The sequence below is a fragment of the Pseudomonas lutea genome (genome assembly GCF_000759445.1).
GTDB lineage: Bacteria > Pseudomonadota > Gammaproteobacteria > Pseudomonadales > Pseudomonadaceae > Aquipseudomonas > Aquipseudomonas lutea.
The window spans coordinates 1,266,431-1,324,101 of the sequence record NZ_JRMB01000001.1 but is presented as its reverse complement, the minus strand read 5'-3'; the positions used below and the strand labels follow the sequence as shown (position 1 = coordinate 1,324,101).

Here is a 57,671-nt window from a genome sequence, read left to right as displayed (position 1 = left end):
GGATCGACTCGGCAATCGGAATCGACTTGGCATTGGCCAGCGAGCAGAAGTCGCCGCCGGGGCAGCAGATGATGTCCGTCAGCAACCCGATGTTTGGCGTTGCAAAGCCTTGCTCGCGCAACTCGCCCCACATCGTGAACAGTTGGCTCTGCTCTACGTCGGCGAGAATCACGTTTTGTTCATGGGAGGTGCGCAGCTGCCCGAAGCTATAGCGGTCGGCCAGGTCGGCGATGCCGTCCAGCTGCTTGTCGGTCAGGTCACCCGGCGCGACGCCGGTGGGTTTCAGCGAAAGGGTCACTGCCGCGTAGCCCGGCTTTTTGTGGGCCAGGACGTTACGCGAGCGCCAGCGGGCGAAGCCGGGGTGTTGCTGATCCAGCTGAGCGAGCTCGGCGCTGTAATCGGTCAGGGCCTTGTAGTCCGGGTCGACGAAGTGCTTGGCGACGCGATGCACTTCGGCTTCGGTCAACGTCGTCTGGCCGCCGCGCAGGTGGGCCATTTCGGCCTCGACCTTCTCGGCGAAGACTTCAGGCGTCAGCGCCTTGACCAGAATCTTGATGCGCGCCTTGTACTTGTTGTCACGACGGCCGTAGCGGTTGTAGACCCGCAGGATGGCGTCGAGGTAGCTCAACAGGTCCTGCCACGGCAGAAACTCATTGATGAACGCGCCGACCACCGGCGTACGCCCGAGACCACCACCGACCAGCACGCGGAAGCCCAGCTCGCCGGCGGCATTCTTCACCGGCTCCAGACCGATGTCATGGACCTCGATCGCGGCGCGGTCGGAGGTCGAGCCGTTGATCGCGATTTTGAATTTGCGCGGCAGGTAGGCGAATTCAGGGTGGAACGTCGTCCACTGGCGGACGATTTCACACCAGGGGCGCGGGTCTACCAGCTCATCGGCGGCCACGCCGGCGAACTGGTCCGTGGTGACGTTGCGCAGGCAGTTGCCGCTGGTCTGGATGGCGTGCATCTGCACGGTGGCCAGCTCGGCGAGAATGTCGGGAATGTCTTCAAGCGCCGGCCAGTTGAACTGCACGTTCTGGCGGGTGCTGATGTGTGCGTAGCCTTTGTCGTAGTCGCGGGCAATCCTGGCCAGCATGCGGGCCTGACGCGAGGTGAGCTGGCCGTAGGGCACAGCCACGCGCAACATCGGGGCGAAGCGTTGGATGTAGAGGCCGTTTTGCAGGCGAAGCGGGCGGAACTCTTCTTCGCTGAGCTCGCCGGCCAGATAGCGGCGGGTCTGGTCGCGGAACTGCTTGACGCGGTCCTCGACGATCCGCTGATCGTACTCGTCGTATACGTACATGGTGGTCCTGTTCTCAGGCGGTTCACTGCTGCTGGGCAAGCGCGAAAGGCGATGCGTTGTCGTCTGCTTTCAGGCTACCGAGCAAATCTGCGCGCACGGCCGCGCACCCCTTGCGGAGCCGGGGGAGGTTATCAGTTTGCGGATATGCGCAAAAGTGAAGTTTGGGTATATGCACAGAACCAAAAGCACTAAGCAGCACGTCGGCTGGCCATAACCTCACTTGTGATAAGGGCATGGCTGAACTTAACTCTGCACATGGCCAGCGACAGTCGCCACGGCCGCACACATTTTTTGCGATCTCCCACAAGACAGATAAAAGGCGATGCAATGCGAAATCACCCCAAAGTCACGAAGTCAGAAAGCCATGTCGATGCCTGGGCCATCATATTTATCGTTGTGCTGGTGGTCGGTGCCGCGGCGTTCTGGATGACTCACCAGTAGCCGCTTTTACAGGTTCACCGTAGCTGCGATAGCCGCCGCGCATTGCGCGTTGGCCCCGGGTGAGCGGTTGTTCGAGCATTGCGCGAAGTCTGCGATTTGACCGGTTTCCGGAGCATTTGTAGGAGCGCGCTTGCCCGCGAAAGGGCCGGTACACCCGACACGTTTTTATCGCCTGGACAATTTTTCGCGGGCAAGCGCGCTCCTACAGAGACCTCGATTCAACCGACGTTTTGCGGCACCCAACCGACGCCGCCGCAGCAACGGGAACCAGGCGACTCAGGCGAATGAGCGGCATGAGTTCCCCGCAGAACCAATCGCCAGCACGGTCGGCGCGGGGCTTGATGAATGAACCGGCTGTCCGAGCATCTGTAGGATCGCGCTTGCCCGCGAACTGGCCGGTACATCCGACCCGTTTTCATCGTCTGGACAATTTTTCGCGGGCAAGCGCGCTCCGACAATGACCTCGATTCAACCGACGTTTTGCGGCACCCAGCCGATGCCGTCGCAGCAACGCGAACCAGGCGACTCAGGCGAATGTGCGGCATGAGTACCCGCAGAACGAATCGCCAGCACGGTCGGCGCGGGGCTTGATGAATGAACCGGCTGTCCGAGCATTTGTAGGAGCGCGCTTGCCCGCGAACAGGCCGGTACATCCGACCCGTTTTCATCGCCTGGACAATTTTTCGCGGGCAAGCGCGCTCCTACAGGGACCTCGATTCAACAGACGATCTGCGATGTGTTTCCGACGCCGTGGCAGCGGCGCGAGACCGCCGAACGAGCTGGCGCGCACGAGCGTTGGACGATGCCGCTTAATGACCGGCTGCTGGAGCATTGTGCGATGCCGTCGAATGAACCGGCTGTCCGAGCATTTGTAGGAGCGCGCTTGCCCGCGAACAGGCCGGTACATCCGACACGTTTTTATAGCCTTGATAATTATTCGCGAGCAAGCGCGCTCCTACAGGATATACAGTGGCTGATTAATTTAAACGTGGCGCGATAAACAGAATGTTTATTGGGGGAAGGCGCGGGTTAACTATGTTTCTTTCGCACATTTATCCTCCGCTGCCACTGTTCCGTTTAAATAACCTCACTTTCAAAGTGCGATGCGTTTCTCATATCTCGTCAGAACATTCTGTGGGAAGCATCCCGATATTTGTAAGAAGTTTCTTGATATTCAAAGGAGGGTAGTATTTTTGTTTTTCAATGATTAGCCTTGGATCTCAACAACAGCGTCGTCGATGCCAATGCGCAACCGCTCTCGGCTTTGAACCCTATGTGTTCCACTCAAGCGCCAGAGTTGCGCTTTCAAGCCCTTGCCGTTGGAGCGAGCGTCACAGTACAGAGCGGCTCACAGAGACACTGACATTCGGTTAGCGATATCTAATGAGCAATCTCCGGTAATCACCTTTCATATCCAGCACCTATAACTCAGGCAATGGCCGGACCCTAAGACATAAGCAAAATACTCGACCCCGTCACAACTCACATCAAGGCCAAGTGCCCTTCGCATTTGACGCAGATTAATCCATGAAACCCGGTCGCGTTGCCCACGTGTGACTTGACCCTCCGAGCCTTTAACTGTTGGCGGTCTTCCTTATGCGCTCAATAAATCATGAACAATGCGGCACCGCGTCAATGAATATAGACCGTGTCTTCCTGGACACTTATCTGTTGGTCATTGATCTGCGTCGCGGTTTGGCAATGTCTGACAGCGTCACGCTGCACCGGACGTGTGTAACGCAGATCGAAGGGGCGCGCAGCACCTTGCAGGCAGCCGGCATGAGCGCGCGCAGCATCGACCTGATCAGCCACGCCCACTGTGCGCTGCTCGATGAAGTGGTGCTCGCCAATGCCCGTGACGCCATCCGGGCCGCGTGGATCACCGAGTCGTTGCAGGCGCGATTTTTCGGACATCACCGGGCGGGTGAAATGCTCCATGAAGAGATGCTTGAGGTCCTGCGCGAGCCTGCGCCGGACATCCATGTGCTGACCTTTTACGCCCGGGTCATGATGTTCGGGTTTCTGGGCCGCCACCGGGGGCTGGACGCCGAAGAGCGCGTGGCGTTGGTGAAGCAGCTGAATGCCCGGGTCGAACCTCTGGACACGGCCCCGCAGTCTCTGTTGATCGATTGCACGGAAGCGTCGGGCGAGCACCTGCAGTGGCTACGTTCTCCGGCGCTGCACCTGGTGGCGGTGGGTGTGGCGCTGGCCGTCTTGTGGTGGACACTTGACCAGTCGCTGGCCCGGTCTGTGGCCGAGCTTGCTCAGGGAGGCCTCTGATCATGGCGCAGCCCCTGCAGACGTTTTTCGACCACAGTCGCCACAAGCTGTACGTCGACGAGCTGGATGCCGACCTCGACGTGCTCACCTTCACGGGAGAAGAGCAGCTCAGCCAGCCGTTCCTGTACACCATCGAATTCACCTCGACGCAGCGGGATATCGGCGCTGCACAGACACTCGGCAAAGACGCGGGATTTACCCTGCACGTCGCAGCACATGTGCGCCCCGGCGCGGTGCGCGGTCTTCCGCTGGCACCGGTCGAGCCGCTACGCGTCGTCCGAGGAGTGGTCACCGGTTTCAAATGCCTGTCCGCTTCCAGGGACGAGGCCCGGTACGAAATCACCCTTGAGCCGCGCATGGCGCTGCTGTCCCGGGGGCATCAGTACCGGCTCTATCAACATTTGTCGGTGCCGGAGATCGTCGAGACCATCCTGCGCGGGCGTCACGGCATGGAGGGGCAGGATTTCCGGTTCAGCCTGGTCCGTGAATACCCCCGGCGAGAGCAGGTCATGCAGTTCGGCGAAAGCGATCTGGCGTTCATCTCCCGACTGCTGGCCGAGGTGGGCATCTGGTTCCGGTTTTCCCATGACCCGCGGCTCAATATCGATGTGATCGAATTCCACGATGACCAACGTCACTATCGATGGCCACAGATCCCGTTGCCGTGCCGCTCGCTGTCAGGTCTGAACAGCGATGACCGGGACGCCGTCTGGCATCTGCAGTCGCACCATTGCGTGGTGGAAAAGCACGTCCACTTCCGTGCCTACGACCCGCGCAACGCCAACGCCTGGCTCGACGGCGAAGTCAACCAGAGCCGCCGCGCCAGCACCACCTATGGCGAGGCCTATCACTTCGCCGAACCCTATACCCTGCTGGGCGATGCACTGAATCAGGACGAAGACCTCGAAAGCGAAAGCGGCTTTTTCTATGCCCGGTTGCGCCACGAGCGTTATTTAAATGCCCAGACGCGTCTGAGCGGCGTCGGCAGCAGCGCAATCCTGGCCCTGGCGCAGATCATCGATGTCACCGGCGACGCCCCCGGCGCATTCAAGCCCGGCGCGGTCATCACACGTCTGAGCCTGCGCGCCGCCCGCGACCGCAGTTTCGAGGTGGCATTCGAGGCCATGCCGTTCAGCGACACCGTGTGCTTCCGGCCCCCGGTGCCGCCCAAACCCAAGCTCGCCGGCACGGTAGCGGCGCGGGTCACCAGCCTGATTGCCAATGACCCGTACAGCCACATCGACAAGACCGGCCGCTACAAGGTCAACTTCCTGTTTGACCGTGACACTTGGGAGGCCGGGGACGAAAGCGCCTGGCTGCGGCTGGCGCGTTCCTACGCCGGTGACACCCATGGCCTGCACCTGCCGCTGATTGCCGGGACGGAAGTCGCCGTCGCCTTTGAACACGGCGACCCGGACCGGCCCTACATTGCCCATGCCCTGCACGACGACCAGCATCCAGACCCGGTGACGCTGGCCGACCGGGACTTTACCCGTAACGTGCTGCGCACGCCGTCCAACAACAAGCTGAGCATGGAAGACGAACGTGGCAAGGAGCACATCAAACTCAGCACCGACCATAGCGGCAAAAGCCAGCTGAACCTCGGGCATCTGGTGGATGCCAGCAAGGCCAGGCGCGGCGAAGGCTTTGAACTGCGTACCGACGGCCGAGGTGCGATTCGCGCTGGTAAAGGGCTGTTCATCAGCGCCGATCAACAGGCCGGGGCGCAAGGTCAGCAGTTGGAGATGGCCGCCGCGATTACCCATCTGCAGGATGCCGTGCAGCAATTGCAAACCCTGTCCACGGATGCCCAGGCGAGCAAGGCCGAGCCCGCCGACGTCGAGGCGCAAGTGGCACTGCTTGAGCAGAACCTCGAACAACTCAAATCGGCCGTAATGTTGCTCAGCGCCCCGCAAGGCATTGCGCTCACCAGCGGCAAGCACCTGCAGCTGGCCGCCCACGACAACGTGATGCTCAACGCTGGCGGCGACACCGACGTCAGCGTGGTCAAGCGCATGTTCATGGGCGTCGGGCGAGGCCTGAGCGTGTTCGTGCGTCAGCTCGGCATCAAGCTGATCGCCAACCAGGGCCCGGTGACCGTGCAGGCACAGAACGACACGCTGGAATTACTGGCGCGCCAGGGCCTGCGCATCACCAGCACCGAGGACGAAATCCACATCGTCGCCAAAAAGAAAATCGTGCTCAACGCCGCCGGCAGTTACCTGACGCTGGAGCAAGGCCTGATCGAATCGGGCACGGCGGGCGACCATCTGCTCAAGGCCGCGAATTTCAACTACATCAAGGGCGCCGCGACCATGGCCGCCGATCACCCTGACTACCCTCCACAACTGACCCGCCAACCTTTACGCCTCAAGTTGGCCGCAACGCCGAACCTTGCCAGCAGCTGGGCCCACATGCCTTACACGCTCTATGCCGATGGCGGAGTGATCAGCCAGGGCGTCATGGACAGCAGCGGGCACATCGACGTGGATCATCAGGTGACGACCCAGGAATACCGGCTGGAGATGGCCAACGGCGTCAGCTACCGGATTCCCGCCGTGACCGCCTACCGCAATCCCGAGCAGGGAAGGCTGGCCAATCAGGGCTTGCAACACCACCGTTCGGCACCCGACACACCGGTCAACCAGCCTGCATCACACAGCGACCATCGCGCGCTGTACGCGGCCGTGTTGAACAACACCCCCGACCAGCCAGAGGACGCCTCATGACACTGCCCGAAATCTTTGGACCTGTCTCGTTTCAAGAAACCGACACGGTCACCTTGTGCGCGCCCTGGTACGTGCAGGAGTCCGAGTACGGGCCAGCGCTGGCGACCTATAAACCGCTGGTCAACGGCAAAGAGACATTCAAGGCCGTGCACGAGGCTATCCAAAAAGCGACTCGCTCGGTGGACATCATCTGCTGGGGCTTTCAGCCGTCGATGTATTTCATTCGCACAGGCGGCAAACACCCCTGTATTGGCGAACTGCTCATGCAAAAGGCCCGAGAGGGCGTTGCGGTAAAAGTGTTGGGCTGGGAGGCGCCGTTCAACACGGCTGGCGGTGCGGGTGAAGCCAATCTGCCGGGCAAGGGGCTCATTTCCTACGACGACCGCGCCCTGCAGCATTCCACCGAGGCCCAGTACGCCTACGACCGTGAGTGGTTCGCCACCTGTTCGATTGCCACCCTGCAGGTGCCGCTGCGCATGAACCACAAGATACCGGCCTACGCCAGTCGCGGCTTCAGTCTGTTCGATCGGGCAGAAATCATTCACCAGGCCAAGTACCACGGCTCCGACCCCAACCTCAGCGTCACCACTCTTGGCGCCCTCGGGATCGCCGTCACCCACCATCAGAAAACCGTGCTGGTGGACTATGAAGCCCCCGAACAGGCGGTGGGTTTCGTCATGGGCCACAACACCCTCGACGAGTACTGGGACACCGACGCGCACTCATCGCGAAACCGCGACCCGGCCACCAAACCCGCGCCCAATGCCGGGCCTCGGGGAGACACACCGCGCCAGGACATCTCCAGCCAGGTCGCCGGGCCGATTCTGGAACACTTGCACCACAATTTTGCGACCGCCTGGTATGACGTGACAGGCGAAGACCTGATGACCCTGCGCAACGCCATGGCGCTGGGCAAACGTTTGAAATGCCCGCCTGACCAGCAGCGGCATTTTGCGCAAATCCTGCGAACTCAGGCCCAGGAAGGCCGCCGCGACATCGAGAAGCTCTACCTGCAAGCGGTGAACAACGCCACGGGCTTCATCTATATCGAGAACCAGTACTTTCGCTGGCCGCCGCTCGCCGAAATGATCAAAAAGGCCGCCATTGCCCAAGCCAAGGGCGGGCGCGACCCCGGTAAACATGGCTCTCTGCACCTGTTCGTGATCACCAATGTCACCGACGACGGCATCGGCAAAGGCACGGTCAACACCCAGCGCATGCTCGACAGCCTGGGGCGCGCGGACACGATGCCGAAAATCACGCGATTGCAGCGCATCGAGGCAGCTAAAGCAGAAGCCGCGGCGCAGGAGCCGGACCTCGGCGAGCTGATCGCCGATCAGGCGATGACCCTTACCACCGAGCTGCTGTCCCTCGGGGCGGCGCTGCTGACTGGCGGCGACAGCGCGATCAGCGAAAAGGCCCGGCAAGCGCGACGCGACGCCGCGCGCTCGGCGCAGTGGCGCATGGCTGCGCTGGAAGAGCAGATCAAGGCCATTCAGGAGGAGGTCATCAAGCCCGAAGAGATTCCCAATTTGAAGGTGCACGTCTGCTCGCTGGTGGCGCCAGACTCACCTCCTGGCAAGTGGATGCCGGTGTACATCCATTCCAAGCTGATGATCGTCGACGACGTCTTCACCACCCATGGCTCGGCCAACATCAACACCCGCAGCATGCAGGTGGATAGCGAACTGAACATCGCCCATGAGTGGGCGGATGAGACTCAGGCGTTGAGGAGGAGGTTGTGGGGGCTGCATACGGCGGGGAAGGGGATGCAGGATGATCCGAAGGCTGCGTTCAAGGCTTGGCAGAAAATCATCAATAAAAATAAGGACCGCCTCGCTGACGAGAACGGTAAGCGACCTTGCGCTCCCCTCGTCGAATTTCATTACGCCTCTTCTAATTTAGTGAACCTCGACTGATGCGCATTTTACTACTCATCGCCTGCCTGGCTCTTGTCGCCTGTGACAACGGCAGAGCGTTAACGCCCTCCCTCGACAAGGACTTCCCGATGAAATCCCTCGCTGCCATCAAGGACAACCTGGCGTTTACCTGCAAGCACGAAGTCATTCCTGCAGCTAATCCTGAAAGTGACGTGCTGTTTAAGTACGCCCGCTGGCTGCAGAAAAACAACCAGCTTAAGCAGGAAACGGAGGTGGACCGTGAGGTCACCCGGCTCTACCGCATTGCCGCAGAAAACGGCCATGTCAAAGCGAACATCAACCTGCAGAACGATAGCCTGCGTGGCAAGCTCAGACTGCAGGACCATGAGCACTTGCGCTTCAGTCAGGCACTGATTGATGCAGACGTGGCGACGGGTTACTACTTCGTGTCGCTATTCCTAAAAAACGGTATTGCCGACCTGAAACAAGACACGGAGATGTCGTTGCGTTATTTGCGCAAGGCTGCTGACGAGGGAAGTGCCCAAGCTCAATACGAGATCGGCGACGCTCTGGCGCCGAGTAGCAGGGCACCAGATGTAGCTCGGCAGATGCGTCGGTGTGCGGCCGAGCAAGGGCATGGTGATGCAGCGCTGGAGCTGGCAGTCAACCTCCAAGGTAGGCGCGAATACGGAGCGGCGTTGGCTGCGTTCCAGATGGGTATCGCCGCAGGGGACGAAACGTCCGCAGGATGGTTGGATGACAGTTTCCGAGGCCCAGAGCCGACAGACGAGTTGGATTACCTTGACTTGCCTAAGGACTTGGAGCGCGCCGAACGCTACAAGACCATCTGGCGAATCCTTGCGAGGTATTCCTACGCCCACCCCAAAGTCCCGGAAATCAACGACATCCTCCCATTGCCACCGGCCAAGCTGCCGCCTTGGGACGGCAAGCTTCAGTGGCTGGAAGCTCGCGAAGCCAACATCCCGCCCGAGAAGCCGTCGCTCGAGCTGATCCAGCGGCTCACCCATGACCTTAAGCTCGACCCTGACACCGGTAAGCCAATGCCGGGCGCCAAAGGTTTCAGCCAGGCGCACCTGTCAGCCGCTCCTTGCGTGGCCGGCTCTGAGTGCCCGGTCAGCGGTTACTGGCAGGTCGTCGAGTACATAACACTGCGCACGTCCGATGGCCACCCGGTCATTCGCCACTTCGAACAGGGCGAGACGTTTCCCGTCGTGCAAATGCAGTACGAAGAGGACCGCATCTGGCCGTTGCCCAGTGCCGTTCGAGTCGGCCCGGTGCGGGTTAGCTGGAGGCTGATATGAGGTCGCGGGCCTGGGTTTTGTATTGCCTCCTTTTGGCAGGATGTGGCGTGTCAGACAGCGAGCGTGGTCAGGGTGCATCCGTCGCGTCACTCGAAGAAATAGAAGTAAACCTGGCCTTCACTTGCAAACACGAAACGCTACCAGCGGCCAGCGCCGACAGCGACGTGCTGTTCAAGTACGCCCGCTGGCTGCAGAAGAACAACCAGCTGAAACAGGACCCAGCGACCGATGTTGAGGTGGGTCTTCTCTATCGCATCGCCGCCGAAAATGGCCATGTCAAAGCCATCATCAATCTGCAAAACGACAGCCTGCGTGGGAAATTCAGACTGCAGGGCCACGAGCACCTTCGCTTCAGTCAGACACTGATCGATGCAGACGTGGCGACGGGTTACTACTTCGTGTCGCTCTTCCTAAAAAACGGTATCGCCGATCTGAAACAAGACACGGAGATGTCATTGCGTTATCTGCGCAAGGCCGCTGATGAGGGAAGCGCGCAGGCTCAATACGAGATTGCAGATGTGCTAGCCCCAAGCGACATCGCTCCAGAGATTGCCGTGCAGATGTATCGCTGTGCCGCAGGCCAGGGCCACGGCGACGCTGCTGTTACATTAGGAGTTGACCGTAAATACTACAAAGAGTATCGAGAAGCGATGGAGGCGTTTCAACTTGGTATCGCTGCGGGAAACGAAAGCTCTTCCAGTTTTTTACGCAATGGTTTTCGAGGCCCAGAACCAACCAATGAACTTTATTACCTAGCGCTGAAGAAGGACCTTGAACGCGCTGAGCGCTACGACAAAATCTGGAGCATCCTCGCTGACTATTCCTACGCCCACCCCAAAATCCCTGAAATTAATGAAATCCTCCCACTGCCACCGGCCAAGCTGCCACCTTGGGACGGCAAGCTTCAGTGGCTGGAAGCGCGCGAAGCCAACATTCCACCCGAGAAGCCGTCGCCCGAGCTGATCCAGCGGCTCACTCATGACCTTAAGCTCGACCCTGACACCGGCAAGCCAATGCCGGGCGCCAAAGGTTTCAGCCAGGCGCACCTGTCAGCGGATCCTTGCGTCGCCCGTTCTGAGTGCCCGGCCAGCGGTTACTGGCAGGTCGTCGAGTATTCAACACTGCGCACGCCCAACGGCCAGCCGGTCATTCGGTATTTCGAGCAGGGCGAAACTTTTCCCGTCGTGGACATGCGTTACGAAGAGGAGCGCATCTGGCCTTTTCCCAGCGCTGTTCGTGTAGGCCCGGTCCGGGTTAGCTGGAGGTTGGTATGAAGTCGCGCGCCTGGATTTTGTCTTGCCTGCTGCTAACAGGATGCGGCGCGCCACACAGCGAGCCTAAGCGCGGTGCATCTGTCGCGTCACTGGAAGAAATAAAGGAAAACCTGGCTTTCACTTGCAGACACGAAACGCTACCCGCGGCCACCGCAGACAGTGACGTGCTGTTCAAGTATGCCCGCTGGCTGCAGAAGAACAACCAGCTGAAACAGGACCCGGCGACCGATGTTGAGGTGGGTCGGCTCTATCGCATCGCCGCCGAGAACGGCCATGTCAAAGCCATTATCAACCTGCAAAACGACAGCCTGCGTGGCAAGTACAGCATCCGAAGCCACGAACACCTGCGGTTCAGTCAGGCACTGGTTGATGCCGATGTCGCGACCGGTTACTACTTCGTGTCGATATTCCTGAAACACGGTATTGCCAATCTTAAGCAGGACGCCGAGATGTCGCGGCGCTACCTGCGCAAGGCGGCCGCTGAGGGAAGCGCACAGGCTCAATATGAAATCGGTGACGCGCTGGCGCCGAGCGATAGGTCGCCGGATGTCGCGCGCCAGATGCGCCGTTGCGCAGCCGCGCAAGGACAGGGAGCTGCTGCGCTCGACTTGGCTATCGATCTACAGACTGAAAAACAATATCGAGAAGCAGTGGATGCATTTCAACTCGGTGTCGCCGCAGGCGATGAGACTTCTGCAAGTTTTCTGCATAAGGGTTTCCGCGGGCCGGATCCGACCAACGAGTTGCATTATCTGGAGTTGGCGGAAGACTTGGAGCGCGCCGAGCGCTATGAGGCCATCTGGAGCATTCTCGCCGACTATTCCTACGCCCACCCCAAAGTCCCCGAAATAAACGACATCCTCCCTCTGCCACCGGCCAAGCTGCCGCCGTGGGACGGCAAGCTGCAATGGCTCGAAGCTCGCGAAGCCAACATCCCACCTGAAAAGCCGTCGGCCGAACTGATCCAGCGCCTGACCCACGACCTGAAACTCGATCCCGCCACGGGCAAGCCGCTGGCGCACGCTCCGTCGCTGACCCAATTACCCACCCCACAAGAGGATTTCACATGAAAGGCATCATCCGCATTGGCGACTCCACCACCGGCGGCGGCACAGTCAAATCCGGCTCCGACTCGATGATATTTGACGGCCTGGGCGCAGCCCGCGTTGGCGACATTGTCGTTTGCCCCCTGCCTGGCCACGGCGCGAACGCTATCGCCGAGGGCAATGCAGGGTTCGGCGATGACGGCGTGCCGGTCGCATTCCACGGTGACCCCTGCACGTGCGGTTGCACATTGATCACCTCGCTGCCGGAAGCGAGCGCGAGCTGAGGACGATGGGTGCTTTCTGAACAATCGAGACAAGGATATCTGCCATGAGCAAGGACAACAAAACACTGGCGTACTTCGACGCCGAGATGCGTTACCTGCATCGAGCTGCATCTGAATTCGCGACGCAGTTTCCCGACCGCGCTGCGGCACTCAACCTGGATAAGCCCGGCGCCATTGACCCGGCCGTTGAGGAGCTGTTCCAGCGCTTTGCGTTTTTGATGGCGCGAACGCGCGAAAAGCTCGACGACGACTTGCCGGAACTGACCGAGGGGTTGATGGGGATGGTGGAGCCGCAGTTTCTGCGCATGATCCCTTCGCTGTCGATCGTCGAGCTCACGCCCGAGATCGACGAGATGAAGACTTGCGAGACCCTGCCCAAAGGTTTCGAGGTGCGCTCGCAACCGGTCGGCTCGCAGCGCACACGCTGCCGCTACACCACCACTCAGGACATGACGCTGCGCGCGCTGGCACTCGATACCGTGCGGGTGGGGCAGCAGCCAAACGGCCAGTCGGTGATCCGTCTGCACTTCTCGCTGGGCAAGTTGATCAGTTGGGAGAATCTGGACCTGCGCAACCTCTCGCTGTACCTGAACGCCAGCCCGGCCCTTGCCGGCGCGCTGCACAGTGCGTTCGCGCTGGATGCCGAAGCGATCTATCTGCACAGCGGGGAGGCTGAGCGCCAGCTGCTCGACGTTCATTTTGCGGCGAAGGGCTTCGGTGACAACGATGTGCTTTGGCCCCAAACCGATAATGCGCTCGGCGGCTTCTCGTTGTTCATGGAGTATTTCAGCCTTCCCGAGAAGTTCATGAACCTCAGGCTCAAGGGCCTGGAGCATGCGCAATTTGACGTCAGTACAAGGGCGTTTGAGCTTGAAGTGGTCCTCAGGAGACCCTGGCCCCATGGATTTGCGCTCAGTGCCGAGCATATCCGTCTGCACACTGTGTCCGTCATCAACCTCTTCGCTCTGGAGGCGGAGCCGGTGACGCTCGACGCTTTGCAGAGCGACTATCCGGTACGTCCGCTGCACTTGGGGGACAGCCACGCGGAAATCTATTCGGTGGACAGCGTCATCGCCTCCAAGGGCTCGGCGCGGCACAAGTACGTGCCTTTCACCCACTTCCAGCACAAGGGCGGGATGATGCCTGGCCAGGCGCCGGAGCGGTACTTCCATACCCGGCTCAAGCGCGCGTCAAGCGGGTCGTCCGTCACGTGGCTGGTGCTGGGTGGCGATGGCTTCGACCTAGACCGCATCAGCCGCGATCAGCGGTTGTCTTTGCAGTTGACTGGCACTGACGGGCGGTTGCCGCGAATGGCACTGGCTGAAACGGTGCTGGACGAGGCCGCGCGCGTGGGCAAACGCACGCTGCGGGTACGAAATCTGTGCGTGCCGACAATGCCCTGCTATCCGCCCGACAGTGACCGCGCCCACTGGAATGTGCTCGGTCATTTGGGGTCGACCTTTTTGCCGATGCTCGAAAGCGCTGAGGTGTTACGTCATACGCTGGCGCTGTACGACTGGACCGGCAGTGAGGTCAACCGTCGCCGGGTGCAGGCGATCACCGAGGTCAGGCATTCTCTGCTTCAGCGCTTTGAAAAAGGGTTTCTGCTGCGGGGGGTGAGCATTCAGGTGACTCTGGAAGCGGAGACCTTTGCCGGGGAAGGCGAGATTTGCGTGTTCGGCGAGGTGCTTAACCGCTTCTTCGCACGGTACGCCGACATCCATCTGTTCAATCAATTGACGTTGATCCTGCAACCGCAGGACAGGCAGTTGCGATGGGCCGAGAATCACAGCGAACGAATCCCCGGCTGAAGCCGTTGCAGCAGCGCGGCGGCCAGTCGAATGAACCACCGGCACAAGACGCGCATGGCTGAATGGATGAACCGTCTGTCCGAGCATTTGTAGGAGCGCGCTTGCCCGCGAAGGGGCAGTACATCCGACGCGTTTTTATCGTCTGGACAATTTTTCGCGGGCAAGCGCGCTCCTACAGGGACCTCGTTTCAACCGACGGTTTGCGGCACCCAGCCGATGCCGTCGCAGCAAAGCGAATCAGGCGAATCAGGCGAATGAGCGCCATGGGTACCCGCAGAATGAATCGTCAGCACGCGCGGCGCGGGGCTTGATGAATGAACCGGCTGTTCGACCATTTGTAGGAGCGCGCTTGCCCGCGAAAGGGCAGTACATCCGACGCGTTTTTATCGTCTGGACAATTTTTCGCGGGCAAGCGCGCTCCTACAGGGACCTCGTTTCAACCGACGGTTTGCGGCACCCAGCCGATGCCGTCGCAGGATCGCGACTCAGGCGAATGAGCCGCATGAGTGCCCGCGAATGAATCGCCGGCACGGTCGGCGCGGGGCTTGATGAATGAACCGTCTGTCCGAGCATTTGTAGGAGCGCGCTTGCCCGCGAAGGGGCAGTACATCCGACGCGTTTTTATCGTCTGGACAATTTTTCGCGGGCAAGCGCGCTCCTACGATGATCTCGATTCAACAGACGGTTTGCGGCGCCCCAACTGACTTCTTCGCAGGAGCGCGAATCAGGCGAATGGGCGGCATGAGTAGCCGCAGAACCAATCGCCGGCAAGGGCGGCGCGGGGCTTGATGAATGAACCGTCTGTTCGACCATTTGTAGGAGCGCGCTTGCCCGCGAAGGGGCAGTACATCCGACGCGTTTTTATCGTCTGGGCAATTTTTCGCGGGCAAGCGCGCTCCTACAATGACCTCCATTCAACCGACGGATTGCGGCATCCAACCGACGCCGTCGCGGCAACGCGAATCAGGCGAATCAGGCGAATGAGCGCCATGGGTACCCGCAGAATGAATCGTCAGCACGCGCGGCGCGGGGCTTGATGAATGAACCGTCTGTTCGACCATTTGTAGGAGCGCGCTTGCCCGCGAAGGGGCAGTACATCCGACGCGTTTTTATCGTCTGGACAATTTTTCGCGGGCAAGCGCGCTCCTACAATGACCTCCATTCACCAACGTTTTGCGGCACCCAGCCGATGCCGTCGCAGCAACGCGAATCAGGCGAATCAGGCGAATGAGCGGCATGAGTGCCCGGGAATGAATCGCCGGCACGGTCGGCGCGGGGCTTGATGGATGAACCGGCTGTCCGAGCATTTGTAGGAGCGCGCTTGCCCGCGAACTGGCCGGTACATCCGACATATTTTTGTCGTCTGTATCGGTTATTCGCGGGCAAGCGCGCTCTTGTGGGTGTGTATTGGCTGAGTGTGTAAACCCAGCCAAACGACCAGGGTCCCGCCTTACTCGTCATACCCCAGATTTGGCGCCAGCCAGCGTTCGGTCACGCGCAGGTCTTGCTGTTTGCGCGCGGTGTAGCTTTCGACCTGGTCCTTGTCTACCTTGCCGACGGCGAAGTATTGCGCCTGCGGATGGGCGAAGTACCAGCCGCTGACCGCCGCGGCCGGGAACATTGCGTAATGCTCGGTAAGGAACACGCCACTGACGCCGGGCTTGCCTTCGCCCTGGGTCGGATCCAGCAGGTCGAACAGCACACCTTTTTCGGTGTGGTCCGGGCAGGCCGGATAGCCCGGGGCAGGGCGGATGCCGGTGTATTGCTCCTTGATCAGCTCGTCGTTGCCCAACTGCTCATCGTGGGCGTAGCCCCAGTACTCCTTGCGCACCTGCTGGTGCAGCCATTCGGCACAGGCTTCGGCCAGCCGGTCGGCGAGGGCCTTGACCATGATGGCGTTGTAATCGTCGCCCTTGTCCTGATACGCCTTCGAGACTTCCTCGGCGCCAATGCCTGCGGTGGTGATGAAGCCACCCACGTAATCGGTCACGCCGCTGCCCGAAGGCGCAACGAAGTCGGCCAGTGAGAAGTTCGGCTTGCCGTCGGTCTTGATGATCTGCTGACGCAGGTGATGCAGTTTGGCCAACGGCGCGCCGTTGTCGTCGAACAGCTGAATGTCGTCGTGATCGACCTGGTTGGCGGGCCAGAAGCCGAACACCGCGCGGCTGCGGATAAGCTTCTCGTCGATCAGCTTGTGCAGCATTTCTTGCGCGTCCTTGAACAGTGAAGTGGCGGCTTCGCCCACGACTTCATCGGTGAGGATGCGCGGGTATTTGCCGGCCAGGTCCCAGGAAATAAAGAACGGCGTCCAGTCGATGTAATCCACCAGCACGTTGAGGTCGATGTCTTCCAGCACTTTTACGCCAGTAAACGTCGGCTTTACCGGCGCGTAAGTGGTCCAGTCGAACTGCGGTTTTTTGGCGATGGCCGCGCCGTAGCTCAAGCGCTCGGTGCGGGCGCTGCGGGCCGAAGTGCGCTCGCGTACCTCGACGTATTCGGCGCGGGTCTTTTCGATGAAACCGGCTTTCAGTTCCTTAGACAGCAACTGCGTGGCCACCCCCACGGCGCGGGACGCATCGGTGACGTAGATCACCGCGTCATTGCTGTACTTGGGCTCGATCTTCACCGCGGTGTGGGCCTTGGACGTGGTGGCGCCACCGATCATCAACGGCAAGTGAAAATCCTGACGTTGCATCTCGCGGGCCACGTGAACCATTTCGTCCAGCGACGGCGTGATCAAGCCGGACAGCCCGATGATGTCGCACTTTTGCTCGCGGGCGACTTGCAGAATCTTCTCTGCCGGCACCATCACGCCCAAGTCAACGATGTCGTAGCCGTTGCAGCCCAGCACCACACCCACGATGTTCTTGCCGATGTCGTGGACGTCGCCCTTGACGGTCGCCATGAGTATCTTGCCCTTGGCTTCCGGCTTGTCGCCTTTTTCCGCTTCGATGAACGGAATCAAATGCGCCACGGCCTGTTTCATCACACGGGCCGATTTAACCACTTGCGGCAGGAACATCTTGCCCGAGCCGAACAGGTCGCCGACCACGTTCATCCCCGCCATCAGCGGGCCTTCAATGACTTCGATCGGGCGCTTGAACGATTGGCGCGACAGCTCGGTGTCTTCGACGATGTGGGTGGTGATGCCCTTGACCAGTGCGTGCTTGAGCCGCTCGTTGACTTCCCAGCCGCGCCATTCTTCGGTTTCCGCTTCCTTGACCGAGCCGTCGCCCTTGTACTTGTCGGCGATGGCCAGCAGCGCGTCGGTGCCGTCCGGGTTGCGGTTGAGCACCACGTCTTCCACCGCTTCGCGCAGTTCCGCCGGTATCTGGTCGTAGATCTCAAGCTGGCCCGCGTTGACGATGCCCATGGTCAAGCCGTTGCGGATCGCGTGCAGCAGGAACACCGAGTGAATCGCCTCACGCACCGGGTTGTTGCCGCGGAACGAGAACGACACGTTGGACACGCCGCCCGAGGTCAGCGCATACGGCAGCTCGTCGCGGATGTAGGCGCAAGCATTGATGAAGTCCACGGCGTAGTTGTTGTGCTCTTCGATGCCGGTGGCGATGGCGAAGATGTTCGGGTCGAAGATGATGTCTTCCGGCGGGAAGCCCACTTCGTTGACCAGGATGTCGTAGGAGCGCTTGCAGATTTCCTTCTTGCGCGCTTCGGTGTCGGCCTGGCCGGCTTCGTCGAACGCCATGACCACCACGGCTGCGCCATAGCGCTTGCACAGTCTGGCGTGGTGAATGAACTGCTCGACGCCTTCTTTCATGCTGATCGAGTTGACGATGCCCTTGCCCTGGATGCACTTGAGGCCGGCTTCGATGACTTCCCACTTCGAGGAGTCGATCATGATCGGCACGCGGGAGATGTCAGGTTCACCGGCGATCAGGTTGAGGAAGGTCACCATGGCCTTCTTCGAATCCAGCATGCCCTCGTCCATGTTGATGTCGATCACCTGCGCGCCGGCTTCGACCTGCTGCAGGGCGACTTCCAGGGCCTCGGTGTAATTGTCTTCACGGATCAGGCGGGCGAAGCGGGCGGAACCGGTAATGTTGGTGCGCTCGCCGACGTTGACGAACAGCGAGCTGCGATCAATGGTGAACGGCTCCAGGCCGGACAAACGGCAGGCCTTGGGAATGTCCGGGATCGGGCGCGGCGCATAGGGTGCAACGGCGTTGGCGATGGCCTTGATGTGCGCCGGCGTGGTGCCGCAGCAACCCCCCACGATGTTTAAAAAGCCGCTCTGAGCGAACTCTTCCACCACCTTCGCCATCTCGGCCGGGGCTTCGTCGTATTCACCGAACTCGTTTGGCAGGCCGGCGTTAGGGTGTGCGGAAACATGGGTTTCAGCTTTATTGGACAGCTCTTCCAGGTACGGGCGCAGTTCGCTGGCGCCCAGCGCGCAGTTGAGGCCCACGGAAATCGGCTTGGCGTGGCGCACCGAGTTCCAGAATGCTTCGGTGGTCTGGCCCGACAGGGTGCGGCCCGAAGCGTCGGTGATGGTGCCGGAAATCATGATTGGCAGCTCGAAGCCCAGCTCGTCGAAAACGCCCTGAACGGCAAAGATCGCCGCTTTCGCGTTGAGGGTGTCGAAAATGGTTTCGATGAGGATCATGTCCGCACCGCCTTCGATCAGGCCTTTGGTGGCCTCGGTGTAGTTCTCCACCAGTTCATCGAACGTGACGTTGCGGTAGCCAGGGTTGTTGACGTCCGGCGACAGCGAGCAGGTGCGGCTGGTCGGACCCAGCACGCCGGCGACAAAACGCGGCTTGTCGGGGGTTTCCAGGGTCTTGGCATCGGCCACCTGACGCGCCAGTCGCGCGCCTTCGACGTTCAGCTCGTACACCAGCGCTTCCATGCCGTAGTCGGCCTGGGACACTTGAGTGGCGTTGAAGGTGTTGGTTTCGAGGATGTCAGCGCCGGCGTCCAGGTATTCCTTCTCGATCGCGCCGATCACGTCCGGTCGGGTCAGGATCAGCAGGTCGTTGTTGCCTTTGACGTCGCTGGGCCAGTCGGCGAAGCGCTTGCCACGGTAGTCTTCTTCCTCCAGCCGATAGCTCTGGATCATCGTGCCCATGCCGCCGTCGAGAATCAGGATCCGCTGTTGAAGAGCCTGCTGAAGTGCTTGAAGACGCGCGTTGCGATCTGACATGGACGTTACCCGGATGAAGAAGTACGAAAATAAGTGGCGCTGAAAAGTGCGAAATAATAGCAAACCTGTACGGATTTAAATCACTTCGGGTTTTACATGAATTTTGCTCATGTTGCCGGTCGACTCCCAGCCGGCAACTGCCAACTGCCAACTGCCAACTGCCAACAGCCAACTGCCAAGTGCCGTTTGCCGATCAACGCACTAGCCGCCGTCCCACGTCCCGTAGGAGCCGGCTTGCTGGCGAACCCCTCGTTCCAGCCACCCTTCACGCAACCTGCCCGGCCTTTTTCGCCAGCAAGCCGGCTCCTACGGATTCGGGAGAAACCAGCGTGCCCCACACCACCGCGGAGGCTGACCGAAACGCTAAAACCCTTATAAAACATGGCGCGCAGCCATTATGCAGCCTGTCAGTGCTGCCGAACCTTTTTGCAACTTTCGAAGTCGGACGTGATGAGTCGCTCTTCGAGCCAGCCCTGCTTGAGTGCCTGGCCGAAGGTCAATCCAGACGAAGCAAGAGGTTGCAGATGTTGATTTCGGTTCAAGCCCTGCGGGCACTCGCCGCATGGGCCGTTGTGTGTCACCACTTCATGCAGATTTTTTTCGACTTCCATCCGAGTGGGCCTGTCGGCCGCTTTTTCACTGAGAAAGGCGCCGTGGGCGTCGACATCTTTTTCGTCATCAGCGGTCTGGTCATCTACCTGTCAACGGTCGACCGGGACATTCCGGCCGGTCGATTCATGCTCAACCGCGTCATCCGCATCGTTCCGGCCTATTGGCTTTACACGCTGGTGATGGGCCTGCTGGTTGTGGTGGCCCAACCATTGCTGCCGCACCAGGTGGTCGACTGGCAAAGCTTCATCCTGTCGCTGCTGTTTATCCCGTCAGAAAACCCGGGCGGTTACGGCCTCTATCCCACTCTCAATGTCGGGTGGACTCTTAACTATGAAATGCTCTTCTACGTGCTGTTCTCGCTGGTCTTCCTGTTTCAGCAACGACTGCGACCACTGATTCTTGGCGCGGCGCTGTTCGCCATCACCGATGTGTTGGGCCGCTCAGGACTGGTCAGTCGGTTCTACGCCAATGACATCGTGTATGAGTTCCTGCTCGGCATCTTCGTGGGCATCGTGTACCGCCGCGGATGGATCGGCGAGCGGCTGTGGCTGCCATTGCTGGCGATCGGCGCTGCGTTGTTCGCCATTGATAACCTGCAACCGGCGCCGCGCATCATTAACTGGGGGCTGCCGAGCGCGGTAATCGTTGTGGCATGTATTTCTCTCGAACCCTATCTGCGCAACTACCGCCTGCTCAAAGTCATGGGCGATTGTTCCTACTCGGTGTACCTGCTCCACGTGCTGGTGCTGTATGCCGGCTGGCTGGCCAGCGAACGCTATGGTCTTAACCCGTATGGAGTTTTCGCGGTCTGTGTGCCGGTCATCGCGCTGGGTGCATGGCTGAGCTACGAATGGATCGAGAAGGGCTTGTATCGACGCATGAAGGGCTGGCTCGACGAGAGAAGGGCGAACCGGGACGCAGCGTTGTCCTGATCGATGCGGCAGGTGTCAGGGCCTTTACCCGACTAAAACACTAGGGCTTTGTCAGGCGCTGTTGATTGGCGTAAACTGCGTCCCACGTCTGCGAGGAATTTTCATGACCGCTATTACGATTACTGATGCCGCCCACGATTACCTGGCCGATCTGCTTGAAAAGCAGAACACCCCGGGCATCGGCATCCGCGTGTTTATTACCCAGCCTGGCACCCAATACGCTGAAACCTGCATTGCCTATTGCAAGCCGGGTGAAGAAAAACCTGAAGACACGGCCATCGGCCTGAAGAGCTTTACCGCGTGGATCGACGCGTTCAGTGAAGCGTTTCTGGACGACGCGGTTGTCGACTACGCCACTGATCGCATGGGCGGCCAGCTGACCATCAAGGCGCCAAACGCCAAAGTCCCGATGGTCAATGCCGACAGCCCGATCAACGAGCGCATCAATTATTACCTGCAAACCGAGATCAATCCGGGTCTGGCCAGCCATGGCGGGCAGGTCACCCTGATCGAAGTGGTGGAAGAAGACGACGCCAATGTCGCGATTCTTCAATTCGGTGGCGGTTGCCAGGGCTGCGGCCAGGCCGACGTGACGCTCAAGGAAGGTATCGAGCGCACCCTGCTGGAACGCATACCCGAGTTGACCGGCGTACGCGACGTGACCGACCACACGCAGAAAGAAAACGCGTATTACTGAGCAAGAGCGTGTTGCAAGCCAAGCCCCGACTGGTTCGGGGCTTTTTTGTGGGCGGAAGGTAGCTCCGGTCATTGCAGGAGCGCGCTTGCCCGCGAACGCGATGGGCCAGCGATAAAAATGTCGCTGCTGAAAGTCGTTCGCGGGCAAGCGCGCTCCTACAGGGCATTTACGGCGTTCGCATGAGTTGTGGTGGACGCCAAATTCGCAGTAGCCGGCTTGCTGGCGAAAGCGGTGTGTCAGGCAAGCAGGGTGCTGGCTGTGACGGCGCCTTCGCGGGCAAGCGCGCTCCTACAGGGGATTTACGGCGTTCGTATGATTTGTGGTGGACGCCAAATTCGTAAGAGCCGGCTTGCTGGCGAAAGCGGTGTGTCAGGCAAGCAGGGTGCTGGCTGTGGCGGCGCCTTCGCGGGCAAGCGCGCTCCTACAGGGGATTTACGGCGTTCGTATGATTTGTGGTGGACGCCAAATTCGTAGGAGCCGGCTTGCTGGCGAAAGCGGTGTGTCAGGCAAGCAGGGTGCTGGCTGTGGCGGCGCCTTCGCGGGCAAGCGCGCTCGTACAGGGGATTTACGGCGTTCGCATGATTTGTGGTGGACGCCAAATTCGTAGGAGCCGGCTTGCTGGCGAAAGCGGTGTGTCAGGCAAGCAGGGTGCGGGCTGTGGCGGCGCCTTCGCGGGCAAGCGCGCTCGTACAGGGGATTTACGGCGTTCGCATGATTTGTGGTGGAAGCAAAATCGTAGGAGCCGGCTTGCTGGCGAAAGTGTAAAACCAGGCGATAGGTTCATCGCTGACCTATCCGGTTCGCCAGCAAGCCGGTCCTTCAGAATTCCACGTTTGCGGCGAGGATTTACGGCCTGAACAGGTGAGCATGCCCAGCCTGGTACAGCGATGACTCGCTGAAGACGTCATTGTCCAAAACCCGGCCCACGAGAATCAGCGCGGTGCGTCGGAAGCCTTTGACGCGGACCTTTTCCTCAATATCCGCCAGGGTCCCGGTAACCCAGTCCTGATCCGGCCAGCTGGCCCTATGCACCACGGCAATCGGGCAGTCCGTGCCGTAGTGGGGGGTCAGTTCTGCGACGATCTTGCCCAGGTTATTTACCCCCAGATGAATCGCCATGGTCGCGCAATGGCGTGCCAGCTCGCCGAGGGATTCACCGTCGGGCATGTCGGTCTTGTCGGCGTAGCGGGTCAGAATCACGGTCTGGGAAATGTCCGGCAGCGTCAGCTCGGTGCCCAGCAGGGCAGCGCACGCAGCGGTGGCGGTGACGCCGGGAATGATCTCGAAGGGGATCTGCAAGTCGCGCAGGCAGCGGATCTGTTCGCCGATGGCGCCATAGAGGCTGGGGTCGCCAGAATGGACACGCGCAACATCCTGACCTTGTGCATGAGCAGATTTCATCAAATCGATGATCTGCTCCAGATGCAGCGAGGCGCTGTTGGTCACCTGAACGGCCTGATGCCCCTCCAGCACCGCTTCGGGCACCAGCGAGCCTGCATAGATAATCACCGGGCAAGTACGAATCAGCCGCTGGCCTTTGACAGTGATCAGGTCCGGGTCGCCGGGGCCGGCGCCGATGAAATAAACGGTCATAGAGTGTCCTGAATGGAATTTAGTACGCGCAGCTTCATTGGATGCGTCGCCGCCCCGCAAATGTACTCAGCCCTGAGTGATTCGGTCGTCTGCACTCATTCTGCTTCAGTGGGACCGGCTTCAGCCGGGAAGAGGCCAGTGTGTACACCCCCAAATTCGCAGTGTGACGCCTGACGCTTTCCCCGCTAAACCCAGTCCTCCGGGCTTTGGCCCGCCAATGCGAACGTCGCTTGCGCGCCTTTACGGCGCGGGATAATCAGCGTCGCTGGGAAGCCTGACAACCGCTCCGCCATTGCCAGCGCAGCGCTTTCCGCCACGCCGTAGCAACCGGTGCGTTCAAAGGCGATGTCCGAGCGATGAGTCAGCGAGGGCTCGTAAGCAGCAAGGTCGCTGGCGCTGAAAAACGCGACCGTTAACTGCAGTGCGTCAGCCAGTTCGCGAAGGCCAGGCTCATCGGCTTTGGTGTCGATGGAGGCGAGGGCGGTGACATCGCGCAACGCAAGCCCATGTTCGCTCAAACACGCCTCCATCAACTGCCGCAGTGCCGATGCCGAACAGCCGCGCTGACAGCCCAGACCCACCACCCGCACCGGCCGAGCCCCCCGCTGTCTGTCGCCCGCCGGACTCACAAGGCGGGATTCAGGCCGCTGTGGGTCGCGCCTGGCTCACTGCGACGAAACAGCCAGGCGCTGATCCAACCCAGCGCGACCCAGAACGCAGCGTTGGTCAGCAGCGATGCGAGCTTGAACTGCGTTTGCAGGGCTTCCAGCGCGAGGGCCGAGTGCACCGCTGGCTGGGGAGCGCCTACGAGGTGCGGCACCACCAGAATCAATGCGCCCAGCGCTTTGAGCAGCCAATGCCGGGCGAACACCATCAGTGCCAGGCCGACCGCAGTGGACGCTGCAGTGCTCACCCACCAGATCTGCCGTTGCGTGAGGTCCGCGGCCACAGTGCCGGGCAGCTCTGGCGGCAGTCCGAGGGTGGGCGCTACCACAAACACCGCGTAGCCCGCCAAGCCCCACAGGACGCCTTCACGAGCACTGGCTGGCGCGCGCAGGGTATACAGCGCCGCCAGCATCAATGCAAAACCCACTGCCACCACCAGATTGCCGCCGGCGGTAGAAAGCACGCGCTGCCAGCCGTTTTCCGGTTCCCATGCCTCGGCGTCATGAACATGGCCGGCCGAGGTGCCGTCAGCGTGCTCATGTGCCTGGACCGCCGCAGGCTTTTCCCAGGTTTCCGCCTGCAGAATCAGCGGTGCAACCCAGAAGCTTTGCAGCAGCGTCAGCAGCAGGGCCGCCAGCAGCCCGGTGAATCCGGCTGTTTGCGCGATTCGTTTGAACATGGCGGCAGGCCTCAATGGCAAGGGAAAGCAGAGCTGTGGCGGGTGTCGTGAGCAGCGTTATGCACGGCATCGATATGAGAGAAGCCGGCGAAATAGACCAGGAACGCGCCGAGCAGCATCGCGCCCGCGGCGGCGACGAGACGCTGGCTTTGCGTAGCCGTGACGGTTGTTGCCGGGGCAGGAGCGGTTGTTGCAGTCGGGCGGGGTGTACTGATGGACATGGCGCTTCCCTCTGAAGTCATTCAGCGGACGGAAAGGCGCAAAGAAACCGCAGGCAATTGCCGACAGTGACGCAACAGCGCCCGCCCACCGCGGGTTTGTTATGTGTCGTTGTCGGGCCGGTCTCCGGGCTCGCGAGGGGCGCACGCAGCAACCTTCACTGCGTCAGTGCCTGCAAGCGCCACCTTCCCATGTCGTCACCGACACAGTGGATTTGACGCTTCGCTCGCTTACCGTTGCGGGGGCAGCACCGGACTTGCGCACCCGAAGGTCTGCGCGCACCGGTTTCCCGTTTCACCCTGTGAAGGGCACCCGTAACAAGGCGTGTAGGAGACCATGGGGGCCGCACCCCGTCAATCAGCCCGTCAACCGGTCGCTTGATCCGCCCGGTAACGGCGGCGTCGGCACGTCCGGTCGTCGTGCAGTCCACGGCACCGGCAATTGACGCACAGCGGCGATTGACCCGCCTGCGGTCACTGCGTAGCCTTGCGCACTTGAGGTTCGCAGGCTGCCTGCTTGATGGGCGCCGGCGCTAAGAAGGGAATGCGGTCACATGCCGCAGCTGCCCCCGCAACTGTAAACGGACAGCGTCATTGCACAGCCACTGCGCGAGCGGGAAGGCGCGATGAATAGCCGTCGCCGATCACAGCATCAGCGAACGGCCGCCGTGAGCCAGGAGACCTGCCTCGAATCGGACTGCCTGTCAGCAGCCGGAGCATTTCACTACAACCGGGCGGGGTGATCCGGTGGCGAATCGAACTGCGCGCCTGCGTCTGCCGGCCCTGCGCTGTTTTCGTCCTCGTTGCCCTGCCGCACGCCTGAGGGCAACCGATGAAAACACTGGCCAAACTCCCCGTCACCATCGTCACCGGCTTTCTCGGCTCGGGCAAAACCACCTTGCTGCGGCACATGCTCGACAATGCCGAGGGCCGGCGTATCGCGGTCATCGTCAACGAATTCGGCGAGCTGGGCATCGACGGCGACATCCTCAAGCAGTGCACCATCGGTTGCACCGAGGAAGAAGCCCTTGGCCGGGTGTACGAACTGGCCAACGGCTGCCTGTGCTGCACCGTTCAGGAAGAATTCTTCCCGGTGATGCAGGAGTTGGTTGCCCGTCGCGGCGACCTCGACCACATCCTGATCGAAACCTCGGGGCTGGCGCTGCCCAAGCCGCTGGTCCAGGCCTTTCAATGGCCGGAAATCCGCAACGCCTGCACCGTCGACGCCGTGATCACCGTGGTCGACAGCCCGGCGGTGCTGGCCGGCACGTTCGCGGCGTTCCCGGATCAGGTTGATGCCCAGCGCAAGCTGGACCCGAACCTGGACCACGAATCGCCGCTGCACGAGCTGTTCGCGGATCAGTTGGCGAGTGCTGACCTGGTCGTTCTCAACAAGGCTGACATGCTCGATGCCGCTGCACTGGCTGCAGTGCGTGCCGAGGTGACCGAAGAGCTGCCGCCTGCGGTGAAAGTCGTCGAGGCCAGCAAGGGCCAGTTGCCGATCAGCGTGTTGCTGGGCCTGGGTGCCGAGTCCGAGCTGCACATTGATGGCCGCAAGACCCATCACGATCACCATGAAGGCGATGACGCTGACGATCACGACCATGATGCGTTTGACTCGATCTCGATCAACTTGCCCCAGGCGGATGAATCGCTGTTGCTCGACGCGCTGACTCAGGCGGTTGTGCAGCACGGCATCTTGCGCGTCAAGGGCTTTGCCGCCATCCCTGGCAAGCCGATGCGCTTGCTGGTTCAAGGCGTCGGCACACGCTTCGACAAGCACTTTGATCGCGCCTGGAAGACCGACGAAGTCCGCGAAACCAGGCTGGTGCTGATCGGCCAGGAACTCGACGCCGCTGTGCTTGAAGCGCAGTTGCGCGCGGCGCTCGGAACGCAGGGCTAACCATGCACCTGCTGCGTACACAGCCCGGCGGTTTCGTTCCCGATGACAGCATTGCCGATCTGGGGCAGACGCCCGCCGAGCTGGTAATCCTGTGCAGCGGTGATTCGCATCTGGCATTGCTCGCCGAAACCGCGCAGCAGTTGCCGGATGATTATCCGACGCTGCGTCTGGCCAATCCGATGCAGGTGCAGAATCACGCCTCGGTGGACCTGTACGTCGACGAAGTGCTGCGTCACGCCAAGGTCATCGTGCTTTCCCTGCACGGCGGCATGAGTTACTGGCGTTACGGCGTCGAGCGTCTCGTGGAGCTGGCGGCCAAAGGGGTCAAGCTGATTCTGGTGCCGGGTTGCGACAAGCCGGACCCTGAGCTGATCGGGCTGAGTACCGAATCTACCGAAGACTGCGAGCGGGTCTGGCACTACCTGCGCCAGGGCGGCAAACACAATGCGCAGGAGTTGCTCAACTTCATTGCCACGCGATGGCTGGGTGGCCTTGCTGCCTGGGCCGAGCCGCAAACCCTGCCGCGCAGCGTGATCTATCATCCGCAGAACCCCAACGCCGATCTGGCCCGCTGGCAGGCCGACTGGCGTGCCGACCAGCCGGTCGCTGCCGTGCTGTTCTATCGCTCCCATCTGCAGGCGGCCAACACCGGCTTCATCGACGTGTTTTGCGAACGCTTGATGGCGCAAGGGATGAACCCTTTGCCAATGGCCGTTGCCAGTCTCAAGGAGCCTGATTGCCTGGCCGCCGTGCAGGGCTGGATGGATGAGGTCGAGTGCGAAGTCATCCTTAATACCACCGGGTTCGCCCAGTCCAGCCCTGACGCGCCCCATGTGCGTCCGTTTCGCCGCGACATTCCGGTGATTCAGGCCATCTGCGCCCAGGAAAACGAACCGGCGTGGCGGGCCAGCGCTCAAGGTCTCGGCCCGCGCGACCTGGCCATGCACATCGCGTTGCCGGAACTGGACGGCCGCATCATCAGTCGCCCCATCAGCTTCAAAGACCTGGCGTGGCGCAGCGAGCGCAGCCAGTCCGATGTGGTGTGCCATCGCGCACAACCGGAGCGGATGGACTTCGTTGCCGAACTGGCCCGACGCTGGGTGCTTCTGGCGCGTACCGCCAACGCCGACAAGCGCGTGGCGCTGATCCTCGCCAATTACCCGACCCGTGACGGCCGCATCGGCAACGGCGTAGGGCTCGACACCCCGGCGGCGGCGCTGAACATTCTGAGCGCGATGCAGCGCGAGGGCTACCCGGTCCAGGACCTGCCCGACACCGGCACTGCGCTGATTCACGCCTTGCTCGGTGGCGTCACCAACGACCCGGACAGCCTCGACCAGCGGCCGTGCCACCAAAGCCTGTCGATGGAGGAATACCTGGCCGCGTTTCAGGCGCTGCCCGCTGCCAATCGCGAGGCAGTCACCGCACGCTGGGGAGCGCCACACACCGACCCCATGTGCAGAGACGGACGCATGATGATCGCCGGCCTGCGCCTGGGCATGACCTTCGTCGGGATCCAGCCGGCGCGAGGCTACAGCGTTGACCACAGCGCCGTTTACCACGACCCCGATCTGGTGCCGCCCCACGGCTATCTGGCGTTCTATTTTTGGTTGCGCAATCGCTACGGCGCCCACGCAGTGATCCACGTTGGCAAGCACGGCAACCTCGAATGGCTGCCGGGCAAGGGCGTCGGTCTGTCCGAGCATTGCTGGCCGGATGCGATATTGGGGCCGATGCCCAACATCTACCCCTTCATCGTCAATGATCCGGGTGAGGGCGCCCAGGCCAAGCGGCGCACTCAGGCAGTGATCATCGATCACCTGATGCCACCTTTGACCCGCGCCGAAACCTATGGCCCTTTACGCAACCTTGAACTGCTGGCCGACGAATACTACGAAGCGCAGCTGCTGGATCCGCGGCGCGCCCGGGAACTGCAAAAGGACATTCTTGCGCTGGTCCGCGAAACCCACATCGACCGCGAGCTGGCGCTCGAAGGCGACACTGATGCAGCGGACCCGACCGTATGGTTGCCGCGTCTTGACACCTATCTGTGCGACCTCAAGGAATCGCAGATCCGTGATGGCCTGCACGTGTTCGGCGAATCGCCCACGGGTCGCTTGCGCACCGACACCCTGCTGGCGATGGTGCGTGTACCCCGCGGCGACGGCCGAGGCGGTCAGGCCAGTCTGCTGCGCGTGTTGAGTCAGGCGCTGGACCTGGATTTTGACCCGCTGGACTGTGACTTGGGCGCGCCCTGGGCAGGTGCCAAACCTCAGGTGTTACATGAAGTAAGCCTCGACCCGTGGCGCACCGCAGGTGACACCCGCGAGCGACTCGAGCTGCTGGCAGGTGAGATGATTGAGCACTTGCTGGCGGATTCGGTTTTCGAATATTCCTTTGCTAACAATGCGTTGGCAGAGGTAGTTGAGAGTATGCGCGAGGTTGTGATTCCTCGGCTGAACGCCTGCGGCCCTTCCGAGATGGCGAACCTGCTCGCGGCGTTGAGCGGCCGCTTCGTGCCGGCCGGACCGAGCGGTGCGCCGAGTCGCGGACGGCTTGACGTCCTGCCTACAGGGCGCAATTTCTTCTCGGTGGACGTGCGCAATCTGCCCACCATGACGGCCTGGAGAATCGGCTTTCAATCCGCAAATCTCTTGCTGGAGAGGCACTTACAGGATCATGGTGATTATTTACGTCAACTCGGGCTATCGGTTTGGGGCACTGCGACGATGCGCACCGGAGGTGACGATATCGCCCAGGCCATGGCGCTGATGGGCGTGCGGCCCGTGTGGGCGACCGGCAGTCAACGCGTGGATGATTTTGAAATCCTGCCGCTGAGCCTGCTGGACCGCCCGCGGGTTGACGTCACGCTGCGGGTTTCGGGATTCTTCCGGGATGCGTTCGCCAATTTGATCCGGCTGTTCGATGCGGCCGTCCAGGCCGTGGCGGCGCTGGACGAGCCCGATGACATGAACCCGCTGGCGGCTCGCGTCAGGCAGGAAAGAACGCAGATGCAGCGCGACGGTGTGGATGCCGAGCAAGCCGCGAAGCAGGCTGGCTGGCGGATCTTCGGCGCCAAGCCCGGCGCGTACGGTGCAGGCGTGCAGAACGCTATTGACGGGCGCCTGTGGCAGAGCCGTGAAGACCTCGCCGAGGTTTACCTGAACTGGGGCGGCTATGCCTATGGCGGGAGCGATGAAGGAACGCCTGCGCGGGACGGTTTTGCCAAACGCCTGAGCCAGGTTCAGGCCGTCCTGCAAAACCAGGACAACCGCGAACACGACTTGCTGGACTCCAACGACTATTACCAGTTTCAAGGCGGCATGCTCGCAGCGGCGGAAAGCCTCGCCGGCGCCAAGGTTGCCAGTTACCACGGCGACAACAGCCAGCCTGATTTGCCCAGGATACGCACCCTCAAGGAGGAGCTGAACCGGGTCGTGCGTTCACGCGCTGCCAACCCGAAATGGATCGAGGGGGTCAAGCGTCACGGCTACAAGGGCGCGTTCGAAATGGCCGCGACGGTGGATTTCCTGTTTGCCTTCGACGCCACCACCGAGCTGATCGATGACCATCAGTACGCTCTGCTGGCCGACGCTTACCTGCTGGATGCCTCAACCCGCGACTTCATTCAGCAACACAACCCCGATGCGTTGCGCGACATGACCGAACGCATGCTCGAAGCGCAACAGCGAGGTTTGTGGCAGGCGCCGGGCGACTACCGCGAGGCGCTGGAGAATCTGTTGCTGGACATCGAAGAGTCATGAATCAACGGTCAGCTGCCATCGCGAACTGCACACTTGCGCTTGCCGGCGCACGCCACCACCCCACTCATTGATGCACAAGCAGGGCCCGACATGACCGACATTCCACATTTTCCTCTGGCTGCTGTCGTCGGTGCCGATGACCTGAAGGTTGCGCTATGCCTGACCGCCATCGATCCGAAAATAGGCGGTGTGTTGATCGAAGGGCCGCGCGGCATGGCCAAATCGACGCTGGCCCGCGGCGTGGCAGATTTGCTGGCAAGTGGTCAGTTCGTGACGTTGCCGTTGGGCGCTACTGAAGAACGGCTGGTCGGTACGCTGGACCTGGACGCCGCGCTGGGTGAGGGCCGCGCGGCGTTTTCGCCAGGCGTACTGGCCAAGGCGGACGGCGGCGTGCTGTATGTCGATGAGGTCAATCTGCTGCCTGACCATTTGGTCGACCTGCTGCTGGACGTGGCCGCCAGCGGCGTCAATCTGGTGGAGCGTGATGGCCTGTCTCACCGCCACCCGGCGCGCTTCGTTCTGATCGGCACCATGAACCCGGAAGAGGGCGAACTGCGGCCCCAACTGCTCGACCGTTTTGGGCTGAACGTGGCACTGAGCGGGCAGACGCTGCCGGAGCAGCGTGGGCAGATCATCCGTCGTCGTCTGGATTTCGACGCGGCACCCGAAGCGTTTTGTCAGCAGTGGGCAACGCAGCAGCAAGCGCTCAAGGCCCGTTGTGAAAGCGCCCGGGGGCTCTTGGAGACCATTGCCCTGGATGACGCAAGTCTGGGGTTGATCACCGAGCGCTGTTTTGCAGCAGGAGTCGACGGCTTGCGCGCGGATCTGGTGTGGTTGCGAGCCGCTCGCGCACATGCAGCCTGGCGCGGAAGTCCTGCTATCGCCGAGGCCGACATCGATGCCGTGGCCGACTTCGCCCTGCGTCACCGACGCCGCGCACCGCAACCGCCTCGGCAGTCATCGCAACCGGCTGAGCAACCCCCACAACCCCAACAATCGCAACAGCCGACGCAACCATCCTTACCCCGGCCAGCACTCGATCAGCCGCCATCCCGCACAGCCGAGAGCCCGGCCGACGCGGGTCAAACGGACCATAAGCCGCCGCAGGACGGCGAGGGCAGCTGGGGCGAGTTGCCCGCACGCAGTATGGTGACGGGCGCCCGTAAAGAAGTGCCGCACTGGCCAAAAAAGCCCTAGGCATTCGCTCCCGTCAGTGGTCGGGGGTGAATGCCAGCCCTAAGCCGGGCGCACTCGGCGGCGGCAGGAACGGCGCTGCCCGCACAGGCAGCCATGGAGCGATAGCCTGGCTGCCGACGTTATTGCGTGGCCGACCGCGCGTGCGTGCGGATCTGGTTCACCAACCCCGCAGCCGGCGCCCGCAGCAACTGTGGCTGGTGATTGTGGACGCATCGGCATCGACCCGGCGGCATCAGGCGCTGAGTCTGGCCAAAGGCTTGCTGGCAGGTGTGTTCGATGACGCCTATCGGCAGCGCGCCCGGCTGGCCTTGCTGACCGCCAGCGGCAACGACGCGCGCTGGCAGCATCAGGGGCTCAAGGCCAGCGCGGCGTTGCAGCCATGGCTGGATGCGCTGGGGGCTGGAGGAGGTACGCCGTTGGCCGAGGCGATCAATCAGGCCGCCGAGTGGTCGGCCGTGCGTCACAAACGCTACCCCGCAGAGCAGCAACGGGTGCTGATCGTCACTGACGGGCGAGTCAAGCATGTCCCGCCCCTGGCTCCATTCTCAGGCCCCGTGCTGCTGGTCGACATCGAGCGCGGTCCCATCAGGCTGGGGCGCGCCCGGGAAATCGCCCGGCAGCTCGACGCAGATTACCGCCACCTCGACGACTGCTGAACGGCGTTTGGCCTGGAAACGTCTCAGGCCGGCATGGTCCACGGCTCAAGACGATAACCTTCGTCACTGATTTCCGCGCGGGCTTGCTCGAGCAGCTGTGCCAGCTGCTTGGGATCGCAGTACGCGCTGCTCGGAATTTGCTTGCGACCAATACGGGTGCTGGTGCGATCGACAACGGTCAGACTCAGTTCGCCGTTACCGTCTTGAGGGGCCCAGGCCACACAGCGGAAGGGTTCGAAGGCGTGGCCGGCAATCAGCAAAGCATCGTTAAAGCGCAAAGGGGCGTTCATGGAATGTCCTCAAAGTGCCCGGTCTCTGTGGTGCACCGGCGGGTGGGCGTTTCGCTCGGTGGATACTTGTACTGATGACCGCTATCCACGGCTGAGTCACACCCGGTATTGAAAATTTCCAATTATTTACACCGGAGGCCCGTCTTGCTTTGCATCGGGACCTCCGGCGACTTGCCGCTATCACCGGCGAAACCGCAGAAACGAGGGTCATCGTGGTCAAGCGCTGCTAAGCACGTTTCGATCTTAGCCTTAGAGGGAAACGGTCCAAGGGCGCGTCAATAAACTTGCTATGGTGTCAATCGGCCTTCACAAGGCACTGTTTCACAAATGTTTTCACGATTGATCTCTCTCGACTCGGCGCCTAGGAAACTCACATGCACGATCTGGCCTCCACACGCCACCTGCTGATTGTCGAACCGTGCGAAGAATGCCTGCAATTGATCCCCGGCCTGCACATTGCGGGTTGGGAAGTCGAGACCTGTACGCTTGAGCAGGCGGTGTCGCGGCCCTGTGATGTGGGGCTTATCCGCCTGCTGCCCGAACACTTCGAACACCCCGACGCAGTAAAGAACCTTATTTCCCGCAGCAACACTGAATGGATAGCAGCGCTGACCAGTGAAGACCTGCGCCGCGAGCTGGTCGGTGACTTTGTGTGCGAGTGGTTCTTTGACTTCCATACGTTGCCCTTTGATGTCGCCCGGGTACAGGTGACGCTCGGACGTGCCTATGGCATGGCACGTCTGCGGGCCAAAGGCACGGAGTATGGCGAAAGCGCAGGGCAGAAGCTGTTGGGAGAAAGCCGGCCGATGCGCGAGTTACGCCGGCTGCTGACCAAGCTGGCCCCGACCGAATCGCCAGTGCTGATTCGTGGCGAAGGCGGCACCGGGAAAAAGCTGATTGCGCGCACCCTGCATGCGCAATCCCAGCGTCGGGAGCAGCCGTTCGTGACGGTGAACTGCGCAACGACGCCCGAACATTTGTTGCAAGCGGAGCTGTTTGGCGAGGTCGGCAAGGGAGGTGACGGGCTGCGCCAGCGCATGCCCGGGCGCATAGAAGAAGCTGACGGCGGCACGCTGTTTCTTGACGAAGTCGGCGACCTGCCGCTGGAAGTACAGGCCAATCTGTTGCGCTTTCTGCAGCAGCGTCACGTTGAGGTGGACGGCGAACGGGTGCCCGTGGACGTGCGTGTGGTGGCGACGACCCATGTCGATCTGGAAGCGGCGATCCGCATGAAGCGCTTTCGCGAAGACCTTTATTACCGGCTCAATGTCTTGCAGGTAGGCACTGCGCCATTGCGAGAGCGGCATGGTGATCTGGCCTTGCTGGCCAATCATTTCGCGCAGTTTTACAGCCGCGAGACCGGCCGACGCGCGCGTAATTTCAGCCAGGACGCACTGGTTGCCATGGGCAAGCATGACTGGCCCGGCAATGTGCGAGAGCTGGAAAACCGGGTGCGTCGCGGGCTCGTGTTGGCCGAAGGTCGGCAGATCGAAGCGTTTGACCTGGGGTTGCTTGGCGAGGAGGCGTTCAGTTCAAGCATGGCCACGCTGGAAGAATACAAGTCCCGGGCCGAACGGCAGGCGCTGTGCGACGTGCTGACCCGCCACAGCGATAATCTCAGCGTTGCTGCCAAGGTACTGGGCATCTCGCGCCCGACGTTCTACCGTTTGTTGCACAAGCACCAGATCCGATGATGACGCCGGTGGCGGACGGGAGCACCTGCGCGTCCGGACAAATGCACTTAATGGCTCATTAGCTGCGCTACACGCTGGAGTGCCTGCGCGCTGCGGTGTCGCCAATTCCCGCCAATCACCTCAAAAGGCTGCTCATGGGCGATCAGCCATTGCCGGCTGGCTTCGAAGAATGCCTGGCGTTCGCTCAGCTCGGGCTGGCAGCGCTGCCCGTCGTCGGTCCACTCCACGTCTTCCGGTGACAGCAGCAGGTGCAAATCGTATTGGCGTTCGGCGATGGCTGGCTCCAGCCAGGTCGGACAAGCGCTGAACAGCGCTCGGCTCCACAGGATGTTGCTCAGCAGGTGGGTGTCGAGGATCAGCAGCGAAGGGTTAAGTGCTCGCGCGGCGTCTTCCCGGGCCAGCTGTTCCCGGGCGATGAGGTCGATGTCGGCGTACGTGGTGTCCCGCTGAACCTCGTCAATGAACTGACGCACATATTCGCCCACCAGCAGGCCGCCAAAGCACTGTTGAATCTCTTGCGCCAGCCAGCTTTTGCCGCTGGACTCGGGACCTGTCAGGACCATTACTTTCATGGGCATCAACGCACCAGCGCAGGGTCGGCGCGCCAGTCACGCCAGCCCTGCACCGCCAGCAATGTGAACAGGGCGTACAGGGCGGCGGTGAGGTACAGCGCTTTGTAAAGGAACAGGCCTACGAAGATGACGTCGAGCAGGATCCACAACGGCCAGCATTGCACGCGCTTTTGCGCCATCCACACCTGCGCCACCAGGCTGTAGCCGGTCAGTGCAGCGTCGAGCCAGGGCTGCGCGGCGTCAGTGAAGTGCGCCATGGCCGCGCCCAGCACTGCGCTGACCACCGCCCCGGCCAGCAAGCTGAGCAACAGGCTGCCGCCACCCAGCGACGTGACTGCGCGGCCGCTGTCCGCTGCGCCGCGTCGAGTCCATTGCCACCATCCATACAGCTGCAGGGCGGCGTAGATCACCTGCAAGAGCATGTCGGAGTAGAGCTTTACGTCAAAAAAGATCCAGGTGTACAGCAACACCATGACCAGGCCGATGGGCCAGCACCATGGGTTCTGTTTGACTGTCAGCCAAACGGCAATGACACCGAGTGCGGCGGCGAACAGCTCAAGCCCTGACATGGCGACTCCTGAATAAAGGATGAAAAAACCGGTCGGCGATTGTATGCGCTTTGGCATTGGAAGTGGGGCGCGATGGCCCGTCGGATGCGTCTGTGAACACAGCAGAAAAACAGGCGCGCTCCATAGAGGAAATGTAACGACGACGGGGTAAACGTCAAAGCCTTCGCGCCAGTATTCATGCTAGCGCGTTCGTCAGAAAGGTCTGCTAGGATCGCCGCGCTGATGCCCGAGCCAGACAGCTGGAGCGTTCATGCTTTTTTTACGCTCGACCGTTTATCGTTCGCGCCACAGTGGGTCATACATATCAAGAGAGCCTTGCCATGAGCGGGTTCCAGCCGGGGGAATGATGGATCTTTGGACCGCCATACAGGCGTTGATACTTGGGGTTGTAGAAGGGCTGACGGAGTTTTTGCCGATTTCCAGCACAGGCCATCAGATCATCGTCGCCGACCTGATCGGCTTCGGCGGCCAACGTGCGATGGCCTTCAATATCATCATTCAGCTGGGGGCGATCCTGGCAGTGATGTGGGAGTTCCGCCGCAAGATCCTGGACGTGGTCACCGGACTGCCGACTCGGCCCGAGGCGCGGCGCTTCACCGCTAACCTTATCGTGGGCGTGTTGCCGGCCATGGTCCTGGGCGTGCTGTTTTCCGATCTGATTCACGAATACCTGTTCAACCCCATCACCGTCGCCGTCGCGCTGGTGGTAGGCGGCTTTATCATGCTCTGGGCCGAGAACCGTCAGCATGTCATTCATGCCGAAACGGTCGATGAGATGACCTGGGTGGATGCCTTGAAAGTCGGTTTCGCCCAGTGCCTGGCGATGATCCCCGGGACGTCGCGCTCGGGCTCCACCATCATCGGCGGCCTGCTGTTCGGCCTGTCGCGCAAGACCGCGACGGAGTTTTCGTTCTTTCTGGCGATGCCGACCATGGTCGCGGCTTCGGTGTATTCGGGCTACAAATACCGCGACCTGTTCCAGCCCGGTGACCTGGCGGTGTTCGCGGTCGGCTTCATCGCCTCGTTCATCTTTGCCATGATCGCCGTTCGCGCGCTGCTCAAGTTCATTGCCACCCACAGCTACGCCGTTTTCGCCTGGTACCGTATCGCCTTTGGTTTGCTGATTCTGGCGACCTGGCAGTTCGGCTGGGTCGATTGGTCCAGCGTGCAGGGCTGAGGGTGAGATGACACTACGCTCAGATCCTCAACACGCGGGTCGCACGGCTGCCGGCAGGCCCGCCGCCGTGCGCTTCCTGAAACTAAAGCTGCTGGCGCTGCTGCTGTTGTGCGCCTTGCCCGTTTACGGGGTGGCGACGAATTGGTCGGGCGGAGGGAGTTGGCTACCGGCTGCGGTTTATGCGCTGATGAGTGTGATCACGTTCGCCCTGTATGGCTATGACAAGCAGCAGGCGCAGCGCGGCGGCCAACGTACGCCGGAGAAGTTATTACACGCGGGCGAATTGCTCGGCGGCTGGCCCGGCGCGTTGCTGGCACAGCAAGTGTTCCGCCACAAAACCCGCAAATTCTCCTACCAACTGGTGTTCTGGCTGATCGTTACGCTGCATCAGCTGTTCTGGATGGACCGTCTACTGTTTGGCGGTAACTTCTTGTCCCGGCATCTTTTTTGAGCAATGGGCTGCGCGCAGGCTTTCACAGCTTCAGTGCCGCCTGACGCCATTTAGGCAGCTTGGCCGCCACCTGTTGGTGAGAGCGGGTCAGTAAATCGGTCAGCTCTGCGTCGCCCATGGCCAGCGGGTAGGTCAGGGTGATCCAGTGAGCGCGTGCAAGATAGGGCGCCGGTCGCACGCCGGGACGGTCGACATACCCGAGGAAGAGCTCGGGCCCGACCTTGAACGACAGGTCATCGCCCGCCAGGCCCATCACCGCAAACATCTTGGTGTCGGCGATGGAAAACACCCGCACGCCGCCCCATTTGTAATCTTCCCGGGCGCCCGGGAGCGCAAGGCAATAGGTGGCGACTTGTTCGACGTTCATGGGGTCTCCCGGGTTTAGAGGGTGGGTCCGGCGCAATGCCGCGCTGCTGGGCCGCAGAAGCCAATGTGCCCAAGCGCTGGCGGTTGCGTATCGCAGTGTATCCGATGGCGCTGCGGACAACTCTCTGGGCGTTTCACGCGTGCCTGCGACATATCCCCGACACTTCACGCCGCTTCAATGGACGCCATCGGATGGGCCTGACGGGCCTGTCAGCCCCCCATTGTCGCCGCGAGAAGTCTCATGCAAATCACCGCACAACACTGTTCAAACCCTGCCGAGCAGCGCCGCACATCCCGCCCGCGCTGGCGGCTTTCACGGCTGGCCGCTGCTTTGCTGCCACTCGCAGCCTTCGGCATCGCTGCTGCCCAGGCTGCCCAAGCGGTCGAGGCTGCGCAAATGGCGGGTCAGGCAGCGACAGCAGCGTCAATGTCTACCGCTAATATGGCCGATGGACTGGGCACGCTGCAGCATGTGCGTGCCGGTGTACTGGACGTCTCTTATGCCGAAGTCGGCCCGGCGGACGGTCCGGTGGTGATCCTGCTGCACGGCTGGCCTTACGACATCCACAGTTACAGCGCGGTGGCCCCGCTGCTTGCGGCTCAGGGTTATCGGGTGCTGATCCCGTCCGCGCGCGGCTACGGCGATACCCGCTTCCTGTCGGATCAGACGGCGCGCAATGGTCAGCCTGCGGCACTGGCCACCGATGTCATCGACTTCATGGATGCCCTCGGCGTGAAAACGGCGGTCCTGGGCGGGTACGACTGGGGCGCGCGCTCGGCGGACATCGTCGCCGCGCTGTGGCCGGAGCGGGTCAAGGCGCTGGTCTCGGTGAGCGGCTATCTCATTGGCAATCAGGCGGCGGGCAAAAATCCGCTGCCGCCCAAAAGCGAGCTGCAGTGGTGGTATCAGTTTTATTTTGCGACTGAGCGCGGCGCAGCGGGCTACGACAAAAATCGCCATGATTTCGCCAGGTTGATCTGGCAGACCGCTTCGCCGCAGTGGGCGTTCGACGATGCGACGTTCGAGCGCAGCGCGGTCGCGCTGGATAACCCGGACCATGTCGCGATCACGGTTTCCAATTACCGATGGCGCCTGGGCATCGTGCCGGGTGAACCTCGCTACGATGCAGCCGAACAGCGTCTGGCGCAGACGCCGGACATCACGGTGCCAGCCATTGCGCTGGAAGGCGACGCCAATGGGGCGCCGCATCCGTCGCCGCAAGACTATGCCAGGCACTTTACCGGCAAGTACGCGTTCCGCCTGGTCAGCGGAGGCATTGGCCATAACCTGCCGCAGGAAGATCCGCAGGCGTTCGCCCAGGCGATAATCGATGCCGATCATCTGTAGCTTGCCCGCCAAAGGCTTTGCCTGACGCGCCTTCAGCGTGCATAGCGGGTGAAGATCAGGTCGGTGGCGGCGGGCAATTTGTTGTGGCAGGCGAAACAGCTGTTGACGAGTTTTTCGTCGGGGTTGGGTTTGCCGTTTTCAAATTGTCCGTAACCCCAGCCGCCAGTGCTGGCGAAACGGCGGGAGTCTTTGACCTCGATCTGCACATTGGTCGGCTCGCCTGCGACAAACGACTGTTCCCGACCAAAGACTGCGTTGTTCTGTGCAGACGCCTCGTAGGTGTAGGCGAGGCGAGCAATGATGGCGCCATCCGGGAACGGCAATGTGCCCTCTCTGTAAGCTTGCATGGCGATGTCATTGGCCAGAATCACGCGGATGTCCGGCTTGTCACCCGCCTCATGGGCGATGCTCACAAAGGGCCAGTCGCGGTAGCCGGCTGGCAGCGTTACGCCGAACACCGGGGAGCCGGCTGCCGGCGCAGTTTCAGCGGGTTGCGGATCCACGGCCCACGCCGGACCGCCGATAAAACCAAGGACGTTGACGATCATCACGGCGTTTCGAATGTGACCAGGCATCTCGAAGTCTCCTGAGGCGAACTATGTTGACCGCAGCGACCCACTGTCGCCACGCCCGGCGGCGAAATCATTCACTCTGTAGCCACGTGCAGCGCCGGGTGTCCGCGCAAGGCGTCAACGATGAAATCGACGAAACTTCGCACGCGCATCGAAGCACTGCGTCGCTCGCGGTAGATCACATGAACGGGCAGGGCAGGCCCTTCGTACCGCTGCAATACCCGCTGCAGGCGTCCGTTTTCGAAATCGTCATGCAAGGGGTAATTCAGGCAACGGATCAGGCCGGCGCCATGAGCTGCGGCGTCGATGGCCGCCTGCACCGTCGCGCAGCTGAGCTGGCAGCGCACCTTGATGCAGGTGGGCGAGCCTTGTTCCTGAAAGTCCCAATGCACGCAGCCCTTGAAGGCGTGAGTTGCGATCAGCCGATGGCGCTTCAGGTCCTCAGGCTCGGCTGGCACCCCGAATGCCGACAAATACGTCGGGCTGGCGCAGACCACTGACGTCACGAAGCCGACCGGCCGCGCGATCAGCGATGAATCAGGCAGAGCACCAATCCAGACCGCTACATCCAGACCTTCCTCGTTGATGTGGGGAAAACGGTCGTGGTAATGGGCGACCAGAGTGATCTGCGGGTATGCGTCCAGGTACTCGGCGAGCATCGGTGGCATCACGTGCCGGCTGAACAGTGAGGGCATCAGGACGGTCAGGCTACCCTGTGGCTTGACGTGCAAACCCTTGGCCGAGGCCTCGGCTTCGCTGACGGCTCTCAAAATGCGCGAGCAATCGGCCATGAACGCCGAGCCTGCCGGGGTCAGCACGACGCCCTGGGTGCTGCGCTGCAGTAACACCACGCCCAGACGCGCTTCCAGCCGGGCAATGGCGCGCGCCATTGTGGCGCCCGAAACATTGAGCCGGCGGGCCGCCGAAGCCAGGCTCGGACGCTCCGACAGCGCCTCGAACATGGCCATTTCATGGTACCGGTCCATCAGCGGGCCTGTTGCACGTCAGGCCGCAGCGCCGGGTCGTTACCCAGCCGCTCGGTAAGAAAATCCACAAACGTACGCACTTTCGCCGGTATTCGATGACTTTTGGTGTAGACCACCTGAATCGGCAGCGCCGGGGGCTCGTAATCGCGCAGCACCCGTTCCAGCGTGCCGGCAGCGACCAGACTGGCGACTTGATAGGACAGCACGCGAGTGATCCCCCAGCCCAGCGCCGCGATATTGATAGCCGCCTGATTGGCGGTGACCACCAGGCGTGGCTGACAGAGAACGCTCAAGACCTGGCCCTGATCCACAAACTGCCAGTCGCTCAACAGGTGGCTGGCGGACGACATCACGATGTTGGCCGAGCCAAGTTCGGCGGGAAGCGCAGGCCTGCCATGACGCTCGAAGTACGCCGGGGCGCCGCAGACCACCTGCCTGACTTCACCGACCTTGACCGCCTCCAGGCTGGTCTCGTGCAGATGACCGATGCGGATGGCGACGTCGATGCCCTCATCGGCCATGTTCACGACGCGATCCACCAGTAAAGCGTTGACCTGAACGGAGGGAAACTGATCCAGGTACGCCGCGAGCAAGGGTGCGATGAACAATTCGCCAAACAGCACGGAGGCGGTCACCGTCAACTGACCGCACGGTACTGAATAGCTGCCGGCCGCCGCTTCTTCGGCTTCCGCGACTTCGCCCAGAATGCGCCGACAGTCTTCCAGATAACGCTGGCCGGCTTCGGTCAGGCGCAGGCTGCGCGTGGTGCGCGCCAACAGCTGGGTGCCGATTCGCGCTTCCATGGCAGCAATCACCCGCGTCACGCTGGGCGGGGAAATGTTCAATCGCCGTGCCGCTGCGGCGAAACCCTCCTGGTCAGCCACGGCCATGAATATCCGCATTTCCTGGAAGCGATCCATACCTGATCCTGTCTGCAAGGGCGGCGGCGGGGCTTTCTACTCCTTGACTGACTGCACGCCAATCATGGCGTGATCTCAACGTTAGCGGAATCACCCAATCGCGCAATCCAGCATTGCGCTGGACGAAATAATCGTGACACCAGGCGGTGTTCAACCTTGATGGAAATGCTTCGGGCGGCCTGCGTGAAGCCTCGGATGTCATCAGCCTCAGGGGTGCCCACGACCTCCACTGGACGCCAGGTCCGCCAGAATCGGGCAGTCCGGGCGGCGATCGCCCTGACAGTGGCTGACCAGATCCTGCAGGGTGTCTCGCAGCCCGGCCAGCTCGGCGATCTTCTGGTTGAGCTCCACGATGTGCTGGTGCGCGAGGGCTTTGACATCGGCGCTGGCACGTCCTCGGTCCTGCCACAGGGTCAGCAGTTTGCCGACCGCTTCCAGCGAAAACCCCAGGTCGCGCGAACGTTTGATGAAGGCCAGGGTGTGCAGCTCGTTGGGGCCGTAGACCCGGTAACCGCTGTCGGTGCGGGTGGCGGCCGGAAGCAGGCCGATGGACTCGTAATAGCGAATCATCTTGGCGCTCAGGCCACTGCGTTTGGCTGCTTGTCCGATGTTCATAGGGCGTCTCCAGTGTGCGCTGGTGTCCAGGTTTTCAGCAGCAGGGCGTTGCTCACGACGCTGACGCTGGACAGGGCCATGGCAGCGCCTGCCAGCACCGGGTCGAGCACGCCGAACGCGGCCAGTGGAATCCCGATCAGGTTATACACAAAGGCCCAAAACAGATTTTGCCGGATCTTGGCGTAAGTCCTGCGGCTGATGTCGAGGGCGGCGGGGATCAGCCTTGGGTCGCCGCGCATCAGGGTGATGCCGGCGGCGTGCATGGCCACGTCCGTTCCGCCGCCCATGGCAATGCCGACGTCGGCGGCGGCCAGGGCAGGGGCGTCGTTGATGCCGTCGCCCACCATCGCCACCACTGAGGTTTTTTTCAGCGTTTCGACCTTGGCGGCCTTGTCGGCGGGCAGCACTTCGGCGTGGACGTCAGCGATGCCCAGCGCTTCGGCGACGACCCTGGCGCTGCCGCGATTATCGCCGGTCAGCAAATGGCTGCTGATGCGTCGCGCGTTCAACAGTGCAACGGCCTCGGCGGCGCCGGCCTTCAGCGTGTCGCCAAAGGCAAACAAACCAAGCACCTGTCGCTGGGGGGCGGATTCAATCAGCCATGACAACGTGCGTCCTTCGGCCTCCCAGGCCACGGCGTCGTCGGCCAGCGCGCCCGGTGTCAGGCCGCTTTCTTCCAGCAGACGATGGTTGCCGAGCGCCAGGTCGCGGCCTTGCAGGGTACCGCCGACACCCCGTCCCGGCAGCGCACGGCTGTTGCTGACCTCGGCAAGGACCAAACCTCGGGCAGCCGCCATGTCCAGCACCGCTTTGGCCAACGGGTGCTCGCTGCCCCGCTGCAGCGCGCCCGCCAATTGCAACAGCGCATTTTCGTCAGTGCCAAACGCGGGATCGGCCACCATGTGCGTAACGTTTGGAGTGCCCGAGGTCAGCGTGCCGGTCTTGTCAAACACCACTGCGGTCACCTCATGGGCGCGTTGCAGGGCTTCGGCGTCCTTGATCAGAATGCCATGACGAGCAGCGACGCCTGTGCCGGCCATGATTGCCGTCGGTGTCGCCAGGCCCAGCGCGCAAGGGCAGGCAATCACCAGCACGGTGACCGCATTGATCAGCGCGTTCTCCAGAGAAGCCCCGGCCAATAGCCAGCCGGCGAGTGTCGCCATCGCTACCAATAGAACCACCGGCACAAACACCTGACTGACCCTGTCGACCAGGTGCTGGATCGGCGCCTTGGCGGACTGCGCAGCCTCCACCAGCCGGATGATGCGCGCCAGCACGGACTCCGCACCCAAGGCCCGGGTACTGATGAGCAAGCGTCCTTCGCCGTTGATTGCGCCGCCCGTGACCTTGTCGCCGGGCTGCTTGGGCACTGGCAGGCTCTCGCCGCTGATCAGCGCTTCGTCGGCGTGGCTTTGCCCTTCAACGACCTCGCCGTCCACCGGAAACCGCTCGCCCGGCTTCACCACTACACGATCGCCAATGCTCAGCGAGCTGATGGCGACGTCCACTTCCTGACCGTCCACCAGCATGATCGCGCGCTCGGGCCGCAACGCTTCCAGCGCCCGAATCGCGCTGGCCGTCTGGCGTTTGGCACTGCTCTCCAGGTACTTACCCAGCAGGACGAGGGCGATGACCACCGCCGAAGCCTCGAAGTACAAATGCGGCATGGTCCCCGGCGCAGCCGTGAGCCATTGATAAACGCTCAAGCCGTAACCGGCACTGGTGCCCAGCGCGACCAGCAGGTCCATGTTACCGGCACCCGCGCGCACAGCCTTCCACGCCGCCGCATAGAAACGCGCCCCGAGCACAAACTGCACCGGTGTCGCCAGCACGAACTGCAGCCACGCCGGCAACATGCCGTGCAGGCCGAACGGCTGCAGGATCATCGGCGCCACCAGGGGCAAGGCCAGCACAACGGCGACGATCAAATGCCAACGCTCGGTGTCGTGCCGCTTGCGTTGGTCGGCCTGCTGAACCTTGCTGTCCTGCTCAAGGCTTGCCGTGTAACCCGCCTTGTCGACGGCCTCGATCAGCACCGCGGGGTCAATGTGGCTGCTGACCTGCACATGAGCACGTTCGTTGGCCAGATTGACCGTGGCGACTTCAACGCCGGGGACTTTGCGCAACGCGCGCTCGACCCGGCCGGCGCAGCTGGCGCAGGTCATGCCGGCAATGGGCAGATCGAATGTTTCTGGACTGGGCATCGTGGACACTCCGGCGAGTCGATTGGCAGTAAGGATCAACCTTGCCACGCTGGCAAGGTCAAGGGCAGTTTTGCAGATGGGCGTCCCCATGCTGCGTAGGCCCGGTGTCCACGACAGACGATGCCCGAGCTGACACACTGAATGCCTTTTTCAACCACGCGAGCGTCCGTCCGTGTACGACTTCAACGATTTGTACTACTTCGTGCAGGTGGTGGAACACAAGGGCTTCGCCGCTGCCGCACGCAAGATCGAGGTGCCCAAGACCAAGCTCAGCCGGCGCATCGCGCAGCTGGAAGACCGGCTGGGCGTGCGCCTGATTCAGCGCACCACGCGCAAGTTCACGGTGACGGAGGTGGGGCTGGATTATTACCGGCACTGTGTGGCGATGCTGGTCGAGGCCGACGCCGCCGAGAAGGTGGTCGAGCAGTCGAGATCAGAGCCTCAGGGCATCGTGCGGATCAGTTGTCCGCCAGCGCTGGGGGCGATGGGCGTCAGTGATTCGATCGTCAAGTTCATGGTGTTGCACCCTAAAGTTCAGATTCAGGTAGAGAGCACCAACCGTCGTGTGGATGTGCTGGGCGAGGGCTATGACGTCGCGTTGCGGGTGCGGTTTCCGCCGCTGGAGGACGAGAACCTGGTGATGAAGGTGCTCGGAGAGAGTCATCAGAAGCTGGTGGCGCGGCCTGCGCTATTGGCGGGCCTGGTGCTGCGTGCGCCGCCTGATTTGGCGGGGCTGCCGAGCATGGATCTGGCGCCGGCGAACCGTGATCATCGCTGGTCGTTGATCGGGCCGGGCGGTGAGCGGGTGGAGGTGGGGCATCAGCCGCGGTTTGTGAGTTCGGATCTGGATGCGCTTCATCGTGCGGCGGTGGCCGGGGTGGGGGTGGTGCAGTTGCCGGAGATTATGATTCGTCGGTCGTTGGAGGAGGGGCATCTGGTGGAGGTGTTGCCGGGGTTTCGGCCGCCGAGCGGGTTGATTCATGCGGTGTTTGCGTCGAGGCGGGGGTTGTTGCCTTCGGTGCGGGGGTTGGTGGATTTGCTGGCGGAGGATTTTGGTGTGAATGCGAGGGCGGATCGTGTGGCATGTGAGTTGGCGGGCAAGGTTTAGGTTTTTCTGCTTTTTACGATCAAGATCAAGATCAAGATCAAGATCAAGGGCGTCGGCCTAACGGCCTCGGTTTCGCCTTCGGCGAGTTACTTGGAAAAGCACCCCAAGTAACCAAGGGTGCCTGCTCCTGGTTTGGCCCCTCCTTCGTCGGGGTTCCTTCACTTCGGTCTTGCTCCGTGGGCCCGCGCCGAACGGACATCCATGTCCTGACGGCGCTCTCGCGGCATCCATGCCGCTCGGCCCACTGCGCAAGACCTGCGTTCAGCCTGCACCCAGGTCGCGATTGGCGGTGCTTGGTCTTTTTGCGTATGAAGATCAAGAGCAAAAGCAGGTCAAGGGCAAAGGCAGATCAAGAGCACAAGCAGATCAAGGGCTTCCCGGCTGAAGCCGGGAGGGGCTGATTGGTGCGCTCTAAAGCTTTCTGATCGTGCCCACGCTCCGCGTGGGTATGCATCCCGGGACGCTTCGCGTCATCCCGGGCTAACGCGAGTCTTGTATGGGCACGCGGTGTTTTAGTGGGACCGGCTTTAGCCGGGGAGGGGCCAGTTGTTGCGCTCAAAGGCTTTGGTGACGGGTATTGTCCTGCTGGCGGGACGATGTATTGCGTTTTGGCAGACTAATCGTTGATTGCGTCGCGCTGTAGGATGACCCCACTTGATCGCCAAGTGGCGATTCTCACATTCGGAGCCCCCATGAAACTCTTGCACATCGATTCCAGCATCCTCGGCGATCATTCTGCTTCGCGTCAGTTGAGCCGCGGTGTTGTTCAGTCCTTTAGCGCTGTGAACCCAGGTACCGAGGTGGTGTATCGCGATCTGGCGAACGAGCCGCTGAGCCATTTTTCGGGCGCGACGCTGGCCGCTGCCGGTACGCCGGTTGAAGGTCGCGATGCTGCGCAGAAGCTTGAAGTGGAAACCAACGAGGCGACACTGGAGCAGTTTCTGTCCGCCGATGTGGTGGTGATCGGTGCGCCGATGTACAACTTCTCCATTCCAAGCCAGTTGAAGGCGTGGATTGATCGCATCACTGTGGCCGGGCGTACGTTTCGCTACACTGAAGCCGGGCCGGAAGGTCTGTGCAAGGGCAAGAAGGTGATCATCGTGTCGACGGCCGGCGGCCTGCACCAGGGGCAGCCTAGCAGCGTTGGTCACGAAGACTTGTTGAAGGTGCTGTTCGGGTTCATCGGCGTCACCGATCTGCAGTTTGTGTTCGCCCATGGCCTGGCGTACGGCGACGAGCCGCGCGCTGCGGCCATGACCGCCGCGCAGAAACACATCAGCGAAACGTTGTTTGCCTGAGCCGTCGCGCCCGTTGCTGTACGCGGGCGCATCGCTGCTCTAACGCTTCCCTGAAGCCCTGTTCACCCGGCCTGTTGGCCGACCGGTGACAGGGCTTTTGCCGTTTTGGGACTGAGCGTTCAGCCGGGCGACAGCCTTTACACCCTCTTTGCGCGTAATCTGCAGACAAGCACCGTAGAATGCCGGCCCACTTGGCCCGTTCTGCCTGCAACGGCGGCCGATGTCTTCCTTCTTTAGAGCTTGGCCCGCCTTGTGCACTGTCGAACATCAAACGTTTCGGAATGTTATCCAACCCCAAGGGTCAGATAGCCACAGACTCCGTGTTTACGGGGCTTCAGACCACGAGCGTCTGAATCGGCAGCCAGGGATTGATAAGGTGAGGGGCATTGCAATGATGCGTCTTTGTGCAGTGATGATGATCAGCCTGCTGGGCAGCCTGCTTTCGGTGCAGGCCAGCGAGCTGCAAACCTGGAGCGTTGGCTTTCACGAGCTGACCTTCCTCGATCCGCTGGATTCGCAGCCGATGCACGCCTACGCCTTTTACCCTTCCACCGACGAGGAGCACATCACCCGCGTCCAGGGCTATCCCATCGAGGCGACGCAAGACGCCACCATCGCCATGGGTCGGTTTCCGCTGCTGATGTTGTCCCATGGCAATACCGGCACGCCGCTGGCGCAACATGACCTGGCAACGTCGCTCGCGCGCAAGGGCTTTGTGGTGGTGGCGGTGTTTCATCCGGGCGATAACTACATGGACCACAGCCGCCTCGGCAGCCTGAGCAATCTGTACGGGCGCCCGCTGCAGATCTCCGAAGCCATCAGCGCCGCGTTGATCGACCCCATGTTGTCGCCCTATATCAGCGCGCGGCGGGTCGGTGTCATTGGCTACTCCGCTGGCGGCGAGACCGCCTTGATCCTTGCCGGCGCTCAACCGGATTTGCAGCGTCTGCGCCGCTACTGCACCCAGCGCCCGCAGGACCATGACGCTTGCAAAACCCAGGGCGAATTGGTGGCGGACCGCGAAGATTTGCACGCTCAGGCTGACCCGCGTGTGGGCGCGCTGATGTTGATGGCGCCGCTGGGGCTGATGTTTGGCCGTCAGACGCTGGCCGAGGTTCATGTGCCGGTGCTGCTGTACAGCGGAGATGGCGATGAGTTGCTGGCCATCGACAAGAACGCCGAAGCCCTTGCGCGCAAGCTGCCTGACGTCTCGGATTTCAAACTGTTTGCCGGCGCAGGGCATTTTGTGTTCATGGCGCCCTGTGATGATGAGCAGCGGGCCACTCAGCCTGGCCTGTGCACCGATGCGATCGGGGTTAACCGCGAAGACATTCACCGGGACCTGAGCACAGAAGCCGTGCGCTTCTTTGGCACCGCTCTTGGCACCCCGTCCAGTACGGCCGGGATGCAGACCGCCGTGCACCGCGAGTATGGGCCTGTCGACAGCCTGGATCAGTAAAGTTAAGGGTATAGCCTCAGGCCGCGGTGGTTGCGCGGCCGATCAGGCCGATGGCTTGCCACGAATCACCTTGCCGCGTCGTCCACTGATTTCCCGTGCCTGCCCGTCGCGCTGTCCGCCTGTGCGCGCTTCGCTGATCAGGGCGGGAATCAGCGGTCCCTCCGGCAGGTTTTTCCAGAACCGGGCGGGCAGGTGGCCTTGCATGACCTTGGGATTGAGCCGCGCCGGGTTAAAGATATGGCTGTAGTACGTCAGCCAGAGATTGCCATGGGGATCATCCGCGTTGCGCGCCAGCGATTGCCAGGCTTCGGGGCACACGGGTTGATGGAAGAGCTGCTCACCGTCATAAAACACGCCGTCTTTCGGGGTCGCGATCATCCAGCGATGGCGGCCCATGCGGCCGATGAAGTGCTCACTGGCGGTGCGCAGAATGTCGTGGGCCGGCTCGTGCCAGGCGACGTATTCAGGCAGGCGTGTCATCTCCAGTAGGGCGGCTTTGGCCGCAAGGTCTTCTGCGTTGTCGATGACCGGCAGGGCAACAAAGCGCAGAAAGGCATGAAGATGGTGGGCTTCACGGCTGACCTGCTTGAGCCGGCGATGCAGCTCGCTGCCCAGTTTGTCGCCCGCCAGCATCGCCGTGCGATCGCCATGGCTGACCCGCCAGAGCACTTCATACAGCAACGTCCAGCGCTGGTCGCCGCAGTATTGCGCTGCGTTTTGCAGCAACTCCAGCAGCTCCAGCGGAATACGGGCGCGAAAAGGCCCAGGCTCTTCCGGGTAATGGGTGTCACTGGCGAAGAGGTCGGCGTCCTGCTGGACGCTCCAACTGACCTGATCCGGATTGATCTGATGGCTCAGCAGCCAGCGTGCCTGCTGCCGCCACGTCTCGAACGCATCGGCGCAATCCAGAATGATCATCCCCACAACGCCATTTGCTGCGGCTGCGGTTTGTCGCGCAGTTGCTCTCGAAGATCGATGCTTGAGCTCTCGGCTTGTCGCGGGTGGTAGTCGCTGGTGATGATGAACGGCTTGGCTTTGGCCAATACGCAGCGCAGTCGAGTCAGGTCTTCGTAACGAATGCGGCGCTGGCGACGCAATTCCACCAGGCGCTTGGTGGTGCGAATGCCGATGCCCGGAATGCGCGCGATCATCGACGGTTCTGCGCGGTTGAGGTCCAGCGGGAAGATATCCCGGTGCTCCAGCGCCCAGGCCAGTTTCGGATCGATGTCCAGCGCCAGGTGGCCAGGGCCTTGCAGCAGTTCGTTGGCGCTGTAGCCATAGCTGCGCAGCAGGAAGTCAGCCTGATATAGCCGGTGCTCGCGCATCAACGGCGGCGCGGCATGGGGCACGCTTTTCGGGCTGTTGGGAATCGGACTGAACGCTGAGTAATAAACGCGCTTGAGGCGAAAGTCGCCGTACAGCGATTCGGCGGTGTGCAAAATGGTGCTGTCATCGGTTTCGTCAGCGCCGACGATCATCTGTGTGCTTTGCCCTGCGGGGGTGAAGCGTGGTGCCTTGGGCTCGTTCAGCACGGTTTGCTGCCCGGTATAGATCGTTTGCATCGCCTGCTTGATCGAGCCCATCTCCTTTTCCGGCGCCAGGGTCTGCAGGCCCAGTTGAGTGGGCAGTTCGATGTTGACGCTCAGACGGTCTGCATAGCGGCCGGCTTCTTCGATTAGCGCGGGGTCCGCTTCGGGGATGGTCTTGAGGTGGATATAACCGCGGAATTCATGGTCTTCGCGCAGCAGCTTGGCCACGCGGATCAGCTGCTCCATGGTGTAATCCGCCGAGCGGATGATCCCGGAGCTGAGAAACAGGCCGCTGACGCAGTTGCGGCGATAGAAATCCATGGTCAGCGTCACTACTTCTTCCGGACTGAAGCGCGCGCGGGGTACGTCGCTGGAGCGGCGGTTGACGCAGTACTGGCAGTCGTAGAGGCAGAAGTTGGTCAGCAGGATCTTCAGTAGCGACACGCAGCGTCCGTCGGGCGTGTAACTGTGGCAAATGCCCATGCCGGTGCTTGAGCCCAGCCCGGATTTGCCTTCTGAACTGCGTTTGGGCGCCGCGCTGCTGGCGCACGAGGCGTCGTACTTCGCCGCGTCGGCGAGGATGCTCAGCTTGTCGATCAGCTGCATGGATTTTCTCGATACTGTTTTTATGTACAGTATCGAGTTGACAGGTGATGAACAAGGCCCGATCGGATGGATGGCGGTCGGGTTAACTGATGCGCTGTACCAAATCGTTCAATTCGCCGAAGTCTCTGACGCGATGGAAGTTGCGGTTGTCCTTGAACGCCGAAAAATCCGTGTCGCCGTACCCGGCCACTTGTGCGCCGGCACTCAGCCCGGCTTCTACGCCAGGGACACTGTCCTCCACCAGCAGACACTGGGCGGTCGGCAGGCCCAGCAGTTCGGCGGCGTGTTCGATGAGTACTGGCGAGGGCTTCCAGGCCTGCACCTCGTAGGCGCTGACGATCAAGCCATGGAAGACGTCGAGCAAGCCCACCGTGCTCAGGCAGGTTTCGATCTTGCTGCGCGGGCCGTTGGAGGCCACGCACTTGGGCAATGCCAGGTTGCGCACGAATTCCACGGCGCCGGGCATTTCTTCGAGCTTTTCGCGAAGCAGCGGCAGGGTTCGTGTGCGGAACTCGGTGACGATGTCGTCGGCGGGCAGCCACGGGTATTCGCGGCACAGGCCTTCCATGCACAGCGCAAACTGCACGCCACGGAAGCGATGCAGCACTTCCTCGACGCTCAACAACACCTGATGTTTGTCGAGAATCTCGCGCAGCAGTCCGGCGGCCAGCCGTTCGCTGTCCACCAGGGTTCCGTCGCAGTCGAAAATGACGCCGGCAATATTCAAACGGGGCTCTCCTTGTTGCATGTCGCTTTACATGATCGTGTGAGTACGGTTGCAGGCAGCCAACCAGGCTAGGGGCAGTTCGACCGGCATTATCGCGAAAAGTTGGCTTGAGCGGGGCAGGGCTGATGCTCGGCTTGCACGGACGCCGGGGCAGCACCCTTTTTTGCGGATGCCGCTATGCAGGCCGACGCGGTCAATCGTCAGGCCTGCACATGAAGCGCCGGTTACAGCTCGACCGGCGTCACCAGCGTGCCGTCGTTGAAATAACCGCTGACGTTGGCGAACACCAGATCTGCCATGGCCTGACGGGTTTCGTAGGTGCCGGAGCCGATGTGCGGGGTGAGTACCACGTTGTCCAGTTTCAGCAGTTCGGCCGGAACGTTGGGCTCGTCATCAAAGACATCCAGGCCAGCACCGGCAATTTCGGAGGCCAGCAGCGCTGCCACGAGCGCCTTTTCATCCACCACCGTGCCGCGCGCCACGTTGATCAGGAACGACTGAGGCCCCAGCGCTCTGAGGACTTCGGCGTTGATCAGGTGCTGAGTGTCGGGGCCGCCAGGGACGATGACGATCAGGTAATCGGAATCCTGAGCCAGTTCGCGAAGGTCGCCGTAGTGCTGATAGGGCACATCGTCATAGGGCTTGCCGCGACGGAAGTAGGCGATGTTCATCTCGAACGCGGCGGCGCGTTTGGCGATGGTCTTGCCGATCTTGCCCAGACCGACGATGCCGCAGGTCTTGCCGCACAGATCGTTGCCCAGCGGGAACTTGCCATTGGGCCACTGACCCGCCCGCACAAATCGCTCCGCTTCGCTGATGCGCCGGGACACGCACAGCATCAGCGCCATGGCGGTTTCGGCGACCGCGTTGTTGAGTACATCCGGGGTGTTGCTGAGCTTGATGCCTCGGCCCGACAGGTAATCGGTGTCGACGGCGTCATAGCCGACGCCAAAGCTATTGACCACTTCCAGATTCGGCAGGCGATCCAGAAGGGCGTTGTCGGTGCCGAACACGCCGCTGGTGACCACCCCGCGAACCTTGGCGCCGTGGTCCCTGGCCCATTGGTCGACATCGTTGATGTCAGTGCGCTTGTGTACGGTGAAATCACGCTCGAGGTTTTGCATGAGTGACGCATGCATGGCGCCCCAGACCAGAATATCGGCTTTCTTTTCGCTCATTGTTTTCTCCTTATCGTGCGGCCTCTCAGGAAGGCATTGCAGCGCAGACGGACGCCTGGGTGGTCCGGCGTGCCCAGGATTTGTAACACAGGTTGGCGTGGCAAGGCCCGGTTTTGAGCCTTGAGGCAAGAACAGGAGTGGCGCTGGCGCTTTTCGCGCAGCAGCCCCCACAGTCGATGCGACCGGTTACCTGCCGCCGTCAGCCCAGGTGCGTATCGGTGCTTATAACCTCGGCATAGGCGAACCCCAGCGCGGACATGAACGCAGCATGGACGTGGGCGGCGGGTACGGTGGCCCCGTCGAATTCCAGATCGCGGCTGGCGCAGGCATCATGGATCACCTTCACCTTGTAGCCCAGGTCTGCCGCCGCACGGGCAGTGGCGTCGATGCACATGTGGCTCATGGCGCCGATGATGACCAATTGCTCGATGCCTTTGTCCTCAAGCAATGCCTGCAATCCCGTTTCGCGAAACGAGTTGGGGAAATGCTTGAGCACCTCGGCTTCGTGCTCCTGCCGCGCTACCTTGGGGTGCAGTTGTGCGCCGTCGGAGCCCGGCGCGAAGAAGGGGGCGTCATCACTGCCGGCCTCGTGCCGGATGTAAACCACGAGGTCGCCGGCATTGCGCGCGGCCTGTATGACTTTTGCAGCGTTGTCGGCAGCAGCGTCGGCGCCCGCCAGGGGCCATTTTCCGCCGGGAAAATAATCGTTCTGGATGTCGACTACGATAAGCGCTGTGCGAGTCATGGGGTGCTTCCTTGATGGAGGGCTTGAGGTCGAGGAGTATTGCGCATTCGGGCCCGGGGCTAAAGCTGATCTGCAAGGCGATAGGCTTCCCGGCTGAAGCCGGTCCTACTGGGGAACACGGCACTTGAGTAGGACCGGCTTCAGCCGGGAAGAGGCCAGCGCGTACACCCTTTATTTCGCAGCGTGGCCACCGACGCTTTCCCGGCTGAAGTCGGTCCCACGGGGATACGCGGTGGTTAAGTGGGACCGGCTTTAGCCGGGAAGAGGCCAGTGGGCGCACCGCTTATTTGCAGCGTGGCCACAGACGCCTTCCCGGCTGAAGCCGGTCCCAAGGGGATATGCGGTGCTTGAGTGGGACTGGCTTTAGCTGGGAAGAGGCCAGTGGGCGTACTCTGTATTTTGCAGCGTGGCCACCGACGCTTTCCCGGCTGAAGCCGGTCCCACGGGGATATGCGGTGCTTGAGTAGGACTGGCTTTAGCCGGGAAGAGGCCAGTGGGCGCACCGCTTATTTGCAGCGTGGCCACCGACGCTTTCCCGGCTGAAGCCGGTCCCACTTGGGGCGACTGTTCCCGGCTGAAGCTGGTCCCATTGGTGATAGGCGGCGGTTAGATGGGTCTGGTGTTGTTTGAGGTGGCGCAGAGCGCATTTGGTGGAGTAATGAATCAGCAGCGTTTGCCGAGGTCCATAGCCCGCCACTTAATGCATACACAGCGAGAAGTCATGCCAGTGAAAGGATTCCACCGCCATCTCCCGGCCCTTGTCAGCCTGATCCTGTTGACAGTGCTCGCCGGTTGCAGCACCCAGCGCAATCAGGCACCCGCTCCGGAGCCTGCCGTGGTGCGCAGCGAAATTGTGCGGTTGTTACCTGCCAGCGTCGCGGACCGTCAAGCCTGGGCGCAGGACATCCAAACGGCCTTTGAGGCGCAGAAGATCGACCCCAGCGTCGAAAACCTGTGCTCCGTCGTCGCGGTGACCGAGCAGGAGTCGAATTTTCAGGTCGACCCCGCCGTGCCCGGCATGGGCAAGATCGCTCAGGATGAAATCGACCGCCGCGCCAGCAAGGCGCACATTCCCAATCTATTGGTCCGCAGCGCGCTGGACATACGCTCATCCACTGGCAAAACCTATAGCGAACGGCTCAGCGCAGCGCGCACTGAAAAAGACCTGAGCGCAATTTTCGATGACTTCATCGGCATGGTGCCGCTCGGCCGGACGCTGTTTGGCAACTTCAACCCGGTGCACACCGCAGGCCCCATGCAGGTCAGTATTGAGTTCGCCGAGCGCCAGGCCCGTGGTTACCCGTATCCGGTCGAGGGTTCGATTCGTCATGAAGTCTTCAGCCGCCGGGGCGGGCTGTATTTCGGCATCGCCCATCTGCTGGGTTATCCGGTCAGCTACGACAAGCCGCTGTACCGCTTTGCCGATTTCAACGCCGGCTGGTACGCCAGCCGCAACGCCGCATTTCAGAGCGCTCTGGCGAGGGTGTCCGGCAAACGCCTGGCGCTGGATGGCGACCTGATCAGTTACGGCTTCGGCCCCGCGCTGGGGCAGACCGAGCTGGCGGTTCGCAGCCTGTATCCGCGTCTGGACATGCGCAACACGACGATTCGCAGTCAATTGGAGAAGGGCGAAACCCTGGCGTTTGAAGATACCGAGCTGTACCAGCGGGTGTTCGACATGGCGGATCAGGCGGCCGGCAAGCCGCGGCCCAGAGCGATACTGCCGGGCATCGTGCTGGAGAGCCCGAAGATCACGCGCAAGCTGACCACTGCCTGGTTCGCGCAGCGTGTGGAGGAACGCCGCGTGCGCTGCATGGCGCGCGCGTCGGGTTCCTTGAAGTGAGGTCAGCTGCGTTGCATGCGCCGTTCATCCGGTCAGAGGCACCCGCGCCGCGCTGCCCGTTCAGATATCAATCTGCGGCGCGGACGCGTTCTGCGCTGCCGTTTGATTTGCAGGAGCTTTGCTTGTGAACCGTGACATCGATACGCCGACCATCATTACCAGCAGCAACCCGGCCGCCGAGCAGCAGGCGGCAGAAGCGCAAGTGGCCGATGCCATGCTGTTCGGTTCTCCAAAGGACCGGCTGGATTTTTACCGCAAGGAAATTCAGTACGAAACTGCCATTCTGTCCGATCGGACCAACGCCTATTTGTCCGCCCAGTCTTTTCTGGTGATCGCATTTGCTTCATCGATGGCTAACCTGAACCCCGAGTGGGGCAAGATGTTCACCCTGGTGGTCCCGCCATTCCTGACACTGCTCGGGCTGATCAGCTCCATGCACGCATGGCCCGGAATAAGGGCCGCCTACGAGATCATCGATCACTGGCATTTCAAGCAGGCGCAGTTGCTCAGCAGTCAGCCGGCAATGGGCCTGGCCTACGACGACTCGCCGCTGTTCAGCGAGCACGAGTCGAGCGAGAAGGGCTATCGCAAATCCCTCCTCTTCTCCATGCGCACGCCGTGGCTGTTCACGGTGTTCTGGTTCTTGCTGGGCGCGTTTTCCATCTATGTCCAGGTTATCGATAGCGTGTTCTGACTACGCCTGGCGCGGTGCGGAATCGAAAACGCAGTAACCAGCTGATGTTACCTTGACATTAATTCTTGGCAGGCGTATTTCGTCTGCCGGTTCTCGCCCGTTAACGCGTCCGTCACCTGGCGCCCCAGCAGTGCTGCTGTCTCACGCCTCGCTGTAACGTGCCGATACCTTTACGTACCACTGTTTTTACTTCACCCGAAGCCCGTTTATCACAGGCCTGCACACGTCGATCCGTGCCGACGATGCGCACAACTGGAGCCACACCTTATGGCAGCAATGCAGCAAACCACCGTTGATTCAATCAAGAACGCCCAATCCCAACTGGCCGTTCAGTGGCACGCCGATCTTGAAGCCAGCGGCGCAACACGCAACCTCAAACCCGAGGAAATCCGCCAGCAAGTCGCCGACTTCCTGAGCCTGCTGACCTCCGCGCTGTCCAAGGGCGGCTCCGTCAACATCACCACAGCCGAGTGGGATGACGTTCGCCACTTCCTGGAAAAACTGTCCAGCCAGCGTGCCCTGGCCGGTCAGGATTCTCAACAGACCGCCAGCTTCATCTTCGCCCTCAAAGGCCCGCTGTTCGCTCAGCTGCAGCGTGACTTTGCCGATCAGCCTGCACTGATTGCCGAGCAAGTGCTCCAAATCTCCGAACTGCTCGACGGCTTGGCGCTGCACACCATTCGCACGTACCAGAAATCCCGCGAAGCGGTAATCAAGCGTCAGCAGGAAGAACTGCTGGAGCTGTCCACGCCGGTGGTCAAGCTGTGGGACGGCGTATTGGCGCTGCCGATGATCGGCACCCTCGACTCCCAACGTACCCAGGTGGTGATGGAGTCGCTGCTGCAACGCATCGTCGACACAGGCGCAGAAATTGCCATCATCGACATCACCGGTGTGCCGACCGTCGATACCCTCGTGGCCCAGCACCTGCTCAAAACCGTGACCGCGATCCGCCTGATGGGCGCCGACTGCATCATCAGCGGCGTGCGCCCGCAAATTGCCCAGACCATCGTTCACCTGGGTCTGGACCTGCAGGGCGTCGTCACCAAGGCCAATCTGGCCGACGCACTCGCACTGGCCCTGCGCCGTCTGGGCGTCACCCTCACCAGGGCGGTATGAGGCCATGGAGCGCATCCCGATTCTGCAGATGGGCGACTTTCTGCTCGTGACCATTCAGGTGGACATGCATGACCAGCTTGCGCTGACGCTGCAGGACGATTTGTCCGAACGCATCAGCCGCACCTCGGCACGCGGCGTGTTGATCGACATCTCGGCGCTGGACATGGTGGATTCATTCATCGGCCGGATGATCGGCATGATTTCCGGGCTGTCGCGGATCATGGACGCCGAGACCGTGCTGGTGGGCATGCAGCCGGCCGTGGCGATCACCCTGGTCGAACTGGGCATGACCCTGCCGGGCGTCAGCACCGCGCTCAACGTCGAGCGCGGCATGAAGCTGTTGCGCGAGCGGGCCTATTCCCAATGAGCGTGCGCAGCAGCGGCTCTCAACCGATTCGCATCGAGCAGGATGTGGTGCTGGCGCGTCAGGCCGCGCGCAAGCTGGCACAGGACTGCGGCATGCGCCTGATTGACCTGACCAAGCTGGTAACGGCGGTCAGCGAGCTGGCGCGAAACACCATGGTCTACGGCGGTGGCGGTGACATGGACTGGGAGATCGTCGATGAAGGCGTGCGCGTCGGCTTGCGTCTGACCTTTCGTGACGAAGGCCCGGGCATTCCTGACCTCAAGCTGGCGCTGACCGACGGCTGGACGTCCGGTGGAGGGCTGGGGTTGGGCCTGACCGGAGCCAGGCGGCTGGTCGATGATTTCGAGCTCGACACGGCTCCCGGCGCAGGTACGCGCGTGATGATCTGCAAATGGACCTGAGCCTGCACAGCCACATCACGCAGGTTTTGCCCATCGAGGACACCAGTCACGTCGGTCACGCGCGGCGCACGGTGCAGAAGCTCGCCGAGCAGGCAGGCTTCGATGAAACCGATGGCGGGCGTGTGGCACTGGTGGTGACCGAGCTGGCGAGCAACATCCTCAAGCACGCGCGAAGCGGCGAGTTGCACGTACGCCTGCTGCCGGGCGAGGTGCAGGGCGTCGAACTCATCGCCATCGACCGTGGCAACGGCTTCGACGTGCAGGCGTGCATGGCTGACGGTTTTTCCACACGCGGCACCCAGGGCATCGGCCTGGGTTCGGTGCTGCGTCAGGCGCAGGTGTTCGACGTCCACAGCGATGCGCGAGGCAGCGTCTTGCTGGC

General features: G+C 61.6%; 47 protein-coding genes and 2 riboswitches (2 of these 49 running past the window's edge). Of the genes, 27 read left to right on the top strand and 20 right to left on the bottom strand.

All coding sequences use genetic code 11. From position 1 onward, the window contains the following. Positions 1–1,306, bottom strand: the 5' portion of a protein-coding gene (locus tag LT42_RS05425; protein ID WP_037010548.1) for a nitrite/sulfite reductase. 353 nt of this gene lie to the left of the window's left edge; 1,306 of the gene's 1,659 nt are visible here — the first part of the coding sequence; the start codon lies at positions 1,304–1,306; the stop codon falls past the left edge of the window. Between the two features lie 2,076 nt (positions 1,307–3,382). On the opposite strand from LT42_RS05425, the gene tssL reads away from it, so the two are divergent. The 8 genes from tssL (at position 3,383) to tssF (ending at position 14,373) form a co-directional block, all read left to right on the top strand. Beyond that, a complete protein-coding gene (tssL, locus tag LT42_RS05420) occupies positions 3,383–4,027 on the top strand; it encodes a type VI secretion system protein TssL, short form (RefSeq protein ID WP_052075106.1) in 645 nt (214 codons plus the stop codon). Positions 4,028–4,029: 2 nt separating this feature from the next. After that, positions 4,030–6,756 (top strand): type VI secretion system Vgr family protein, encoded by a 2,727-nt coding sequence (locus LT42_RS05415; RefSeq protein ID WP_037010544.1) that lies wholly within the window; start codon positions 4,030–4,032, stop codon positions 6,754–6,756. Further along, complete coding sequence (locus tag LT42_RS05410; protein WP_037010542.1) at positions 6,753–8,675, top strand: phospholipase D-like domain-containing protein; 1,923 nt, start codon at positions 6,753–6,755, stop codon at positions 8,673–8,675. Before LT42_RS05415 ends, LT42_RS05410 begins: the two co-directional genes overlap by 4 nt. An 89-nt stretch (positions 8,676–8,764) precedes the next feature. Beyond that, positions 8,765–9,958: an SEL1-like repeat protein gene (locus LT42_RS05405; protein WP_338050482.1), complete on the top strand. Its 1,194-nt coding sequence runs from the start codon at positions 8,765–8,767 to the stop codon at positions 9,956–9,958. 47 nt (positions 9,959–10,005) lie between these two features. After that, positions 10,006–11,232: an SEL1-like repeat protein gene (locus tag LT42_RS05400; RefSeq protein WP_152597592.1), complete on the top strand. Its 1,227-nt coding sequence runs from the start codon at positions 10,006–10,008 to the stop codon at positions 11,230–11,232. Then, positions 11,229–12,302, top strand: coding sequence for a DUF6396 domain-containing protein (locus LT42_RS05395; protein ID WP_052075102.1), 1,074 nt, complete (start codon positions 11,229–11,231; stop codon positions 12,300–12,302). Before LT42_RS05400 ends, LT42_RS05395 begins: the two co-directional genes overlap by 4 nt. Beyond that, complete coding sequence (locus LT42_RS05390) at positions 12,299–12,562, top strand: PAAR domain-containing protein (RefSeq protein WP_037010540.1); 264 nt, start codon at positions 12,299–12,301, stop codon at positions 12,560–12,562. Before LT42_RS05395 ends, LT42_RS05390 begins: the two co-directional genes overlap by 4 nt. Before the next feature lie 44 nt (positions 12,563–12,606). Continuing rightward, positions 12,607–14,373 carry a type VI secretion system baseplate subunit TssF gene (gene tssF / locus LT42_RS05385; RefSeq protein WP_037010539.1) on the top strand — a complete coding sequence of 589 codons (1,767 nt, stop codon included), beginning with the start codon at positions 12,607–12,609 and terminating at the stop codon, positions 14,371–14,373. A 1,450-nt stretch (positions 14,374–15,823) separates the two neighbouring features. On the opposite strand, the gene metH is transcribed toward tssF, so the two are convergent. Then, positions 15,824–19,534, bottom strand: a complete 3,711-nt coding sequence (gene metH, locus LT42_RS05380) for a methionine synthase (protein WP_037010537.1) — start codon at positions 19,532–19,534, stop codon at positions 15,824–15,826. Positions 19,535–20,058: 524 nt separating this feature from the next. Here metH and LT42_RS05375 point away from each other — a divergent pair. Next, a complete protein-coding gene (locus tag LT42_RS05375) occupies positions 20,059–21,078 on the top strand; it encodes an acyltransferase family protein (protein ID WP_037010535.1) in 1,020 nt (339 codons plus the stop codon). A 103-nt stretch (positions 21,079–21,181) separates the two neighbouring features. Beyond that, positions 21,182–21,775, top strand: coding sequence for a Fe-S biogenesis protein NfuA (gene nfuA, locus LT42_RS05370; RefSeq protein ID WP_037010533.1), 594 nt, complete (start codon positions 21,182–21,184; stop codon positions 21,773–21,775). A gap of 846 nt (positions 21,776–22,621) precedes the next feature. On the opposite strand, the gene cobM is transcribed toward nfuA, so the two are convergent. The 4 genes from cobM to LT42_RS25155 all read right to left on the bottom strand — a co-directional run bounded on the left by cobM (position 22,622) and on the right by LT42_RS25155 (position 24,934). Next, positions 22,622–23,368 carry a precorrin-4 C(11)-methyltransferase gene (cobM, locus tag LT42_RS05365; RefSeq protein WP_037010531.1) on the bottom strand — a complete coding sequence of 249 codons (747 nt, stop codon included), beginning with the start codon at positions 23,366–23,368 and terminating at the stop codon, positions 22,622–22,624. 185 nt (positions 23,369–23,553) lie between these two features. After that, positions 23,554–23,997 carry a cobalamin biosynthesis protein gene (locus LT42_RS05360; RefSeq protein WP_052075099.1) on the bottom strand — a complete coding sequence of 148 codons (444 nt, stop codon included), beginning with the start codon at positions 23,995–23,997 and terminating at the stop codon, positions 23,554–23,556. After that, entirely contained in the window at positions 23,994–24,713 is a 720-nt protein-coding gene (locus LT42_RS05355) for a CbtA family protein (RefSeq protein WP_052075097.1), read from the bottom strand. Before LT42_RS05355 ends, LT42_RS05360 begins: the two co-directional genes overlap by 4 nt. 11 nt (positions 24,714–24,724) lie before the next feature. Continuing rightward, positions 24,725–24,934 (bottom strand): CbtB domain-containing protein, encoded by a 210-nt coding sequence (locus tag LT42_RS25155; protein WP_081955321.1) that lies wholly within the window; start codon positions 24,932–24,934, stop codon positions 24,725–24,727. Positions 24,935–25,032: 98 nt separating this feature from the next. Beyond that, positions 25,033–25,263, bottom strand: a riboswitch (cobalamin riboswitch). Between the two features lie 149 nt (positions 25,264–25,412). Next, positions 25,413–25,635, top strand: a riboswitch (cobalamin riboswitch). Positions 25,636–25,763: 128 nt separating this feature from the next. On the opposite strand from LT42_RS25155, the gene cobW reads away from it, so the two are divergent. The 4 genes from cobW to LT42_RS05335 all read left to right on the top strand — a co-directional run bounded on the left by cobW (position 25,764) and on the right by LT42_RS05335 (position 32,451). Further along, positions 25,764–26,834, top strand: coding sequence for a cobalamin biosynthesis protein CobW (gene cobW, locus LT42_RS05350; protein ID WP_037010527.1), 1,071 nt, complete (start codon positions 25,764–25,766; stop codon positions 26,832–26,834). 2 nt (positions 26,835–26,836) lie between these two features. After that, on the top strand, positions 26,837–30,598 hold the full coding sequence (cobN, locus tag LT42_RS05345; protein WP_037010525.1) for a cobaltochelatase subunit CobN: 3,762 nt from the start codon (positions 26,837–26,839) through the stop codon (positions 30,596–30,598). A 90-nt stretch (positions 30,599–30,688) separates the two neighbouring features. Next, on the top strand, positions 30,689–31,795 hold the full coding sequence (locus LT42_RS05340; RefSeq protein ID WP_037010523.1) for a magnesium chelatase ATPase subunit I: 1,107 nt from the start codon (positions 30,689–30,691) through the stop codon (positions 31,793–31,795). 26 nt (positions 31,796–31,821) lie between these two features. Beyond that, a complete protein-coding gene (locus LT42_RS05335; protein ID WP_338050481.1) occupies positions 31,822–32,451 on the top strand; it encodes a vWA domain-containing protein in 630 nt (209 codons plus the stop codon). Positions 32,452–32,474: 23 nt separating this feature from the next. Here LT42_RS05335 and LT42_RS05330 read toward each other — a convergent pair whose 3' ends face one another. Then, complete coding sequence (locus LT42_RS05330) at positions 32,475–32,741, bottom strand: hypothetical protein (RefSeq protein WP_037010521.1); 267 nt, start codon at positions 32,739–32,741, stop codon at positions 32,475–32,477. Between the two features lie 374 nt (positions 32,742–33,115). On the opposite strand from LT42_RS05330, the gene LT42_RS05325 reads away from it, so the two are divergent. Beyond that, positions 33,116–34,435 (top strand): sigma-54-dependent transcriptional regulator, encoded by a 1,320-nt coding sequence (locus tag LT42_RS05325; protein WP_037010519.1) that lies wholly within the window; start codon positions 33,116–33,118, stop codon positions 34,433–34,435. A gap of 47 nt (positions 34,436–34,482) precedes the next feature. On the opposite strand, the gene LT42_RS05320 is transcribed toward LT42_RS05325, so the two are convergent. Continuing rightward, positions 34,483–35,007 carry an AAA family ATPase gene (locus LT42_RS05320; protein WP_037012996.1) on the bottom strand — a complete coding sequence of 175 codons (525 nt, stop codon included), beginning with the start codon at positions 35,005–35,007 and terminating at the stop codon, positions 34,483–34,485. A 5-nt stretch (positions 35,008–35,012) separates the two neighbouring features. Continuing rightward, positions 35,013–35,576: a nicotinamide riboside transporter PnuC gene (gene pnuC, locus LT42_RS05315; RefSeq protein ID WP_037010517.1), complete on the bottom strand. Its 564-nt coding sequence runs from the start codon at positions 35,574–35,576 to the stop codon at positions 35,013–35,015. A 346-nt stretch (positions 35,577–35,922) separates the two neighbouring features. Here pnuC and LT42_RS05310 point away from each other — a divergent pair, with 346 nt between their 5' ends. Both LT42_RS05310 and LT42_RS05305 read left to right on the top strand, forming a co-directional pair. Continuing rightward, complete coding sequence (locus LT42_RS05310; protein ID WP_037012995.1) at positions 35,923–36,753, top strand: undecaprenyl-diphosphate phosphatase; 831 nt, start codon at positions 35,923–35,925, stop codon at positions 36,751–36,753. 7 nt (positions 36,754–36,760) lie between these two features. Continuing rightward, a complete protein-coding gene (locus LT42_RS05305; protein WP_037010515.1) occupies positions 36,761–37,204 on the top strand; it encodes a DUF1294 domain-containing protein in 444 nt (147 codons plus the stop codon). A gap of 22 nt (positions 37,205–37,226) precedes the next feature. Here the strand turns inward: LT42_RS05305 and LT42_RS05300 are convergent, their stop codons facing one another. After that, positions 37,227–37,571 carry an MmcQ/YjbR family DNA-binding protein gene (locus LT42_RS05300; protein ID WP_037010513.1) on the bottom strand — a complete coding sequence of 115 codons (345 nt, stop codon included), beginning with the start codon at positions 37,569–37,571 and terminating at the stop codon, positions 37,227–37,229. Between the two features lie 240 nt (positions 37,572–37,811). Here LT42_RS05300 and LT42_RS05295 point away from each other — a divergent pair, with 240 nt between their 5' ends. Beyond that, positions 37,812–38,918, top strand: a complete 1,107-nt coding sequence (locus LT42_RS05295) for an alpha/beta fold hydrolase (protein WP_081955320.1) — start codon at positions 37,812–37,814, stop codon at positions 38,916–38,918. 32 nt (positions 38,919–38,950) lie between these two features. On the opposite strand, the gene LT42_RS05290 is transcribed toward LT42_RS05295, so the two are convergent. The 5 genes from LT42_RS05290 to LT42_RS05270 form a co-directional block, all read right to left on the bottom strand. Beyond that, the gene (locus LT42_RS05290; protein WP_276209492.1) at positions 38,951–39,493 is read right to left on the bottom strand and encodes a cytochrome P460 family protein; all 543 of its coding nucleotides are present in this window, start codon (positions 39,491–39,493) and stop codon (positions 38,951–38,953) included. 71 nt (positions 39,494–39,564) lie between these two features. Next, on the bottom strand, positions 39,565–40,476 hold the full coding sequence (locus LT42_RS05285) for a LysR family transcriptional regulator (RefSeq protein ID WP_037010511.1): 912 nt from the start codon (positions 40,474–40,476) through the stop codon (positions 39,565–39,567). Next, positions 40,476–41,396, bottom strand: a complete 921-nt coding sequence (locus tag LT42_RS05280; protein ID WP_037010509.1) for a LysR family transcriptional regulator — start codon at positions 41,394–41,396, stop codon at positions 40,476–40,478. Before LT42_RS05280 ends, LT42_RS05285 begins: the two co-directional genes overlap by 1 nt. Before the next feature lie 207 nt (positions 41,397–41,603). Next, complete coding sequence (cueR, locus tag LT42_RS05275) at positions 41,604–42,011, bottom strand: Cu(I)-responsive transcriptional regulator (RefSeq protein ID WP_037010507.1); 408 nt, start codon at positions 42,009–42,011, stop codon at positions 41,604–41,606. Then, positions 42,008–44,215, bottom strand: coding sequence for a heavy metal translocating P-type ATPase (locus LT42_RS05270; protein WP_037010505.1), 2,208 nt, complete (start codon positions 44,213–44,215; stop codon positions 42,008–42,010). The genes cueR and LT42_RS05270 overlap by 4 nt, the downstream gene beginning before the upstream one ends. A 172-nt stretch (positions 44,216–44,387) precedes the next feature. Between LT42_RS05270 and LT42_RS05265 the strand changes: the two genes are divergently transcribed. From LT42_RS05265 to LT42_RS05255, 3 genes are all read left to right on the top strand, one after another. Continuing rightward, entirely contained in the window at positions 44,388–45,323 is a 936-nt protein-coding gene (locus tag LT42_RS05265) for a LysR substrate-binding domain-containing protein (protein WP_037010504.1), read from the top strand. Positions 45,324–46,015: 692 nt separating this feature from the next. Next, positions 46,016–46,621, top strand: a complete 606-nt coding sequence (locus LT42_RS05260) for an FMN-dependent NADH-azoreductase (protein ID WP_037010503.1) — start codon at positions 46,016–46,018, stop codon at positions 46,619–46,621. Positions 46,622–47,012: 391 nt separating this feature from the next. Next, positions 47,013–48,080, top strand: a complete 1,068-nt coding sequence (locus LT42_RS05255; protein ID WP_037010502.1) for an alpha/beta hydrolase family protein — start codon at positions 47,013–47,015, stop codon at positions 48,078–48,080. Positions 48,081–48,122: 42 nt separating this feature from the next. Here the strand turns inward: LT42_RS05255 and LT42_RS05250 are convergent, their stop codons facing one another. The 5 genes from LT42_RS05250 to LT42_RS05230 form a co-directional block, all read right to left on the bottom strand. Beyond that, positions 48,123–48,998, bottom strand: a complete 876-nt coding sequence (locus LT42_RS05250) for a TIGR03915 family putative DNA repair protein (protein ID WP_037010501.1) — start codon at positions 48,996–48,998, stop codon at positions 48,123–48,125. Next, entirely contained in the window at positions 48,995–50,215 is a 1,221-nt protein-coding gene (locus tag LT42_RS05245; protein WP_037010499.1) for a putative DNA modification/repair radical SAM protein, read from the bottom strand. Before LT42_RS05245 ends, LT42_RS05250 begins: the two co-directional genes overlap by 4 nt. Positions 50,216–50,297: 82 nt before the next feature. After that, positions 50,298–50,942, bottom strand: a complete 645-nt coding sequence (locus LT42_RS05240) for an HAD family hydrolase (protein ID WP_037010497.1) — start codon at positions 50,940–50,942, stop codon at positions 50,298–50,300. Between the two features lie 224 nt (positions 50,943–51,166). Continuing rightward, on the bottom strand, positions 51,167–52,120 hold the full coding sequence (locus tag LT42_RS05235; RefSeq protein ID WP_037010496.1) for a 2-hydroxyacid dehydrogenase: 954 nt from the start codon (positions 52,118–52,120) through the stop codon (positions 51,167–51,169). 199 nt (positions 52,121–52,319) lie between these two features. Next, positions 52,320–52,865, bottom strand: coding sequence for a cysteine hydrolase family protein (locus tag LT42_RS05230; protein ID WP_037010493.1), 546 nt, complete (start codon positions 52,863–52,865; stop codon positions 52,320–52,322). Between the two features lie 721 nt (positions 52,866–53,586). Here LT42_RS05230 and LT42_RS05225 point away from each other — a divergent pair. From LT42_RS05225 to LT42_RS05200, 6 genes are all read left to right on the top strand, one after another. Beyond that, positions 53,587–54,708 (top strand): DUF1615 domain-containing protein, encoded by a 1,122-nt coding sequence (locus LT42_RS05225; protein ID WP_052075096.1) that lies wholly within the window; start codon positions 53,587–53,589, stop codon positions 54,706–54,708. 214 nt (positions 54,709–54,922) lie between these two features. Beyond that, complete coding sequence (locus LT42_RS05220; protein ID WP_152597648.1) at positions 54,923–55,402, top strand: hypothetical protein; 480 nt, start codon at positions 54,923–54,925, stop codon at positions 55,400–55,402. 267 nt (positions 55,403–55,669) lie between these two features. Continuing rightward, positions 55,670–56,521: an STAS domain-containing protein gene (locus tag LT42_RS05215; RefSeq protein ID WP_037010491.1), complete on the top strand. Its 852-nt coding sequence runs from the start codon at positions 55,670–55,672 to the stop codon at positions 56,519–56,521. Positions 56,522–56,525: 4 nt separating this feature from the next. After that, positions 56,526–56,888 carry an STAS domain-containing protein gene (locus tag LT42_RS05210; protein ID WP_037010489.1) on the top strand — a complete coding sequence of 121 codons (363 nt, stop codon included), beginning with the start codon at positions 56,526–56,528 and terminating at the stop codon, positions 56,886–56,888. Then, the gene (locus LT42_RS05205) at positions 56,885–57,289 is read left to right on the top strand and encodes an anti-sigma regulatory factor (RefSeq protein WP_037010484.1); all 405 of its coding nucleotides are present in this window, start codon (positions 56,885–56,887) and stop codon (positions 57,287–57,289) included. Before LT42_RS05210 ends, LT42_RS05205 begins: the two co-directional genes overlap by 4 nt. Next, positions 57,280–57,671, top strand: partial view of an ATP-binding protein gene (locus LT42_RS05200; protein ID WP_208855886.1) — the 5' end (the start) only. It continues 622 nt past the right edge of the window; the window shows 392 of its 1,014 coding nt (coding positions 1–392); it begins with the start codon at positions 57,280–57,282; its stop codon lies off the right edge, out of view. The genes LT42_RS05205 and LT42_RS05200 overlap by 10 nt, the downstream gene beginning before the upstream one ends.

Bases quoted from the DNA above. Each gene is read 5' to 3' on its own strand.
- tssL (WP_052075106.1), top strand. From the start codon at position 3,383: ATGAATATAGACCGTGTCTTCCTGGACACTTATCTGTTGGTCATTGAT.
- LT42_RS05415 (WP_037010544.1), top strand. From the start codon at position 4,030: ATGGCGCAGCCCCTGCAGACGTTTTTCGACCACAGTCGCCACAAGCTG.
- LT42_RS05410 (WP_037010542.1), top strand. From the start codon at position 6,753: ATGACACTGCCCGAAATCTTTGGACCTGTCTCGTTTCAAGAAACCGAC.
- LT42_RS05405 (WP_338050482.1), top strand. From the start codon at position 8,765: ATGAAATCCCTCGCTGCCATCAAGGACAACCTGGCGTTTACCTGCAAG.
- LT42_RS05395 (WP_052075102.1), top strand. From the start codon at position 11,229: ATGAAGTCGCGCGCCTGGATTTTGTCTTGCCTGCTGCTAACAGGATGC.
- LT42_RS05390 (WP_037010540.1), top strand. From the start codon at position 12,299: ATGAAAGGCATCATCCGCATTGGCGACTCCACCACCGGCGGCGGCACA.
- tssF (WP_037010539.1), top strand. From the start codon at position 12,607: ATGAGCAAGGACAACAAAACACTGGCGTACTTCGACGCCGAGATGCGT.
- metH (WP_037010537.1), bottom strand. From the start codon at position 19,534: ATGTCAGATCGCAACGCGCGTCTTCAAGCACTTCAGCAGGCTCTTCAA.
- LT42_RS05375 (WP_037010535.1), top strand. From the start codon at position 20,059: ATGTTGATTTCGGTTCAAGCCCTGCGGGCACTCGCCGCATGGGCCGTT.
- nfuA (WP_037010533.1), top strand. From the start codon at position 21,182: ATGACCGCTATTACGATTACTGATGCCGCCCACGATTACCTGGCCGAT.
- cobM (WP_037010531.1), bottom strand. From the start codon at position 23,368: ATGACCGTTTATTTCATCGGCGCCGGCCCCGGCGACCCGGACCTGATC.
- LT42_RS05355 (WP_052075097.1), bottom strand. From the start codon at position 24,713: ATGTTCAAACGAATCGCGCAAACAGCCGGATTCACCGGGCTGCTGGCG.
- LT42_RS25155 (WP_081955321.1), bottom strand. From the start codon at position 24,934: ATGTCCATCAGTACACCCCGCCCGACTGCAACAACCGCTCCTGCCCCG.
- cobW (WP_037010527.1), top strand. From the start codon at position 25,764: ATGAAAACACTGGCCAAACTCCCCGTCACCATCGTCACCGGCTTTCTC.
- cobN (WP_037010525.1), top strand. From the start codon at position 26,837: ATGCACCTGCTGCGTACACAGCCCGGCGGTTTCGTTCCCGATGACAGC.
- LT42_RS05340 (WP_037010523.1), top strand. From the start codon at position 30,689: ATGACCGACATTCCACATTTTCCTCTGGCTGCTGTCGTCGGTGCCGAT.
- LT42_RS05330 (WP_037010521.1), bottom strand. From the start codon at position 32,741: ATGAACGCCCCTTTGCGCTTTAACGATGCTTTGCTGATTGCCGGCCAC.
- LT42_RS05325 (WP_037010519.1), top strand. From the start codon at position 33,116: ATGCACGATCTGGCCTCCACACGCCACCTGCTGATTGTCGAACCGTGC.
- LT42_RS05320 (WP_037012996.1), bottom strand. From the start codon at position 35,007: ATGAAAGTAATGGTCCTGACAGGTCCCGAGTCCAGCGGCAAAAGCTGG.
- pnuC (WP_037010517.1), bottom strand. From the start codon at position 35,576: ATGTCAGGGCTTGAGCTGTTCGCCGCCGCACTCGGTGTCATTGCCGTT.
- LT42_RS05310 (WP_037012995.1), top strand. From the start codon at position 35,923: ATGGATCTTTGGACCGCCATACAGGCGTTGATACTTGGGGTTGTAGAA.
- LT42_RS05305 (WP_037010515.1), top strand. From the start codon at position 36,761: ATGACACTACGCTCAGATCCTCAACACGCGGGTCGCACGGCTGCCGGC.
- LT42_RS05300 (WP_037010513.1), bottom strand. From the start codon at position 37,571: ATGAACGTCGAACAAGTCGCCACCTATTGCCTTGCGCTCCCGGGCGCC.
- LT42_RS05295 (WP_081955320.1), top strand. From the start codon at position 37,812: ATGCAAATCACCGCACAACACTGTTCAAACCCTGCCGAGCAGCGCCGC.
- LT42_RS05290 (WP_276209492.1), bottom strand. From the start codon at position 39,493: ATGCCTGGTCACATTCGAAACGCCGTGATGATCGTCAACGTCCTTGGT.
- LT42_RS05285 (WP_037010511.1), bottom strand. From the start codon at position 40,476: ATGGACCGGTACCATGAAATGGCCATGTTCGAGGCGCTGTCGGAGCGT.
- LT42_RS05280 (WP_037010509.1), bottom strand. From the start codon at position 41,396: ATGGATCGCTTCCAGGAAATGCGGATATTCATGGCCGTGGCTGACCAG.
- cueR (WP_037010507.1), bottom strand. From the start codon at position 42,011: ATGAACATCGGACAAGCAGCCAAACGCAGTGGCCTGAGCGCCAAGATG.
- LT42_RS05270 (WP_037010505.1), bottom strand. From the start codon at position 44,215: ATGCCCAGTCCAGAAACATTCGATCTGCCCATTGCCGGCATGACCTGC.
- LT42_RS05260 (WP_037010503.1), top strand. From the start codon at position 46,016: ATGAAACTCTTGCACATCGATTCCAGCATCCTCGGCGATCATTCTGCT.
- LT42_RS05255 (WP_037010502.1), top strand. From the start codon at position 47,013: ATGATGCGTCTTTGTGCAGTGATGATGATCAGCCTGCTGGGCAGCCTG.
- LT42_RS05250 (WP_037010501.1), bottom strand. From the start codon at position 48,998: ATGATCATTCTGGATTGCGCCGATGCGTTCGAGACGTGGCGGCAGCAG.
- LT42_RS05245 (WP_037010499.1), bottom strand. From the start codon at position 50,215: ATGCAGCTGATCGACAAGCTGAGCATCCTCGCCGACGCGGCGAAGTAC.
- LT42_RS05235 (WP_037010496.1), bottom strand. From the start codon at position 52,120: ATGAGCGAAAAGAAAGCCGATATTCTGGTCTGGGGCGCCATGCATGCG.
- LT42_RS05230 (WP_037010493.1), bottom strand. From the start codon at position 52,865: ATGACTCGCACAGCGCTTATCGTAGTCGACATCCAGAACGATTATTTT.
- LT42_RS05225 (WP_052075096.1), top strand. From the start codon at position 53,587: ATGCCAGTGAAAGGATTCCACCGCCATCTCCCGGCCCTTGTCAGCCTG.
- LT42_RS05220 (WP_152597648.1), top strand. From the start codon at position 54,923: ATGCTGTTCGGTTCTCCAAAGGACCGGCTGGATTTTTACCGCAAGGAA.
- LT42_RS05215 (WP_037010491.1), top strand. From the start codon at position 55,670: ATGGCAGCAATGCAGCAAACCACCGTTGATTCAATCAAGAACGCCCAA.
- LT42_RS05210 (WP_037010489.1), top strand. From the start codon at position 56,526: ATGGAGCGCATCCCGATTCTGCAGATGGGCGACTTTCTGCTCGTGACC.
- LT42_RS05205 (WP_037010484.1), top strand. From the start codon at position 56,885: ATGAGCGTGCGCAGCAGCGGCTCTCAACCGATTCGCATCGAGCAGGAT.